This is a genomic window from Bacteroides sp. Ga6A2 (assembly GCF_000702225.1).
Classification (GTDB): domain Bacteria; phylum Bacteroidota; class Bacteroidia; order Bacteroidales; family Bacteroidaceae; genus Ga6A1.
The window spans coordinates 1-46,389 of record NZ_JNKX01000030.1 but is presented as its reverse complement, the minus strand read 5'-3'; the positions used below and the strand labels follow the sequence as shown (position 1 = coordinate 46,389).

Annotated in this window: 33 protein-coding genes; 14 read left to right on the top strand and 19 right to left on the bottom strand. The window is 45.7% G+C overall.

Annotated elements, in window-relative coordinates:
* Positions 1-460: 460 nt before the first annotated feature.
* Together T538_RS19230 and T538_RS17720 are read right to left on the bottom strand one after the other, a co-directional pair.
* Positions 461-592, bottom strand: a complete 132-nt coding sequence (locus T538_RS19230) for a DUF262 domain-containing protein (protein ID WP_369794983.1) — start codon at positions 590-592, stop codon at positions 461-463.
* Between the two features lie 43 nt (positions 593-635).
* The gene (locus T538_RS17720; protein ID WP_051655987.1) at positions 636-1,088 is read right to left on the bottom strand and encodes a CD225/dispanin family protein; all 453 of its coding nucleotides are present in this window, start codon (positions 1,086-1,088) and stop codon (positions 636-638) included.
* A gap of 173 nt (positions 1,089-1,261) precedes the next feature.
* Here T538_RS17720 and ileS point away from each other — a divergent pair, with 173 nt between their 5' ends.
* The 5 genes from ileS (at position 1,262) to T538_RS0108775 (ending at position 9,475) form a co-directional block, all read left to right on the top strand.
* On the top strand, positions 1,262-4,813 hold the full coding sequence (gene ileS, locus T538_RS0108795; protein ID WP_031536066.1) for an isoleucine--tRNA ligase: 3,552 nt from the start codon (positions 1,262-1,264) through the stop codon (positions 4,811-4,813).
* Between the two features lie 138 nt (positions 4,814-4,951).
* A complete protein-coding gene (locus T538_RS0108790; RefSeq protein WP_031536068.1) occupies positions 4,952-5,350 on the top strand; it encodes a TraR/DksA family transcriptional regulator in 399 nt (132 codons plus the stop codon).
* A 10-nt stretch (positions 5,351-5,360) separates the two neighbouring features.
* On the top strand, positions 5,361-6,008 hold the full coding sequence (locus T538_RS0108785) for a lipoprotein signal peptidase (protein ID WP_031536070.1): 648 nt from the start codon (positions 5,361-5,363) through the stop codon (positions 6,006-6,008).
* Positions 6,005-6,949 carry a DUF4296 domain-containing protein gene (locus T538_RS0108780; protein WP_031536073.1) on the top strand — a complete coding sequence of 315 codons (945 nt, stop codon included), beginning with the start codon at positions 6,005-6,007 and terminating at the stop codon, positions 6,947-6,949. Before T538_RS0108785 ends, T538_RS0108780 begins: the two co-directional genes overlap by 4 nt.
* A gap of 24 nt (positions 6,950-6,973) precedes the next feature.
* Positions 6,974-9,475, top strand: coding sequence for a helix-turn-helix domain-containing protein (locus tag T538_RS0108775; protein WP_031536075.1), 2,502 nt, complete (start codon positions 6,974-6,976; stop codon positions 9,473-9,475).
* 283 nt (positions 9,476-9,758) lie between these two features.
* Here T538_RS0108775 and T538_RS0108770 read toward each other — a convergent pair whose 3' ends face one another.
* The gene (locus T538_RS0108770; protein WP_031536077.1) at positions 9,759-11,051 is read right to left on the bottom strand and encodes a Na+/H+ antiporter NhaC family protein; all 1,293 of its coding nucleotides are present in this window, start codon (positions 11,049-11,051) and stop codon (positions 9,759-9,761) included.
* A 341-nt stretch (positions 11,052-11,392) separates the two neighbouring features.
* Positions 11,393-13,333: a leucine-rich repeat domain-containing protein gene (locus T538_RS18895; RefSeq protein ID WP_231497091.1), complete on the bottom strand. Its 1,941-nt coding sequence runs from the start codon at positions 13,331-13,333 to the stop codon at positions 11,393-11,395.
* Positions 13,334-13,809: 476 nt separating this feature from the next.
* Between T538_RS18895 and T538_RS0108750 the strand changes: the two genes are divergently transcribed.
* Together T538_RS0108750 and T538_RS0108745 are read left to right on the top strand one after the other, a co-directional pair.
* The gene (locus T538_RS0108750) at positions 13,810-15,090 is read left to right on the top strand and encodes an AAA family ATPase (protein WP_031536085.1); all 1,281 of its coding nucleotides are present in this window, start codon (positions 13,810-13,812) and stop codon (positions 15,088-15,090) included.
* A gap of 2 nt (positions 15,091-15,092) precedes the next feature.
* Positions 15,093-15,701 (top strand): RloB family protein, encoded by a 609-nt coding sequence (locus T538_RS0108745; protein ID WP_031536086.1) that lies wholly within the window; start codon positions 15,093-15,095, stop codon positions 15,699-15,701.
* Between the two features lie 248 nt (positions 15,702-15,949).
* Here T538_RS0108745 and T538_RS18890 read toward each other — a convergent pair whose 3' ends face one another.
* From T538_RS18890 to T538_RS0108725, 3 genes are all read right to left on the bottom strand, one after another.
* Positions 15,950-17,995 carry a leucine-rich repeat domain-containing protein gene (locus T538_RS18890; protein ID WP_081836767.1) on the bottom strand — a complete coding sequence of 682 codons (2,046 nt, stop codon included), beginning with the start codon at positions 17,993-17,995 and terminating at the stop codon, positions 15,950-15,952.
* Between the two features lie 162 nt (positions 17,996-18,157).
* Positions 18,158-19,654: a UxaA family hydrolase gene (locus tag T538_RS0108730; RefSeq protein ID WP_031536094.1), complete on the bottom strand. Its 1,497-nt coding sequence runs from the start codon at positions 19,652-19,654 to the stop codon at positions 18,158-18,160.
* Positions 19,655-19,678: 24 nt separating this feature from the next.
* On the bottom strand, positions 19,679-20,755 hold the full coding sequence (locus tag T538_RS0108725) for a LacI family DNA-binding transcriptional regulator (protein WP_031536096.1): 1,077 nt from the start codon (positions 20,753-20,755) through the stop codon (positions 19,679-19,681).
* A 258-nt stretch (positions 20,756-21,013) separates the two neighbouring features.
* On the opposite strand from T538_RS0108725, the gene T538_RS0108720 reads away from it, so the two are divergent.
* The 5 genes from T538_RS0108720 (at position 21,014) to T538_RS0108700 (ending at position 28,229) form a co-directional block, all read left to right on the top strand.
* The gene (locus tag T538_RS0108720) at positions 21,014-22,036 is read left to right on the top strand and encodes a sugar kinase (protein ID WP_031536098.1); all 1,023 of its coding nucleotides are present in this window, start codon (positions 21,014-21,016) and stop codon (positions 22,034-22,036) included.
* 91 nt (positions 22,037-22,127) lie between these two features.
* The gene (locus tag T538_RS0108715) at positions 22,128-22,802 is read left to right on the top strand and encodes a bifunctional 4-hydroxy-2-oxoglutarate aldolase/2-dehydro-3-deoxy-phosphogluconate aldolase (RefSeq protein ID WP_031536100.1); all 675 of its coding nucleotides are present in this window, start codon (positions 22,128-22,130) and stop codon (positions 22,800-22,802) included.
* Positions 22,803-22,892: 90 nt separating this feature from the next.
* On the top strand, positions 22,893-26,744 hold the full coding sequence (locus T538_RS0108710) for a DUF5113 domain-containing protein (RefSeq protein ID WP_051655983.1): 3,852 nt from the start codon (positions 22,893-22,895) through the stop codon (positions 26,742-26,744).
* Positions 26,745-26,758: 14 nt separating this feature from the next.
* A complete protein-coding gene (locus T538_RS0108705) occupies positions 26,759-27,481 on the top strand; it encodes a DUF5932 domain-containing protein (protein ID WP_031536104.1) in 723 nt (240 codons plus the stop codon).
* Positions 27,474-28,229: an AbgT family transporter gene (locus T538_RS0108700; protein WP_031536105.1), complete on the top strand. Its 756-nt coding sequence runs from the start codon at positions 27,474-27,476 to the stop codon at positions 28,227-28,229. The genes T538_RS0108705 and T538_RS0108700 overlap by 8 nt, the downstream gene beginning before the upstream one ends.
* A 439-nt stretch (positions 28,230-28,668) precedes the next feature.
* On the opposite strand, the gene T538_RS0108695 is transcribed toward T538_RS0108700, so the two are convergent.
* The 6 genes from T538_RS0108695 to T538_RS17700 all read right to left on the bottom strand — a co-directional run bounded on the left by T538_RS0108695 (position 28,669) and on the right by T538_RS17700 (position 36,782).
* Positions 28,669-29,184 carry a hypothetical protein gene (locus tag T538_RS0108695; protein WP_031536108.1) on the bottom strand — a complete coding sequence of 172 codons (516 nt, stop codon included), beginning with the start codon at positions 29,182-29,184 and terminating at the stop codon, positions 28,669-28,671.
* 2 nt (positions 29,185-29,186) lie between these two features.
* Positions 29,187-30,080: a CapA family protein gene (locus tag T538_RS0108690; protein ID WP_231497090.1), complete on the bottom strand. Its 894-nt coding sequence runs from the start codon at positions 30,078-30,080 to the stop codon at positions 29,187-29,189.
* Positions 30,081-30,382: 302 nt separating this feature from the next.
* Complete coding sequence (locus T538_RS0108685; protein WP_031536114.1) at positions 30,383-32,809, bottom strand: DUF3160 domain-containing protein; 2,427 nt, start codon at positions 32,807-32,809, stop codon at positions 30,383-30,385.
* Positions 32,810-32,818: 9 nt separating this feature from the next.
* On the bottom strand, positions 32,819-33,370 hold the full coding sequence (locus T538_RS0108680) for a hypothetical protein (protein ID WP_051655981.1): 552 nt from the start codon (positions 33,368-33,370) through the stop codon (positions 32,819-32,821).
* Positions 33,371-33,882: 512 nt separating this feature from the next.
* Positions 33,883-35,532 (bottom strand): family 43 glycosylhydrolase, encoded by a 1,650-nt coding sequence (locus T538_RS0108675; protein ID WP_031536117.1) that lies wholly within the window; start codon positions 35,530-35,532, stop codon positions 33,883-33,885.
* A 395-nt stretch (positions 35,533-35,927) separates the two neighbouring features.
* Entirely contained in the window at positions 35,928-36,782 is an 855-nt protein-coding gene (locus T538_RS17700; protein ID WP_031536119.1) for an AraC family transcriptional regulator, read from the bottom strand.
* 205 nt (positions 36,783-36,987) lie between these two features.
* On the opposite strand from T538_RS17700, the gene T538_RS0108665 reads away from it, so the two are divergent.
* Both T538_RS0108665 and T538_RS17140 read left to right on the top strand, forming a co-directional pair.
* Complete coding sequence (locus tag T538_RS0108665; RefSeq protein ID WP_155993082.1) at positions 36,988-37,359, top strand: T9SS type A sorting domain-containing protein; 372 nt, start codon at positions 36,988-36,990, stop codon at positions 37,357-37,359.
* Complete coding sequence (locus T538_RS17140) at positions 37,356-39,263, top strand: carbohydrate-binding domain-containing protein (RefSeq protein WP_034538962.1); 1,908 nt, start codon at positions 37,356-37,358, stop codon at positions 39,261-39,263. Before T538_RS0108665 ends, T538_RS17140 begins: the two co-directional genes overlap by 4 nt.
* Before the next feature lie 219 nt (positions 39,264-39,482).
* Here the strand turns inward: T538_RS17140 and T538_RS0108655 are convergent, their stop codons facing one another.
* From T538_RS0108655 to T538_RS0108630, 6 genes are all read right to left on the bottom strand, one after another.
* Positions 39,483-41,498 (bottom strand): radical SAM protein, encoded by a 2,016-nt coding sequence (locus T538_RS0108655; RefSeq protein WP_031536125.1) that lies wholly within the window; start codon positions 41,496-41,498, stop codon positions 39,483-39,485.
* A 9-nt stretch (positions 41,499-41,507) separates the two neighbouring features.
* Positions 41,508-42,722 carry a glycosyltransferase gene (locus T538_RS0108650; protein WP_031536127.1) on the bottom strand — a complete coding sequence of 405 codons (1,215 nt, stop codon included), beginning with the start codon at positions 42,720-42,722 and terminating at the stop codon, positions 41,508-41,510.
* On the bottom strand, positions 42,719-44,509 hold the full coding sequence (locus T538_RS17695; RefSeq protein ID WP_197025813.1) for an adenylyltransferase/cytidyltransferase family protein: 1,791 nt from the start codon (positions 44,507-44,509) through the stop codon (positions 42,719-42,721). The genes T538_RS0108650 and T538_RS17695 overlap by 4 nt, the downstream gene beginning before the upstream one ends.
* 240 nt (positions 44,510-44,749) lie before the next feature.
* Positions 44,750-45,241: a transposase gene (locus T538_RS0108640; protein WP_051655979.1), complete on the bottom strand. Its 492-nt coding sequence runs from the start codon at positions 45,239-45,241 to the stop codon at positions 44,750-44,752.
* Positions 45,242-45,298: 57 nt separating this feature from the next.
* Positions 45,299-45,706 carry a DUF4332 domain-containing protein gene (locus T538_RS0108635; RefSeq protein WP_031536135.1) on the bottom strand — a complete coding sequence of 136 codons (408 nt, stop codon included), beginning with the start codon at positions 45,704-45,706 and terminating at the stop codon, positions 45,299-45,301.
* A 344-nt stretch (positions 45,707-46,050) separates the two neighbouring features.
* Positions 46,051-46,389, bottom strand: a 339-nt coding sequence (locus tag T538_RS0108630) for a transposase (protein WP_031541011.1), incomplete at its 5' end; no start/stop codon positions are given.

Here is a 46,389-nt window from a genome sequence, read left to right as displayed (position 1 = left end):
GAGTCAATCATTAGCACTTTATGCTTATATTTTTATAGGCTCCGGATACTTATCTGAACATTATGTAAGGCAAAATTTCTAATGACCGATTTGGGTTAAATAGTACTCCATGAATGAAGGAGCAAGTGAGGGACATCCTCATTTTGTAATGTATATGTACTTACCTTCTTCTTCATACACTTCAATTATTAGAAAATGAAAAAAACATTGTTTTCCACGTTAAGATTTGTTAAGCAGATGTTTCCATTTTTGGGTTTTTGAAATTTTTGTTCCCAATTTGTTCCTTTTGCCGTTTCTGTCTTTTTAATATCGTTGTGTATCAGTTACTTACAAATAATCGGCAAATTTTCAAGAAGAAGATTATTATTGTTGTAAGACGTTGCTGTCCATCAAAAATAGTTCTTTGGTCAGCAGCTCCCATTTGTGTATTTTCTTGTTTCAAAATAATAGACCCAAGAAACTAACTTTTTTTATTTGATGTCACATAATACATATCATCAAGGAAACGACTCCATTTATCCTCTCCCCATACATAACTTCTTTGATAAGATGGAACTTTGTAAAGATTATATCCTTGAAAAAGAGATGCAATATTTATTTTTCTTTGCTTCCATAATTTATTATTTTTTTCCTGCCTAAATCAAGTGCGTGTACATCATAATGAAAAGAATCATTATGCAGATGATTATAAAGCCGAGGATAACGGCATAACTTCCCCACAAAACCCATTGGTGGGCACGCTCCGAGTGCAGTTGCGCGCGCTCGTAGTCGCCGTGTTTCATAGCCTCCTCGCTTCTGATGCTCTCGATAATGCCAATAATTCCAAACGGAAGGGCAAGCAGACTTGTGATGACCACGCTCTCTACCAGCCAGTTGCGTGGAGCCTTGTTCTTTCGCAAGTCCATTATCGGGATTGTTGGCGGAATGTTGTCCTTTATGCTTTTCAGTTCGTCAATATTCTCAAGTTTTTCCCAGTCAGACAAGCCCTTACGCCATATAAGCGATGTGCGTGTAAGCGGCAGTTCGCCAAGTTCGTCGAAAGTGTAGGGGCCTTTTTTCTCGTTTTTTACTAACAGAAAGTATTCCATGTCTTAAAAAATAATCGGGTGCGAAGATACTAAATCTTTGCTTATTGAAATATATTTGAATAAAAAAACTTAAATTATTCGATTATTTGCTTTGTTTTTGTAATTTTGCGGCTTGTTAGCGTGAAATAGGTTCGCGCAGACCCCAAAATAGGTAAACAAAAATAAAAATATATATGGCAAAGAAATTCGCTGAACGCAATCAACTTAATCTTTCAGACGTCAACCACGAGGTGCTGAAAGACTGGGACGCCAACGATGTGTTCCATAAGAGTATGACAGAACGCGAGGGTTGCCCTTCGTTCATCTTCTTTGAAGGACCTCCTTCAGCAAACGGTCATCCGGGTATTCACCACGTGATGGCACGTTCAATAAAGGATGTATTTTGCCGATACAAGACAATGAAAGGCTTCCAGGTAAAGCGCAAGGCAGGATGGGATACACACGGACTGCCTGTTGAACTTGGAGTTGAAAAAGAATTAGGTATCACAAAGGAAGATATTGGCAAGACAATATCTATCGAGGAATATAACCGCAAGTGCCGCACAAACGTAATGCAGTTCACCGAGGAGTGGACAGACCTTTCGCACCGTATGGGCTATTGGGTTGACCTTGAGCATCCTTACATTACGTACGACAACAAGTATATCGAGACCCTCTGGTTCCTGCTCAAGGAACTGTACAAGAAGGGACTCCTTTACAAGGGATATACAATCCAGCCTTACTCTCCGGCTGCCGGAACAGGCTTGTCGAGCCACGAACTTAACCAGCCGGGCTGCTATCGCGATGTTAAGGACACAACCGTAACAGGCTTGTTCAAAATCGTAGAGCCAAAGGCTGAGTGGAAAGAGTGGGGTACAGCATACTTTGCTGCATGGACAACAACCCCTTGGACTCTTCCTTCAAACACAGCACTCTGTGTTGGTCCTAAGATTGAATACGTTGCCGTACAGACTTACAACGGCTACACAGGCGAGCCAATTACCGTTATCGTGGCAAAGAGCCGTCTGAACGCTTATCTGAAGGCCGAGGGCGCAGAAATCGCTCTTGCCGACTATAAGGCAGGCGACAAGGTTATCCCTTACAAGATTGTTGGCGAATATACCGGAAACGACCTCGTTGGCATTAAGTACGAGCAACTTATGCCTTGGGTTAAGCCAACAGAGAAACTCGACGACAACGCAGCCGACTTTGTTAAGAAGGCTGCCGAGGCTGACCCAAGCAAGGTGTTTGCCGTTGGCAACGACAAGTTCGTTGAGCTGAGCAGCGAGGCATTCCGCGTAATTCCGGGCGACTATGTAACAACCGAGGATGGTACAGGTATCGTTCATATTGCACCTACATTCGGTGCCGACGATGCCAAGGTAGCCAAGGCTGCCGGCATTCCATCGCTCTTTATTATAAACAAGGCTGGCGAGACTCGTCCGATGGTTGACCTTACAGGTAAGTACTACACCCTCGACGAGGTTGACGAGACATTCGCTAAGGTATGTGTAGATGCCGAGGCTTACGGAAAGCACGCAGGCGACTACGTTAAGAACGCTTACGACCCTAAGTTCAACGAGGGCGGAAAGTACGACGAGCAGGCTGCTGCCAAGGCTGAAGACCTGAACGTTGTAATCTGCATGGAGATGAAGCAGGCCGGAACGGCTTATAAGATAGAGAAGCATGTTCACAACTATCCTCATTGCTGGCGTACCGACAAGCCAGTCCTCTACTATCCGCTCGATTCATGGTTCATCCGCTCAACTGCGATGAAAGACCGCATGGTTGAGTTGAACAAGACAATCCTCTGGAAGCCAGAGTCAACAGGTACAGGCCGCTTCGGAAAGTGGCTCGAGAACCTTAACGACTGGAACCTTAGCCGTTCGCGCTATTGGGGAACTCCGCTTCCAATCTGGCGCAACAACGAGACACGAGAAGAAATCTGCATCGGTTCTGTTGAGGAACTGTACAACGAGATAGAGAAGTCTGTAGCAGCAGGCGTGATGATGTCTAACCCGCTGAAGGAGCGCGGCTTCGTTCCGGGTAATATGGAACAGAAGAACTACGACCTCATCGACCTTCATCGCCCTTATGTTGACGACATCGTGCTCGTCTCTGCTTCGGGCAAGCCAATGAAGCGCGAGACCGACCTTATCGACGTTTGGTTCGATTCTGGCGCAATGCCTTACGCTCAGATTCACTATCCGTTCGAGCACAAGGAAGAGTTCGACGCTCGTACCGTTTATCCAGCAAACTTCATTGCCGAGGGTGTTGACCAGACACGCGGATGGTTCTTCACTCTTCACGCCATCGCAACAATGGTGTTCGACAGCGTGGCATACAAGGCTGTTATCTCTAACGGACTCGTGCTCGACAAGAACGGCGCGAAGATGAGTAAGCGACTTGGAAATGCCGTAGACCCATTCGGCGCAATCGAGAAGTTCGGCTCAGATGCCGTTAGATGGTACATGATTACCAACTCATCGCCTTGGGATAACCTGAAGTTCGACGAGGCTGGCGTTGCCGAGATTAGCCGCCGTTTCTTCGGAACTCTGTTCAACACATACTCATTCTTCACGATGTATGCAAACGTTGACGGATTTGAGTATGCCGAGGCTGAACTCCCAATGGAGAAGCGTCCGGAAATCGACCGCTGGATTATCTCCGTGCTCAACACTCTCATCAAGGATGTTGACGCATGCTATCAGGACTACGAGCCTACAAAGGCTGGCCGTCTGATAATGGATTTCGTAAACGACAATCTGTCAAACTGGTATGTTCGTCTTAACCGTAAGCGTTTCTGGGGAAATGCCATGAGCGAGGACAAACTAAGCGCATATCAGACTCTATACACTTGTTTGGAGAAGGTGGCATTGCTTATGGCTCCAATCGCGCCGTTCTATGCCGACCGCCTTTACAAGGACCTTATCGCCGTAACAGGCCGCGATAATGTGGTAAGCGTTCATCTTGCCAAGTTCCCACAGGCAGACGAGAAACTTATCGATGCCGACCTTGAGGCACGCATGAAGATGGCTCAGGACGTAACATCAATGGTTCTTGCCCTTCGCCGCAAGGTAAACATCAAGGTTCGCCAGCCGCTTGCAAGCATTATGGTTCCTGTTGTCGACGAGGAGCAGAAGGCTCACATCGAGGCTGTTAAGGACCTTATCAAGAACGAGGTGAACGTTAAGGAACTTAACTTTGTTGAGGGCAACGGAGTGCTCGTAAAGAAGGTTAAGTGTAACTTCCGCACAATGGGTAAGAAGTTCGGCAAACTGATGAAGGCTGTTGCTGCCAAGGTCGATGCCCTTAGTCAGGACGAGATTGCTGCATTCGAGCAGAACGGAACGGTTACATTCGACATAGACGGTCAGCAGGCTGTTGTTGAGGTTGCCGACGTTGAAATCTTCAGCGAGGATATTCCGGGCTGGTTGGTAGCCAACGAGGGCAAACTTACCGTGGCTCTCGACGTAACGCTTACCGACGACCTGAAGAAAGAGGGTATGGCTCGCGAACTTATCAACCGAATCCAGAACCTCAGAAAGGACAGCGGACTCGACATCGTTGACCGCATCAACATTACCGTCGAACCAAACGAGAACACAGACGCCTCAATCGAGGCTTACAGAGAATACATCAGCACACAGGTTCTTGCAAACAGCATTACTGTTGCCCCTGTTGCAGGTGGTACAGAACTTGATTTTGATGACTTTAAGCTGAACGTTAAGATAGAGAAGGCTTAAAAGACATTCTGTTATAAATGGGCGCGCCGCCAGCTGAAAGGCTGCGCGCCCACAAACAGAAACACAAAAACCATTTAACTAATATCAGGTTTGAGTATTCAGAAACGTAATTTATTTACATCTTTAATACTTGAGAATATGGCTGCGGAAAAAACACGCTACACGGATGAGGAACTTGAGGAATTCAAGGCCATCATTAATGAAAAACTTGCTCTGGCAAGAAGAGATTATGAGAATATGCTTGACACCCTTATGAACAAGGGCGGCAATGACATTGAGGACACGATGCCTACTTACAAAATCCTTGAGGAAGGTTCTGCAACACAGACAAAGGAGGAGATTACCGAACTGGCTGCACGTCAGCAGAAGTTCATTCAGGGTTTGGAGGCAGCTCTTATTCGCATTCAGAATAAGACTTACGGCATCTGCCGAGTTACTGGAAAACTTATTCCTAAGGAACGCTTGCGCGCCGTTCCTCATGCTACACTCAGCATAGAGGGAAAGATGCAGGAGCAGGCTCAGAAGAAAAAATTCTAAAAACTGGAAAATGAAATTTTTGTCTAAGGGACGACTTGCTGTCGCTATCATTGTGTTGGTGCTGGTCATCGACCAGATTATAAAAATTAAGGTGAAGACGAGCATGTGTCTGCACGAGATGATTCACGTTACCGACTGGTTCTACATTCTCTTTACCGAGAATCGTGGAATGGCTTTTGGTATGGAAATCTTCAGCAAGTTGTTCCTTACCAGTTTCCGACTGGTAGCCGTGGGCTACATGAGCTACTTTATCTGGAAACGGCTAAAACTTGGCGCAAGCTGGGGATTTACCGTGTGCATCGCGCTCATCATAGCCGGTGCTGCCGGAAACATCTTCGACAGCGTCTTCTATGGACTTATTTTCGACGAGAGCACGCCATACTCGGTTGCTCACTTCGTTAACTTCGGACACGGGTACGAGAGCCTGTTCATGGGAAGCGTGGTGGATATGTTCTACTTTCCGCTCATTGAGACCGAATGGCCTACATGGATGCCTTTCGTTGGCGGAGAGCACTTCGTATTCTTCAGTCCGATATTTAACTTTGCCGATGCTGCCATAAGCGTAGGCGTTGCGGTGCTTATCGTCTTCTATCACAAGGAGTTCAGCAAGGCACTCGAGAATAATAACGAAAAAACAGAACAGGAGCAGGAGGCATGAGAATACGTTGCTGTTTGATGACGGCTTGCCTTGTTGCCATGCTTGCTGCATGCAAAGGCGGCGATAAACCTAATATCTCATCGGGAAAGATGGAGGAGTTGCTGTACGACTATACCTTGGCAGACGGCATCTGTCAGGAACAGCATCCCGGCGACTCTGCTTTTCTGAAGGCTTATCGCGAGGCTATCTTCAAAAAACACGACGTAACCGAGGCTGAGTTCGACTCGAGCCTGAAATGGTACATGAGGCATCCCGACGAGATGTACGACATTTACGATGCCATCTCGAAGAAGATTGAGGAGAAGCAGGAGGCTCTGACCGGAGAGCATCACGGCGGATTCTACGAGGAGGTGTATGCCACAACCGGCGACACGGCCAACATCTGGAAGGATTCTCCGTACTTGGTGCTGTCGAACGTTGCCGGAAAGAATCTGTACCGCTTCAGCATACCTGTCGATACGGCTTTCCACATGTACGACAAGTTTGAGTGGCGACTTACTGCCACTTATCTCGACAAGCGTGGAGAGCATCGTCCGCTGGTAATGGGCTTGAAGGGCAAGTTTACCAACGATTCGATTGTAGGCGCAACGCGTACAATCTACTCAAACAGCGCGGCTGTGCTTACGCTAAACTGCGATTCGGCTTACACCATGAAGCAGATGGACGGATTCATACTTCTGCCGGGCAATACGAAGGATTTTTCAGCCGATGTGCTTCTAACGCGCATTATTCTGTTGCGCTATCATCGAAAGGAAGAAGACCTTCCGCAAAACCGCTTCAAGAAACTTCAGGAAGAGAAGCCTAAAACCGAGGCGAAGGATACGGCGGTCTCTGCCGTTCCCGTAAGCGTTGGAAGTATTCCGAAGGGAGTTATTCCGAACGTGAAACCTATGAACCGACCGATTCCGATAAAGGAGCAGATAAAAGAGGCAAAAAATTAACCCCCATAAAACTCAGGACTCGTTATGAAACGAATCGTTTCTTTTTTATGTATCTTGTGGCTTGGCATCTCGATGCGCGCCGGCAACTTAGGCACGGTTACAACGTACGATGAGTCTTGTGGCATGTCGCAATGGCACATCACGCAGATGTTGCAAGACGGCGAGGGCTACATCTGGTTTGCAACATGGAACGGACTGAACCGCTTCGACGGATACGAACTCGTGAATTTCAAGTCGCGTTCGCTGGCTTCGGACCGCATACGCAACATCTGCCTTAACGAGAGGGGCAATCTGTGGTGCAAGATTGAGGACGATGTGTACGAATTCGACCTCAAGACCTACAAGTTCAGCCCCGTTCCGGAAAGCGAAAAGGAAACAATCAAGAAAATTGTGGATGTGTCTTCTACATCGTTCTTTACAGGAAACGATATGGAGCGAAGAATGACCGACAGACAGGGCAACCATTGGCTTTTCAGCAAAAACACGTTCTGCCGCGTCGATTCGTCTGAAGGAAAAGGATTCAACATTCCGCAACCAAAGCCTTCGAAGATTAAGGCTTTCTTGCGCGACAATAAAAACCGTTACTGGATAACGACGATGGAAGATGCGACTGTAAGAGTCTATTCTTCTGATAATCATCTTATTGGCTATCTAAACCAGCAGGGAAGAATTCTGCCGACGGCAGTAAGCCTTAAGAATGCCGTTTACAGCATGATGCAACTTTCCGACGGAACGATATTGATGGGCACGAAGCCCGGAAGTCTTATCAGACTGAAAGAAACAGCCGACAGACAGTTTAGTATGAGTACGATAAACGTCGATTGCAACGGCGTTTACGACATAAAGCAAGATGCCAAAGGTAGAATTTGGCTGGCTACCTTCAGCGACGGACTGAAATTTATTGGCGACATAAAGGCTGACAAACCGCAAGTCGAGTCGGTTGAGAGTACCTATCTGAAAAAATTCAGACAGATGATGTTTGTTGGCAACACGCTGCTCGTTACGAGTACCCACGGACTACTTGTCGGCGATGTGTCGGGCAACAATCTCCGTAAGATGAAATTTGTAACGCATAGCGTTGAGCCTGAGCGAGAAAGCAGCATAGACTGTAACGCCACGATGGCTATGCTCCGCGACAAGAAAGGGCGCATCTTCATCACTACCGAGAGTGGCGGAGTAAATATGATTGAATCGCCTAATCTGCTATCTAAAAAACTGAATTTCAAACATTTCAATACATCTGACGGATTTCCTACCGACATCACTTTTGTGATGGCCGAGATTGGCGAACGCCTCTTCATCGTTGCCAATACGCAGATAATAGAGTTTAATCCTGACAGAAATCCGCGCGAGGCCGTCTGCTACGACCGCTTTTTCTGGCACAATGATATTCTGTTTACCGAGGCTATTCCTCTTGTTGCGCCCGACGGTAACATTCTGTTCGGAACGGAATCGGGGGCAATATCCATCAATCCTAAAGAACTGAAAAAGAGTGCGGAAGCCCCTCATCTTGTCTTTACTGGCTATATGGTTCGTACCTCAGAGGGCGATTCGCAGGGCAAAGGCAAGATAAACCGACTAATCCGCAAGGGCGACAACATCGTTCTTCAGCCTTGGCAGCGCGACGTCACGATTTATTTCTCGTCGCTCGACTACAAAGCGCCCGAGCATATTCTCTACTCGGCTGTTCTGATGAGCAAGAAGGGTGCCAAGCCAACAAAAGACGATTTTCCGACTGCCGGAAAGAACCGCTCCATAAGCCTCTACAATCTTGCTCCCGGAAAGTACACGCTCTGGGTTACGGCTACGAATTCAGACGGCGTTTGGGGCGATGTGGAGAAAGATGCCATTGCGCTAAACATCGAGGTTGTGCCAACATTCTGGGAGACTCCGCTTGCCACGATGATGTATGTTCTCATCGTCTTTGTCGTGATTTTCATCATCGTTTACACCATTTTCTACATCCGCGAGATAAAGAAGAATCAGAACGAAACGCTTCAGGCATATCTGTCTATGCTCCAATCGTCGGGTGCATCTGCCAAGAAAGTGGAAAAAATTGGTCAGCCGCAGGAGCAAGGTGGTAATTTTGATTCAACGGCAGGTGGTAAAAATGATTCAGAAGGAAATGAAATATCTGAAAATGAGGTGTATATTGAGCCTCAGAAAGAAGAACCCGTTCAGGTTATCGCCCCTCGTAAGATAAGTGCCGAGGACGACCTTTTTATGAAGCGCGTGCTTGCTTTTGTTGATGAACACATAGGCGATTCGGACGTGAATATAAACGATATGGCATCGGCTGCGGCAACAAGTCGCTCGGGCCTGAATCGCAAGATGAAGGAGTTAATGGGCATAACACCAGCCGATTTTATGCGTGAGGCACGAATGAAAAAGGCCTGCAAGATGCTGAAGGAAACAGACGAGAGTATAACCGAAATTGCCTTCAGTTGCGGTTTTAGCGATGCAAAATATTTCAGTAAATGCTTTAAGGCGAGCATAGGTGTTTCGCCTACCGACTATCGAAAATAAGCATTCAAATTGTGGTAATTATTGGTCAGACTTCGCATTTTGCGTTGTTTGACTTTTTTTTGCACCACATTTGGCGCGTTTCTCGCCTTTGTTTTTTTGGCTTTCGCTTATCTTTGCTATCAGAAAAAGAACATAATTGAAAAAGTGATATCTATATTATGGTGTTTTAGACAAATGATTTTTAGATTTATTTTTTGTAATACTTAACCATGAAACTTTGAATATAAATAAAGTCCTCCCGTGCAAAACGTGGAGGACTTGTTTATTTTTATGCCGTTTCTGGTTATGCCGAATATTTCCGCGGATATCTGAAGATTATTGCCAAGAAGGCAACAAATCCCATGCACATAGGGTAGTAGAGATAGCCCATGATAGAGATTGGCGATATCTCTGCCAATTTCGACGCCATGAGCAGTTGCGCTCCGTAAGGTATAAGTCCTTGCGTAAAGCACGAGAAGGTGTCGAGGATACTTGCGCTTCGACGAGGGTCTACGTTGAATTTGGTGGCAATATTCCGTGCTATCGGGCCGGTCGTTATTACCGCCACCGTATTGTTTGCCGTACACATGTTGGCAATTATTACCAGAGTGGCGATGCACATCTCGGCTCCGCGCTTGCTGTTTACATGCTTCAGCAGAAAGCGGGTGATGAACTCAATTCCGCCGTTGTATCTTATCAGTTCCAACATTCCGCCGGCAAGCAGGGTTACTATTATAAGTTCGCTCATGCCCAAGATGCCGTCGCCCATGCTGCTGAACCACGAAAACACCGTAAACTGCCCCGTAATCAGTCCGATAACGCCTGTGAGGATGATGCCGAGAAACAGCACAATCATCACGTTCATGCCGAAGATAACGGTTATCAGTACGGTAAGATACGGTATGATATTAAGCCATTTAACGTCTGGAATCTGCTGCGGAGAATGGATGTCGAGACCAAGCACGATGTACGCAATCATCACGATGATGGCGGCCGGCATCACGATTCTGAAGTTGACCTTGAACTTGTCGCGCATCTTGCAGCCTTGCGTCTGCGTGGCTATTATCGTTGTGTCGGATATAAACGACAGATTGTCGCCGAAGAATGCTCCGCCCACAACCGTTGCCACAATCATAGGCAGACTTGCTCCTGTCTCGGCTGCTATTCCGGCGGCAACAGGGGTTAGGGCTACGGTTGTTCCTACCGATGTTCCGATGGCAAGCGAGATGAAGCACGATGCCAGAAACAGTCCTGGAAGCAGCATGTTGTCGGGCATTATGCGAAGGGTGAAGTTTACGGTCGCATCTATCGCGCCCATGCTCTTGGCTGCTCCGGCAAACGCTCCGGCAAGGATGAAAATCCACATCATCAGCATCATCGTCTGGTTGCCTGCTCCGGCAGAGAACAGCTTTATTCGCTCGTCGAGAGTCTTGTGTCTGGTTATGGCAATGGCGAATACCGCCGATGTAAGGAATGCAACAGTTATTGGTATCTTATAGAAATCCTGAAGAATGATGGATGTCAGCAGATACATGCAAAGAAAAACAGCCAGAGGGCTTAGTGCTAATAAACTACTTTTTGTTTCAATTTGTTTCATTCTGCAAAGATACGGCGATTTTTCGGTCTCCACAATAGTATGAATATACTATTATTATACCATGTTTATGGTATTGCGTATTTTGAGAATGTGTTGGACGGATTGTCTTGCGTTTGGTTGATGTTTCTGTTTTCTTCGGGTTTCCTTCGGGATTCGTTCGGGATTTTCTTGTTGAAAAAGACAAGATTTTTCGTTGGGATATTCGGTGGATTTCTGGTAGCTTAAAATAATTACTCCATGTCAATTTGTGAGATTATGTTTCATATTTTGAGCAACAGAGATTCGGGAAAAAAGATAAGACCACGCTTTTTGTAATGGCGTGGTCTTTATCTTAAAAAATATCAATCTAAACGGATTTTGTAAGTATTTTGCCCAATCTTTACGATTGCAACAGAACCCGATTTTAAGTTTGTGTTAATTACGGCTGAACCGTTTCTTATAGCAGTTGTGCCAATCAATTGCCCGTTAATGGTATATATGCTTACCTTTTCGCCATCAGCATCGCTTTTTACTATGATATTGCTTCCGTTGGCTACTATGTTATAATCGTTTGTTGATGTTGCATCTATTTGTGTTGTTGCATCCTCTATTGGCAGAATTTTGCCAAACCACCTCCATGGAGCAATTGCTTTGTATTCGTTAATAGCAGAGGCTGGAACATAGAGAGTGGCGTAATTTATGGTGCCATGAATACCGAATGCGTTTTCGTTTGTTTCTGGTAATTTTGTTGCGTAACAGTAAACAGTTTTTAAGTTCTTGCAGTCATAGAAAGCGTCTTCTCCAATGTTAGTCACGCTGTTCGGTATAGTAATGGATGTAAGTCCCGTGCATCCATAGAAAGCCTTGTCTCCGATTCTAGTCACGCTGTTCGGTATAGTAATGGATGTAAGTCCCGTGCATCCATAGAAAGCGCCGGATCCGATTCTAGTCACGCTGTTCGGTATAGTAACGGATGTAAGTCCCGAGCAGCTAGCAAAAGCGTAGTCTCCGATGTTAGTCACATTGTTCGGTATAGTAATGGATGTTAGTCCGCAGCCAGAGAAAACCCCGTCTTCGATGCTGGTCACGCTGTTTGGTATAGTAATGGATGTAAGTTCAGAACAGTAACTGAAAGCGTGGGATCCGATGGTAGTCACGCTATTCGGTATAGTAATGGATGTAAGTCCCGTGCAACCAGAGAAAGCGTTGTCTCCAATGGTAGTCACGCTATTCGGTATAGTAATGGATGTAAGTCCAGGACAGTAAATGAAAGTGCGGTATTCAATGGTAGTCACGCTATTCGGTATATTAATGGATGTAAGTCCAGAACAGTAACTGAAAGCGCCGTATCCAATACTAGTCACGCTATTCGGTATAGTAATGGATGTAAGTCCAGAGCAGTCTTGGAAAGCTCTTTCACCAATGTTAGTAATACTGTTTGGAATAGAATAAGTTGTCTCTTTTCCTAGATACCTTACAAGAGCATTGCCTTTTATACAAATGCCTGATTCTGTTCTTACATCACAAACAGTTAATCCTGAAGGGGTGATATTGCTTTGATTGTGAAAGTTTTCTTTTGTTACATAGCAGTCATAGAAAGCGTCTTCTCCAATGTTAGTCACGCTGTTCGGTATAGTAATGGATGTAAGTCCCGTGCATCCAGAGAAAGCGTATTGTCCAATGCTAGTCACGCTATTCGGTATAGTGATGGATGTAAGTCCCGTGCAGCCAGAGAAAACACTATTTTCAATGCTAATTACGCTGTTTGGTATAGTAATGGATGTGAGTCCAGAGCAGTATTGGAAAGCGTATTCTCCAATGCTAGTCACGCTGTTAGGTAAAGTAATGGATGTAAGTTCAGGACAGTATTGGAAAGCGTATTCTCCAATGCTAGTCACGCTGTTAGGTAAAGTAATGGATGTAAGTTCAGGACAGTATTGGAAAGCGTATTCTCCAATGCTAGTCACGCTGTTAGGTAAAGTAATGGATGTAAGTTCAGGACAGTATTGGAAAGCGTATTCTCCAATGCTAGTCACGCTGTTAGGTATTGTAACGGATGTAAGTCCCGTGCAGCAATAGAAAGCCAAGTATCCGATGCTGGTCACGCTATATTGGTTATCATTGTAAGTGACGGTTTCTGGAATTATAGCATCACCTGAATATAGTCTATTCGATGCGACTTCGGCAGTTTTGTCCTCATCAAACAAATTGTAATTTATGCCGTCAATCTTTACACCATAAGCATCTGCACTTGCTACCAATGGTAGCAGTAATGTAAAAATAAAAAGTAATAATTTCTTCATAATCATTATTGTTAACATTCTATAAATGCACAAAAGTACAAATTTGCTGAGAGTACGCAAAATTAATAAGCTGTTTTTGGTGATTTTTCTTACAAACACAAAAAAAGAGGACTAAAGATAGCCCTCTTTTACCGTTGCTGAAAACGGATTTTATAGCGTGTGTTTTATAGAACTTTCTTGGGCAGAACAGATAAGACCACGCTTTTTATAATGGCGTGGTCTTTATCTTAAAAAATATCAATCTAAACGGATTTTGTAGGTCTTTTGTCCAATCTTTACGATTGTAACAGTTTATAGTTGCTTTGTCGTTTTATGTGGCAAATTAGAGCTAATTTGCTATCTCAATAATAAACATAAAGTTAAATAAGCGTAAAATCGTATATTGATTACCATATTCAGTAATAATAATACATAGAATGTGATATATTATTCGTATTTTTGTAGCAAAATTACGATAATAGTCTAAATATTGCAGTATGATACGAGATTTTTGGGTGAAGAACTATCTTTCCATTCGCGACAAGCAGGAATTAAGCTTCGTGGCAAAAGGACCATCTTCGGAACTTGTTACCGAAGTTGCTGACGGTGTGTTCCTATACAAATTAGGCATTCTATATGGTTCAAACGCTTCGGGCAAGTCGAATATGCTGATAGCCATGAACGAGGTGTTTCGTCTGTTGATTATGCCAAAATCGGATGCGACAGTCGAAATTGGCGGTTGCATTCCATTTGTGCTTACCAAAGATGAGCCAACGGAAATGCACGTGTCGTTCTATGCCGATGGTATCCGATATGATTACGATGTCAAGTTTAACGGCAAGCACATCTTGAGTGAATCCTTGTACTATTACCCAAACAAATCTAAATCTTTGTTTTATGAGCGTAGTTTTGTAGGCGAGAATGTGCAGGCTGACATCAAGTTTGGTGCGAGTCTCAAACTGCAAGTCAAGACACAGGAGAGCATACGCGAAAACACTTTGAACAATCATAGTGTTCTGTCGGTATGTAGAAAAGCTGCCTTGAAAGAGGACATTGCACCATTCAATGAACTTCATAGCTGGATTATGTCCAACTACCATGACGTGGATGGCAATGTAGAAAAAGGTCTTGTTGAAATCATGAAGGATGCATACAGCAACCCGAAGAAACGCAAGTTCTACAACACCATGCTGCAAAAGGCAGACTTGAACATTATGGAGTACAGACCGATTGTAGAAGACCGCTTTGTGCCTGTGGAATTCCGTGAGCGTATTCAAAAGGAAAACATCCCTGAAGAGATGAAAGACGTTCTGCTGAAGCCAACGACAGATTCCATCACGTTCTTGAATCATTCGGACAATGGCGACTTTGACATTCCACTTAAATGGCAGTCAAAGGGAACTCAGAAGTACATCCGCATTCTTGATGCGTTGTATGATTTGATAACAAATCCTCATGTATTCTTCCTTGACGAACTTGGCGAGGACTTGCATAACGACCTGTTGTACTACTACCTCAATGTCTTTATCTTCAATTCAGACAAGTCACAGTTGGTTATAACGAGTCAGGAGACAACGCTTCTCTCTCAGGACTTGATTAACGAGAACCGAGGCGTGGTGTGGTTTGTAGAGAAAAACAAGGAAACAGCTTCATCTGAGTATGCTCGTGGTGATTCATTCGGCTTGCACAAGAACCTTTCGCTATACAATTCTTATCGTATCGGTCGATTGGGAGCCAAGCCGGAACTGGGTAGTATCTTTATAAATCTGGAGGACTGACGATGGGAAAGCTACGACAGACAGCACTCATATTGGGAGAAGGACCAACCGAGTTCTTCTATTTCAAGTCTTTGTGCGACGTGTTCAAACGTCTGACCATCAAGCCTGATTATCCGAAGCATACGAGTATCAAGGAACTTGAACTCAAAATAGAAGATGGTATATCTATGGGCTACAACCATATCTTCTGTGTCATCGATATGGATACGAAGGACGAAGAACCTGAGCGTTCCCAATACCAGAAGCTAAAGGCAAAGTATGCCAAGCCAATCAATAAGCCGAAGAAAGGCATATATTGCGAGGTCGAGTTCTTCGAGACACACCGCTGTACAGAACTTTTCTTCCTCTATTATTTCAGATATACTTCACGACCATACGATGAGCAAGAGCCATTGCTCAAAGACCTCAACCAATGTGTCGAGTATCGGAAAACGATAGAGTTCTTCATCAAGACCAAAGGCCTGCACAACTACTTTGAACGTAATGGAGGTAGCCTCGAAAAAGCTATTGCCAATGCCAATCGTTCAATGGATGAGAAACTCTCTTATAGAAGGAATTATACCTTCTCAGAACTCGGAAGACTGATGGAAAAGCTGAAGGGGCTGGAATAGTGTAGACTATGGCAACAACGAATGAAAAAACAGTATGATTTAAGGTGTTATAAAGATGAATTTGTAAAAGCCTCAGTCTAACGAGAGGAGCAAGATTTTTCGTGGGGATATTCGGTGGTTTTTTGGCCGCTTAAAATAATTACTCCATGTCAATTTGTGAGATTGTGTTTCATATTTTGAGCAACGGAGATTTTGAAGAATAGATAAGACCACGCTTTTTGTAATGGCGTGGTCTTATCTTAAAAAAATCAATCTAAACGGATTTTGTAGGTCTTTTGTCCAATCTTTACGATTGCAACAGAACCCGGTTTTAAGTTTGTGTTTATTACGGCTGAACCGTTTCTTATAGCAGTTGCGCCAATCAATTGTCCGCTAATGGTATATATGCTTACCTTTTCGCCATCAGCATCGCTTTTTACGATGATATTGTTTCCGTTGGCTACTATGTTATAATCGTTTGTTGATGCTGCATCTATTTGTGTTGTTGCATCCTCTATTGGCAGAATTGTGCCAAACCAACTCCATGGAGCAGTTGCTTTGTATTCGTTAATAGCAGAGGCAGGAACATAGAGAGTTGCGTAATTTATGTAGAAATGTTGGTTATCGTCATAATTACCGAATGTGTTTTCGCTTGTTTCTGGTAATTTCGTTGCGTAACAGTAAACAGATTTTAAGTTCTTGCAGTCATAGAAAGCCTTGTCTCCGATGCTAGTCACGCTGTTCGGGATAGTAACGGATGTAAGTCCCGAGCAGCTAGCAAAAGCGTAGTCTCCGATTCTAGTCACGCTGTTTGGGATAGTAATGGATGTAAGTCCACGGCACCCATAGAAAGCCCAGTCTCCGATGGTAGTCACGCTGTTTGGGATAGTAATGGATGTAAGTCCACGACACCCATAGAAAGCACAGTCTCCGATGGTAGTCACGCTGTTTGGAATAGTAATGGATGTAAGTCCTGAACAGCAATAGAAAGTGTATTTTCCAATGTTAGTCACGCTGTTAGGGATAGTAATGGATGTAAGTCCAGAACAACCAAAGAAAGCGCCGTTTCCAATGCTAGTCACGCTATTCGGTATAGTAATGGATGTAAGTCCTGTGCAATCACGGAAAGCGTTGTCTTCAATGGTAGTCACGCTATTCGGTATAGTAATGGATGTAAGTCCAGAGCATCCCAAGAAAGCTTCGAATACGATGCTAGTCACGCTGTTTGGAATAGTAATGGATGTAAGTCCTGAGCATCCCCAGAAAGTGTATTTTCCAATGTTAGTCACGCTGTTCGGTATAGTAATGGATGTAAGTCCTGAACAGTGATAGAAAGCCAAGTCTCCGATGGTAGTCACGCTGTTTGGAATAGTAATGGATGTGAGTTCAGAGCATCTATAGAAAGCTCGGTTTCCAATGCTAGTCACGCTGTTTGGAATAGAATAAGTTGTCTCTTTTCCCAGATACCTTACAAGAGCATTGCCTTTTATACAAATGCCTGATTCTGTTCTTACATCACAAACAGTTAATCCTGAAGGGGTGATATTGCTTTGATTGTGAAAGTTTTCTTTTGTTACATAGCAGTCATAGAAAGCGTCTTCTCCAATGTTAGTCACGCTGTTCGGTATAGTAATGGATGTAAGTCCCGTGCATCTAGAGAAAGCGTATTGTCCAATGCTAGTCACGCTGTTTGGAATAGTAATGGATGTGAGTCCATAACAGTAATTGAAAGCGTATTGTCCAATGCTAGTCACGCTATTCGGTATAGTGATGGATGTAAGTCCCGTGCAACCATCGAAAGCGTATTGTCCAATGCTAGTCACGCTGTTCGGTATAGTGATGGATGTAAGTCCTGAACAGCAATAGAAAGCCAAGTCTCCGATGGTAGTCACGCCGTTAGGTATTGTAATGGATGTAAGTCCTGAGCATCCATCGAAAGCAGCAGATTCTATGCTAGTCACGCTGTTAGGTATTGTAATGGATGTAAGTCCTGAGCATCCATCGAAAGCTTTGCTTCCGATGCTAGTCACGCTGTTAGGTATTGTAACGGATGTAAGTCCCGAGCAATAATAGAAAGCTTTTTCTCCAATGCTAGTTACGCTATATTGGTTATCATTGTAAGTGACGGTTGCAGGAATTATAACATAACCAGAGTATTGTGCAGAGAATTGTGGATTAGATGAAGTAACTTCTGCTGTTTTGTCCTTAGCAAACAAATTGTAATATATGCCGTTAATATTGACACCATAAGAATCTACATTTGCCACCATTGGCAAAAACAATAAGGTGAAAAGGAAAAGTAATAATTTCTTCATAATCATTATTGTTAACATTCTACAAATGCACAAAAGTACAAATTTGCCGATAATACGCAAAATTTACAAGCTGTTTTTGTCGAAATTTCTTATAAACAAAAAAAGAGGACTAAAGATAGCCCTCTTTTACCGTTGCTGAAAACGGATTTTATAGCGTGTGTTTTATAGAGTTACACCATTCTTGAAAATTGCAATCTCGCGGTATCCGTTCTTCTCGTTGTTTACGAGTTCCTCGCCGCTTGCAACCTTTATGATATAGTCTATGAACTTCTCCGACAGGTTCTCCATTGTCTCGCCCTGAACAAGCACGCCTGCGTTGAAGTCGATCCATTTAGGCTTGTTGTTGTATAGGTTAGAGTTTGTAGAAATCTTCATTGTTGGAACGTAAGTGCCGAATGGCGTTCCGCGACCGGTTGTAAACAGAACCATGTGGCATCCGCATGATGCGAGGGCTGTTGCTGCAACAAGGTCGTTGCCCGGAGCAGACAGAAGGTTCAAGCCCTTGACCTCAAGACGCTCGCCGTAGGCCATAACGCCGCTGACAGGACCTTTACCGCACTTCTGTGTGCAGCCGAGAGCCTTGTCCTCGAGTGTAGAGATACCGCCCGCCTTGTTGCCCGGAGAAGGGTTCTCGCCAACAGGCTCGCCGTGTGAAAGGAAGTAGCTCTTGAAGTCGTTAATCAGCTTAACAGTCTGGTCGAACAGCTCTGGAGTCTTGCAACGGTTCATCAAGATAGTCTCTGCGCCGAACATCTCAGGCACTTCGGTAAGAACGGTTGTTCCGCCCTGAGCCACAAGGAAGTCGGAGAATACACCAAGAAGAGGGTTGGCTGTGATGCCCGAGAAACCGTCAGATCCGCCGCACTTCAAGCCAACGCGCAGTTCGTGCAGAGGCACGTCGACGCGCTTGTCCTGCTTTGCCTTCTCGTAGAGGCCTCTCAGAATCTTCATGCCTTCCTCAACCTCGTCGCCCTCGACCTTCTGCGTTGTCATAAACTTAACGCGCTCCTCGTCGAACTCGCCGATGAACTCCTTGAACACGTCAGGCTGGTTATTCTCGCAGCCAAGGCTCACAACGAATACCGCTCCTGCGTTAGGGTGCTTAACCATGTCGCGCAGAATCTTCTTTGTGTTCTCGTGGTCGTCGCCAAGCTGAGAGCATCCGTAGTTGTGAGGGAATGCAACGATGGCATCTACGCCCTCGCCCTTAGTCTCTTCCTGCAACTGCTTTGCAAGTTTGTCTACTATACCGTTGACACATCCTACGGTTGGAATAATCCATACCTCGTTGCGGATACCAACGTCGCCGTTCTTTCTGCGATAGCCCTTGAAGGTGAGGTTGCGGTTGGCAATGTCGAGGTCGCACTTGACAGGGTTGTAGGTATAGTCGAGCAATCCTGCAAGATTAGTCTTCAGGTTGTTCTCGTTTACCCAGTCGCCTTGCTTAAGGTTCTGTTTTGCATGGCCGATAGGGTAGCCGTACTTTATAACGTCTACGCCCTCGTTGATATCCTCGAGAAGGATTTTATGACCGGCAGGTGTATCCTGATTCACCTTTATCTCTTTGCCATCAATAGCTATAGTCTCGCCAGCGCTTATTGGCTGAATGGCAACCACCACGTTGTCGGCAGGGTTGATTTTTAGAAACTTATTCTCCATAAGATGTGTAATTGTATGTTTATTTTATTTATTCAAAGACGTGTAGTAGTCGATGTTTTCGGCGCACAGCAAGTCAATAGGCATGTAATTAATCTGCTCCACCTCCTTATGGAAAATAAGATGGTCGCAGAGGCTTGTTACGGCTCTGTATCCCTGCTGGTGAGGTTGCTGCGCGATGAGGAACTGGATGTTGTTTCCGTTTTTCAGGAATTCGACGTTCTGTTCCAGAAGGTCGTATCCGATGAGGCGGAAATCGTTCTTGTCCAGTTCCTGCAGGTATTCGCTGATAAGATATGCTTTAGAGTTGAAAGTAAGGCCTATGGTGACATTTTCGTGACGTTCGAAGTACTTTCGCATCACTTCCATGTCGTGCTCCTTGTTGTTCATGGCCAGGTCTATAGTTGAAAGTTCACAGTCTGGATGGTTCTTGCGCATGTATTCCTCGAATCCCAGTTCTCTGTTGTTCTGCTGGTTTGTTCCGATGCGCCCGATGTATATTTGTCTGAATATGACCACTTCCTTGATGCCGGGCTCAATCATGAGCAGCATCTTGGCTGCAAGTGCTCCGCTTCGGCTTGAGTTCTGTCCGAAGAAGGCGATAGGCTCGAGGTTGTCGATGTTAGAGTCTATGAACACGTACGGGATTTCCTTTTCCTGAAGCATGTCGGTGAGTTTCTTAGTGTTGTCCTCCTCGACAGGCGATAGGATTACGCCGTCGGGTTCTTTGTCCATAACGAGTTTTATCGACTTTACGAAAGAGTCTATGTCGTACTGGTCGTAATATACCATGCTAAGTGTTATGTGAAAATCGTGCATCTCGTTCATGCATTGCAGCGCTCCAGCCTCTACGTCAGACCAGTATTCGCCTTCGTTGTGCTTTGGCAGCAGGCAAACGAAGTGGTATTTCTTGTTGCTTGCCAATGCACTTGCATACATGTTTGGCTGATAATTCATTTCTTTCAGAATTTTGCGCACTTTCTCTGCACTCGCCAGAGACACGCCCGGACGGTTGTGCAGGACACGGTCGACTGTGCCGACAGATACGCCTGCCATGATCGCGATATCCTTGATTCTAATTCTATCAGGAATCTGTTGCTCCATAGGTAATTGGTATTAAAAAAATATATAAATAAGGTGTGAAAATATCTTGTTTGTTGTTATCGCCCACGAATATACATATATTAATTTATTTGATGCAATTTTTTAGGCAAAAAATGTGGCTGAATGTAATTTTTTTTCGAAAAACTTTTGCGTTACCGAAAAAAGCCGTATATTTGTGCTCGTACACACTAAGGCGTTACATTATTTAAAATAGGATTTTTGAATTAACATTTTTAAAACATATTTTTTAACACACTTATGGGTAAAGTAGTTACATTAGGTGAGATCATGCTTAGATTGTCACCAGAGGCCAACAGACGTTTTGTTCAGGCTGAGAAGTTCGAGGTTATTTATGGTGGCGGCGAGGCTAACGTTGCAGTATCATGCGCAAACTACGGTCACGACGCTTATTTTGTATCAAAGCTTCCAAAGCACGAGATTGGTCAGAGCGCTGTAAACGCATTGCGTAAGTTTGGCGTAAACACAGAGTTTATTGCTCGTGGCGGTAACCGTGTTGGTATCTACTATGCCGAGACTGGTGCTTCTATGCGTCCTTCAAAGGTTATTTACGACCGTGCAGGCTCTTCAATCGCTGAGGCTGATCCATCAGACTTCGATTTTGATGCTATCATGAAGGGTGCAGACTGGTTCCACTGGTCAGGTATCACTCCTGCTATTTCAGACAAGGCTGCAGAACTTACTAAACTTGCTTGCGAGGCTGCAAAGCGCAACGGCGTGACAGTTTCTGTTGACCTTAACTTCCGTAAGAAACTTTGGACTTCAGAGAAGGCTCAGAGCATCATGAAGCCTTTGATGCAGTATGTTGACGTTTGCATCGGTAACGAGGAGGATGCAGAGCTTTGCCTTGGCTTCAAGCCAGATGCTGACGTTGAGGGCGGTAACACAGACGCTAAGGGCTACGAAGGCATCTTCAAGGGCATGATGGAGACATTCGGCTTCAAGTATGTTGTTTCTACTCTCCGTGAGTCTCTTTCTGCTACACACAACGGCTGGAAGGCTATGATTTACAACGGCAAGGAGTTCTACGTTTCTAAGCGTTACGACATCATGCCTATCATCGACCGCGTAGGTGGCGGCGACTCTTTCTCAGGCGGTCTTATCCACGGCTTGCTTACTAAGGACAATCAGGGCGACGCTCTTGAGTTTGCTGTTGCTGCTTCTGCTTTGAAGCACACTATCAACGGCGACTTCAACATGGTTTCTGCTGAGGAGGTTGAGAACCTTGCAGGCGGTTCTGCTAACGGTCGTATCCAGAGATAATATAAGAATAAAATAGAGGAATTAAGAACTGGTTGGAAAACATCGGTTCTTAATTCTTTTGTATTGAATAATAAAAAACAAAAAGAATAAAATGGCAAAATTCGATAAGTTTGCAGTAATGGCAAAGATTGCCGCTGCTCCAATGGTTCCTGTTTTCTACAACAAGGATGTTGAGGTTTGTAAGAATGTGATTAAGGCTTGCTACGAGGGTGGCGTTCGCGCATTCGAGTTCACTAACCGTGGCGACTTTGCTCACGAGGTATTCGGCGAGCTTTCAAAGTGGGCTGCAAAGGAGTGCCCAGAGTTGGCTCTCGGTATCGGTTCTGTTGTTGATGCCCCTACAGCTGCTCTTTACCTTCAGTTGGGTGCTAACTTCGTTGTTGGCCCGTTGTTCAACCCAGACATCGCAGTTGTATGTAACCGCCGTTGCGTAACTTACTGTCCGGGCTGTCTTACTCCATCAGAGATTGGTAAGGCTCAGGAGGTTGGCTGCGACTTTACTAAGGTATTCCCTGGTGATGTTGTAGGTCCTAACTTGATTAAGGGTCTTATGGCTCCAATGCCATGGTCAAAGATTATGGTTACCGGTGGTGTTGCTCCAGAGAAGGAGAACCTTACAAACTGGTTCAAGGCAGGCGTATTCTGTGTAGGTATGGGTTCTAAGCTCTTCCCTAAGGACAAGGTTGCTGCCGGCGACTGGAAGTACATTACAGACAAGTGTAAGGAGGCTCTCGGCTACTGCGAGGAGGCTCGTGCAAGCAAGTAATTTATTTTTGCATCAGGATATTGAAACGCTGTGGTTCTCTTTCCACGGCGTTTTTTTTGTTTTTAGGATATTTTGGTGTATTTTTGTGCAATGTTGAAAAGAAATTCATATATCGTTATGCTGATGGTCGTGATGAGCGGCTTGCTGTCGTCGTGCCGTCAGAGCAAAGACGATGAGGCTCTTGCGCTCAACCTTAAGGCGCAGCAATGTTTCAGGAGAATGGATTTTGACAACGCGCGAGCCTTGCACGAGAAGGCTATGCGGATTACCGACAACGAACTTCTGCGCTTCGGGTGCGAGGTGGGACTGATGGCCGTTTACGAGCGCACGTCGCAGAACCGCGAGTTCTTTGATGCCCGAAACAAGGCAGAAAGCCACATACGCAGGATTGAAGAGGAGATGGACGGACTTACAGACGAGGAGAAACGCCGATTCTACATCTCGAAAGACATCTACCACTACGTTTCGAGCAACTATTTCCACAACCAGTATCAAGACACACTCTCGCAGAGAGAGGCGCGCCTGATTTCGCCAAACTTCAAGTTGGGCGATGTGGCTACGCACGATACGATATACTATCACGAGATTCTCGACAGACTGATAAACGCCCGTATTGCGTTCGAGCAGGAAGACTACACGCAATCAATAGCCCTTTGCGATAGCGCGCTTCAGGCCATAAACCGCCATCATCTGAAGTATTATCCGGCAGACTCGCAGCATCTTCTGCATCTGTATAGCGAGCAAGACTCCGTTTCTACCGAGAAGATATGGCTCGACAATCCCGATGTGCATACCGTTCCCGAGGTGCTGGCGCAGATTCGCGAGCAGGCAAGCATGAGTTATGCCGCCATGGGACTGACAAAGGAGAGTTACTACAACCGTAACGCCTATCTCGACATCCTTGACGTGATAAGGCAGGACAAGGAGTGGGAGAGCCGCTACGACGAACTGAACGAGGCAAACCAAAGGGTTACGATGATATTCATTTCGGCAATAGTATTGGTGGTCGTTATCGTGCTGATATGCCTTGTTGCCAACGAGAAATGGAAGAAGAGGAACGAACGAAGGGTTGAGAACCTACGCCTTACGCTCGAACTGTGCCACAAGATAGCCGTAAATGTATCGGACGATGTATCGTCGGGCAGGGAACTCCTCGATACTGTTACGGAAGCCGTTCAGAGTGATTTCCGCAAGATATTCGGCTTCGGATTCGTGCTCGATGTGCCGGGCATAGACGATGAGGACGACGACGCCATGCCAAGATGGAGCGAACTGAATATGCGACTCGTGGGCTCGGTACGCGTGAGTTCGGACAAGAAATCACTCCTGCGCGTGATAGAGAAGTACTTCAGATGGGTGCTGCAAAGCGGAGCCGACGTGCTTGCCATAAGCAACAACCAGCGCAAGACCGAGGCCGAGAAGTACATTCACGAGCAGCACATAGCCGCCAACAAGCGTCAGAATCTTGACAAGCGCGCGTGCATGAGCATGGTAAACGGCATAACGCCTTATCTTGACCGCGCAATAAACGAGGTGAACAAACTCCAGAGAAACGAGTCGGACGATGTAAAAAGAACTCGCTATCAGTATATTATAGAACTTATTGACAAGATAAACGAGTATAACGACATCATGGCTTCGTGGGTTCAGTTGCGTAAAGGCGAGGTGAGCCTTAATATCGACAGTTTCGCCCTTCAGCCGCTTTTCAGCATCCTGTCTAAGGCGCGGACAAACTACGCCCAGAAGGACATCACCCTTACGGTAAGCATGACTCCAGCCATAGTGAAGGCCGACAAGGCTCTCACGCTCTTCATGATAAACACTCTTGCCGAGAATGCCCGAAAGTACACTCCGGCAGGAGGCCACATAGAGGTCTATGCCGAGGAAGCCGACGACTACGTTGAGGTGTCGGTTAAGGATTCGGGCATAGGAATAAGCGAGGATGACTGCCGCAAGATTATCGAAGAGAAAGTATACGATTCGAGCACGATTGGAATACGCAAGGATGCCGACAATACCGAACTGAGCAAGAACAAAGGCCACGGCTTCGGCTTGATGAACTGTCGCGGAATTATAGAGAAGTACAAGAAGACAAACCCGTTGTTTGCCGTATGCCAGTTTGGTGTTGAGAGTACGCTCGGCAAGGGCAGCCGCTTCTTCTTCCGCCTGCCAAAGGGCGTGAAGAAAGCCCTTATGTTTGCTGTGGTGATGATATTGAGTGCGCCATCGTTTGCCAAGGTGAGCAACGACTCGGTTTGGAAGGCAAAGGACTCGCTTCTGCGCAAGGCTTCGGCATACGCCGATACGGTTTACTTCTGCAACGTGAAGGGACTTCATACCGATGCCATCTACTACTCGTCGCTTGCCATGCGCGAGCTGAACAAATACTACCGCAAGTACCACAAGAACTCAGCCGACACGATGAGCGTTGACGGTAATGCCGACAGAGCCGAGATTAAATGGTGGAACGAGGGATTCGATACCGACTATCACGTTATCCTCGACGTGCGGAACGAGACGGCAATCGCGGCTCTCGTTCTGAAGGAATGGAACTGCTACAACGCAAACAATCAGGCATATACGAAAATGTACAAGATGCTTGGACAAGATACCAATCTTGCCGAGTATTGCCGCAAGGCGCAGAACAAGAACACCAACACCACCATAGCCATGTGGCTTGTGTTCATAGCCGTTATGGTGGCCCTGTTCAGTTATTATCTGCTGTACTTCCGCCACAAGGTTATATACACGCTCAACCTGCGCCAACTTCTGAGCATCAACAACACGGTTATGAAGACGCTGGTGCAGCATGCCAACGTGCAGGATGCCGACTATGAGCAGGTTGCCAAGAACGTGGTAGACTCGATAACATACGAACTGAACGACCTTCTGCCAATACACGGCTTCGGACTTGCCATTGCCGACTCCGAGACCAACATGCTATACTATTCGATAACGCAAGAGGTGGTAGAGAGTGAGTTGATGAAGGAGTTGATGAGGCGTGCCTACGACACGCGCGAGGTGGTTGTGTCGCAAAGCGGATATCTGAGGTGCTTTCCGCTCTTCGTGCCGCAAGACAATACAAAGTGCGTGGGCATCTTCTCGATAATATACTCAACGAAGCATCCGGGCAAGGGCGACGAGTTCCTTGTGAGCCTGCTTGTAAACTTCATGTCAACTATTTTGGCGCAGTCGGTAATCCGTATAAGCCAGCGGTTCCGCGACCTTGAGATGCTCGAGGACGAGAAACGGCGTGCGCAGCACGAGGAGAACATGCTCCACATACAGAACATGGTTATGGACAACTGCCTTAGCGCTATAAAGCACGAGACGATGTACTATCCGAGCCGCATACGCATAATGGCTGAAAACGGAGCGGAAGCATCTGAAATAAAGGAGATAATACAATACTACAAAGAGGTGTTCGGCATATTGTGCCAATGTGCTTCGCGACAACTTGAGCAGGTACTCTTTAAGCGCACCACGGTAAGCGTTGCCGACGTGTTTGCGTCTGCCCGAAAGTCGTTTGCGCGTATGCAGAAGAAGGCCGAATGTAGTCTTACCCTAAGTATGGCAGAGCCTACGGATGCCTCGATAATTACCGACAAGCATCTGATAGCCTATCTTGTTGAGAACCTTCTGCAAGAAGCCTTCGCCTTTGGGCGCGACGGAGAGGTTGAACTAACGGCCCAGAAGACAGGAACGGGCTTTGTGCGCTTCGGCTTTACCGACAAGCGCCGCCGTTTTGACGAGAAATATCTTAACGAGATGTTTTATCCGTCGATGAATGGCGAGAAAATAAATTTAGAATATTTACTTTGCAAACAAATAATACGTGATCATGATGAGTACACGGGCATAAGAGGATGCCGTATCGATGCCGAGCCATGTGCCGGCGGTGGTTTTACGGTGTCGTTTGTGCTGCCCGAGGCTCGTTCTTAAAATTATATAGAGATATGGACAAATTCAAAGTTGTAATAGTTGAGGACGTAAAACTTGAGTTGAAGGGAACAGAAGAGATTTTCCGCAACGACATTCCCGAGGCGCAGGTGATGGGTGCCGCCATGACCGAGAAGGAGGTGTGGCCTCTGCTTCAGGAGCATAATCCCGACCTTCTGCTGCTCGATTTGGGCTTGGGAGGCTCAACAACCGTGGGCGTGGATATTTGTGCCAACGCGCGCGCCAAGTATCCGCTTATGCACATATTGATATTTACGGGCGAGGTGCTTAACGAGAAGTTGTGGGTTGACGTGCTTAACGCCGGTGCCGACGGCATAATTCTGAAGAGCGGCGAACTGCTTACGCGCGACGATGTGCAGAGCGTTATGGACGGCAAGAAGATGGTCTTTAACCAGCCTATCCTCGAGAAGATTGTGGCACGGTTCAAGCGTAGCGTTATAGCCGAGCAACGTAAGCAGGAGAGCGTGATAAACTACGACATAGACGAGTATGACGAGCGTTTTCTGCGCCATCTGGCTCTGGGCTACACAAAGGAGATGATAACTAATCTGAAGGGAATGCCGTTTGGCGTCAAGTCGCTCGAGAAGCGTCAGAACGACCTTGTTGCGCGCCTCTTCGGCCAGGGCGAGCGTACCGGTGTAAATGCCACCCGTCTGGTTGTTAAGGCGTTGGAACTCGGTATTTTGAACATAGACAATCTTGAGCCTGACGATGAGTGACAAGCGGTTGGCATACCAGCAATGGATTTCGGGCGAGCGCAGTTTCAAGAAATGGCTGCTCGTATACATAAGGCGGTACATCCTGCTGCTGCCTGTGGTGCTGCTTGTCCTTTTGGCATTGGTATATGTCTACTCGTGGTTCAGTAGTTTTTACGACCCCTCGGTTCGTAGTCTGCTGAGTGCCGAGGGCGTGAGGTGGAGTCTGCGCAACGGCGTTAGGAACTTTACCGATGCGCCTATGGCAAAGGTGCTGCTGCTGCTCATCAGTCTTGGACTGTTGTGGCGGTCGCGGCTTATTACTATGCTCTACCGTCTTTTTCATCGCAAGTCGGTAACGTTGAAGCAACGCCGCGCTTTGGGACTGGCTTTCTCGGTATTGGCTGTATATGTGGTATTTCTGCTTGTGAGTCTGGCTGTTCCGCACTCTATCATGCTGAGCGTCAGGGGAACGGTTGAGGGCAGTCCGTTTGTCGACGGATTGTTTATGTTCGTTATTCTTGGCATAGCGTTGCTGGGCACGACATACGGAATATCGTCGGGTGCATATCGCAATCATGTAGATTGGATTGAGGGCGCAGGAAGTCTGCTCTCGCGAACCGTCTCGTACTTTATTACGGCCTTCATCTTTTCAGAGTTGATAGCCTGTAGCCTATATACTCAATGTGAGTTGCTTATGCCTTTGTGCAACTTTTTAATGCGCTACGAAGACTGGGTTTATTATGCCATGCTTGTGCTGTTTGTGATTTGAAAGTTGAAAAAACTGAATTCATAATTCATAATTCATAATTGACAATGTTTTGAATTCAAAATTCATAATTCACAATTCATAATTGGCGGTTGGTTTTCATTATTCATAAACTACCCTTCGAAAAATAACTGTAACAACTGTAACTGTAACGCAATTCAATTCATAATTCATAATTCACAATTCATAATTGGCGGTTGGTTTTCATTATTCATAAACTACCCTTCGGAAAATAACTGTAACAACTGTAACTGTAACGGTTTTTGAGTTGAAAGTTGAAAATTGAATTTTTTTGAATTCATAATTCATAATTCAAAATTCAGAATGGGAGAGGGGCGGGTGCCCCTTCTTGCGTTGATTAGGGCTTATATTGCAAGGCGTTCTGATGTAGGGCATCTCTGCGCTGTGAAGTTTAATTCTGAAGGGCGCGTTTGCTTTATGGTTATCTTGGGTCTAAAAACAATCCTTCTTTTGCAACGATATTTTGGAGTTCTTCTTTTGGAAGAGTGCATGCAACATAAAGATAGTAATCGTACCCAAATTGAATTTTGAATTTGTGCTCTTTGTCACCTAATTCTACATAGATGTATTCTCTTAAAGCCAAGCGGACGATATCTGGAATCTCATTTGGGTGTATTCTCTTTTTTACTTCCAAAAGAGGTATTGACTGTAATAAGGGAGAATCAATATCGTGGAATTTTGAGTCTTGAATACTCTCGATAATATCGGCCTTGTCTGCCTCCAAGTATCGTATTACGACAAACTTGCTTTGTACCGCCTTCATAATTGAAAGAATTACGTTTATATGTTGTTGTTCAACCCTTAAATATTCCTCAATTGTGAATTGTTTGCCGTTGAAATATTTTCCGACTTCACATCTGCTTGTCCATTCATCAGCAGTATATATTCTGTTTTTGTAGTTCTTCGGACTGTATTTTAGTATCTCGTGCCAAGCCATGGTTATAATGTCTTATGTTTGTTTTTTAGCAGGGGTTTGCCTTGGGTGATTGTTATGCTTATTGAGTCGGCTTTTAGGGTGCCGTCGCTGTTGAAGGTGAGGGCTGCAATCATCGACTCTTTCGACTTTGGGTTCTTTTGGTCGAAGACGAAGTTGCCGATGCTGTAATATACGGGCATCCGTCCGATGGTGTCGATAGGTTGCAGCACATGCGGATGATGTCCCACAACGGCAGCCACGCCAGCCTCGGAGAGTTTGCGGGCAAGAGCCCTCTGGCGAATGCTTGGGTATGGCTGGAACTCAACACCCCAATGCAGCACCACCACTATGTGTGTGTTGGAATGATGGCGTTTGTAGTCTTTTATGGCCTCGAGCAACTCGTCTTCGGTAGGCTGGGCTATGCCCGGCTTGTTGTCAATTCTGCACCAGTTTTCGATTATGAGTGTTGTGGCGTTGAATATTGCCACCTTTATGCCGTCTTTTTCTATTTCAGCAGGTGTCATCTGCTGTCCGAGGTTGTTGCCGTAGCCCAGCGGCTCTATGCCGGCTTCGGTAAGGTGCTGTGCCGTGGCCTGAAGTCCGCGTCTGCCTTGGTCGTTGGTGTGGTTGTTTGCCATGGCTGCGTGTGTTATTCCTGCCTTCCGAAGGTCTTTAGCCCATCGTGCGTCGGCCCTGAAGATGTACTTTTTGTTTACGGGCGAGACGGTATCGGTTAGGGGACATTCGAGGTTTGCCACAACGGCATCGGCTTGGCGGAAAAGGGGCGTAACATCGTCGAAGATGTAGTCTATGCCTTTGTGCTCAGCCATGTGGCGTACTCCGCGGTCGAGCAGCACGTCGCCGGTAAACATTATGGTTAGCGATGAGTTGTCGGCTGCCGGAGGCGAACAGGACAAGAGGGTGAGGAGTAAAAGGGGGAAACACTTTTTTAATTGAAAGTTGAAAATTGAAAATTGAAAAGGGGCAAATTCATAATTCATAATTCACAATTCATAATTGGTGGTTGGCAATGTTTTGAATTCATAATTCATAATTCAAAATTCATAATTGGCGGTTGGCTTTCATTATTCATAAACTACCATTCGAAAAATAACTGTAACAACTGTAACTGTAACGTTTTTTTTAATTGACAATTGACAGTTGACAGTTGACAATGTTTTTGAATTCATAATTGTCAACTGTCAATTGTTTTTATTTGTTAGCAGCCGGAACTGTAGAATGTTTCTTCGTTTTCCTTTATTTTTTTGTTGATGATGAGGGGCTGCATCCATACAGGACGTGCCGGAGTATCGTCTTTCTCAAGGCGTTGCTGCCATTCCTCGTCGGTATAGCGTTTGTTGAGTGGATTGACGAATTCGTAGTAACTGAAGGTTGCGCCTCTGGTTAGGTATATCTTGCCGTTGATAACCACGTTTACATATATTATGTCGGCGTTGCCTGTAGCCTCGGAAAGTATTCCGCATTTGTTGCAGCCAAGCACGTTGCGCGTAAACACGTCGGCCACGAGAGCCACGGAGCGGTCTGCTCCCTTCACCTCGTCCCAACTGCCAAGGTTCGAATAGGGGTCGATTACGCTCAGGGTGAACCATTCGAGCGAACTGCCCATAAATTTTATGGTGTTGTATTCGTCTTCGTTTAGCGTCTTGCCAGCCAGTTCTTTCTTTGTTATTTTTATGCAGAAGTCCATATAGTCGTCAAGGGACGAGGTACGGCTTTTCAAGTCCTCGCTCATGAGACCGTTCTTTGTGAGTAGCGATGATGTAAGGCTGAGCATCTCTTTCATCTTCAGCCAGAAGTCGAGGTTTGGTTCAATGTATCCCACGCGTATAGGCTCGGGGAACTCGCATCCGTCGCCACATTCTGCGCAGATAGGCTGCTCGGCGTAGAGAATGGCATCGTGCTTCAGTTCTGCCCATGATGCCAGCCCTGTGTTAAGGTTCTTGCGCATCCACGATGTTGTCTTCATATAGTCGGGATAGTCTTTGTTTGGCTTCTGAAGTTGCACGAGACATTCCATCCACTTGTTGTACATAGACTTGTCCCAGTCGGCAAACGTAGCCATCTTTGCCTTCATCTTAGTCATCTCGTTGGTGTATCCCTTCCATTTCTCGTCGTCTTGGTAGTACTCGTCGTTTATCTTGTCGGCGGCATCTATGCCGAAGGCCGAGAACACGTGCAGGCCGCGAGGGAAAGGCAGGTTGGAGTTGGCCTTTTCGTCGAACATGCGGCTAAGCACATATCCGTCGGGGGTGTATCGTTGCGGCATGAAATTGACCTTGTTCTCGCAGCCCTCCTCGGCAATCTTTGAAGTGATGCGGTTGCGTGTCTTGAAGAGCGTAGACAGGCGTGCGTTGATGTCCTTTAGGGTTGCGGCATCGGTAACCTTGTCGGGCGATGAGATATTCTTTGAGGCGAGATAGTCGGCAACATCGATAACAGCCACGTTGTCGGGTTCGCCCATCAGGAAGTCGAGAGTCTTGTAAACGCCCAGTCCCTCTTTTGCCACGTTGCGGTCTATGTGGTTAAGCAGATATGCCATCATGGCAGCCTGCTTTACCGTCTCCTTCTGCTCGCTGCAGAATGAGAATGTCTGTAGCCACATCATGCTTCTGAAATAGTGTTTAGAGACTTCGTTGCGTGTATAGTGTCCGCGAGGCTTGAAGAGGTCGTAAGGGAAATTGATGTCCTTCTGCATCATGGCAGACATGGCCTCCTTCTCGTTGAGTATGTTGGCTACCTCCTGTTCGGCTTTTGAGGCGTATGCCTCGGGAATGTCGAGCCGTTCGCCTGTGAGCAGTCTGTTGGCTACCGCGAAGTATGCGGCGTTAAACTCGGCAAGGTCTTTTACTTCGGCATTGCCTGTGCTGTTGGCTATGCCCATTGCCTTGTGGTACATGGCTTCGTTAAGTGCCTTTATGCGGGGGATGAACGAGTTTTTCTCTAACGATTTAAGCACATACGAGAAGTACATGTGGTAGGCCTGAAGGAACACGTCGGTGGTGATGTAGTTTGGCATTCCTCTGTATTCGTTCTGCTCGTAGATGTTGAAGAGTTGTTCGTTCTTTGATGGTATGATGCAGAAGTTATGGTGTGCCAGATGGTTCAGGAAGGGCTTGTTCACCTCCTCAATCTGGAACATGTTAACCGTCATGGCCGGGTTTGCCAGTTTCAGGCCGTCAACGTCGGTCATCTGATGTTTCTTGAGTTCGGCTATACGTGCGTCTATGCGTCTGACGAACGCCTTCTCCTCTTCGGAAATGCCAGCCTTGTCGAAGTTGACAAGTGCCTCGTAGTTGTTGTGTTCGAGATAGTCGTAGCAGCGATCGTGGTACCAGTTGGTCTTGTTGTAGAAGAATTGGTTGATGTCGTCTTCCATGAACCATACGCCTCTGAGTGCATACGGATAGTGGCGCAGTATTCTGAGTTCCATCATCGTCATGTCGCTGATGTCCATATCAAGGTCGATCTTGTCGGGCAGGAGACTGTCGGTAACGAGGAACGAATGAGGGTTGTAATCTACGTTTATAGTGCCGATGGTGTCGTCGGCAATGTCTTGCTTCTTGCTTGTGCTTGAGCAAGATGCGATAAGCAAGGCTGTTGTAGCTAAAAGAAGTATTTTCTTCATAATTATGACTTATTGTTTGTTTTCTTTGTTTGTTATATATCGTACGAACTTCAGTCCGAATCCGTATTGCCGGTAGAGCACCTCGATGGTGTCGCCGTTATTCTTGCGTTCCCACGTGTGTATCATGTTGGGCATGGTGTCGGTCTCGACCTTGAAGTCGATGAGTGGGCATCCGACCCTTGAGCCGAGCCATAGCGGACGTATGTGCGTGCCTTTGTAGAGATGGAAGATGAACAGGCGTTTGTCTTTCTCGCGGCGGTATCTTGTTGCCTTTACCGGTCCGACGATAATCTCGGGGATGCTGTCGCCCGTAACGTCGCCGCAGGTGAAGCGGTAGACGGGGTAGTTTAACGTCCACGAACTTACGATGCTGTTGCCTCTTACATGCTCAATGCGGCTGGTCGAGGGGGATGTGGCTACGAGTCTTATTGTGCCCTCTGCCGTGGGGCTGTGGTATATGCAGGTGGCGGAGTCTTGCTGCACGAGTGTGTATGCTGGCTGGCTTTCGTGCTGGCAACCGAAAAGAAGAAGAATTGACAATGTTTTGAATTCATAATTCATAATTCAAAATTCATAATTCACAATTCATAATTCACAATTCAGAATTGTCAATTGAAAATGTATTGTTAATTGAAGATTGGCTTTGGGTGAAAGTTGTTGAAGGGGCTGAGTTCATAATTGATTGATATTTGTTTTTTCATTATTGGATACAAAGGAAGTATTTTTTTTGTTATTGCAAAAGTTTTTTTGAGAAAATATTGTTTTTAGGAGTGGTTTCTTGCTTTCTTTAATTGTGCTTCTTTTTTTGCTTTTCTGTTATATCGTGGCGCGGCATTTTTGGGGGCTCGTTTTTTTTGGGGGGGCTGATGGCGATATGCTCTTTTTCCGAAGGCTGTTTGGGGGTGCGTTATGATGAAACGCTTTCGAGGGGGCTTTTAGGTTGATACGGGGAGGGGGACTTGTTTTTTATGCCGAACTTGCGTATTATAACGAAAGGGCGGATAGCAAAATAATCCCCGTTTCTTTTATATTTAAGAAGCGGGGATTGTCTTATGGGGTTAATAACGAAGAGGTTATTTTGTTGCGAACCTGATGGTCTCTAACGTGCAGATGGATTTTTCTTTGGTTGCCGAAGAGAACAACAGGTAGACGGCGTGCTTGCCGGTAAGATTGCTTACGCTGTCGAGTTTGACGGGCTGCTCGGCGGAGGTCTGCGGCATATCGGGGGTTATCTTCAGCGAGCCGACGCACTTGCCGCATTGCTGTGTCCACGGACGGTCGATATAGACATCAATCTGTCCTTCAATGCCTTGCGGAATCATACCGAGGAGGAGGTAGACATCTTGCTTGCCGTTGAGCCCGTTGAAATTGAAATACTTGTAACCAACGATAGAGCCGTCGGTATTGTTTACAACGGGGTTGATGTTGTTTTTGAGGGCGTAAGGCTCTTTTAGGTTTGACTCGGGCGTGGTGCCGTATGCTGCGGCTACGTATGAGCCGTAGAAGGTGTTGTTGGGCCATTCATGTACGGCGGGCTTTGGTCCGGTGTACCAACAGCAGATGCCGGCAGGGTGTATGTCGAGCGGGTTGAGGCCTTCGGTGCTGAAACCTTCTGACGTGTACTCGCCTTCGGAGATTGTAACCTTGCCGCCTTTGCCTTCCTCTACGGTTACGCTGATAGGGGCAACCATAGCCTGACGTGAAAATTCGTTCAGGCCATTCTGACGGTGGTAAAATACCCACCATTTGCCGTTGATTTCGCAGATAGAGCCGTGGGTGTTGCCGCTTACGTTGGCCGAAGCGAACACTTTGCCGTCGGGGTCTTTCTCGCGGGCGCGGCCGTCGATGATAGTGCCGCCGTATGTCCACGGGCCTGTTGGGGTGTCGCTGTATGCGTAGGCGAGTGTGTAGTTGGAAGTGGGCAGCCCAAATTCGCCGTCCTTGGTGAAACGGCTGTAAATGAACACGTATTTGTCTTTTATTTTGCGGATGGATGAGGCTTCAAAGAAACGGAAATCGTTGTCGTCCTTGTCTTCAAAACCGCCAATCATTCTTACGGTTACTTTTGTTCCTTTCTTGACTGTTGCCATCGTTTCGGGGTCGAGTTCGGCAACGTGCGATGTGCCGAATCCCCAATAGCCATACACCTTGCCGTCGTCGTCGACGAATACCGCCGGGTCGAATTTCAACACGCCGTTGGTGGTATCGGGGTTGGCTTTGTCCCAGTTGATAACCTCGAACGGACCGTCGGGGCGGTTGCTCTTGGCTACCATTCCGTTTCTGCCGCCCACTTGGTTGTTGGGGTAGAGATAGTATGTCTTTTTGCCGTCCTTCTCCACCATTGTAACGTCGGGCGCAAAGAGGACGTCGGCTTCCTTCTGCGGTTCGCCCTTGCCGTTTTTGTCTACCTTTAGTATTACGCCGTCCATCCGCCAATGATTGAGGTCGTTGACGTCTGCCGACCATACCACTTGGTCGCGTCCGCAGTAGTTTTTTACTTCGATGTCGTGCGAGCCATATACATACACGCGCTTTTTGCCGGGGTTGTCGGGGTCGTCGAAGACGTAGGGTTCGCCGTCTGGAATGTGGTCCCACAACGGGATGTAGGGGTTGCCGATGGTTGTGAGCGTAGCCTCGGGCGCGTTGAAGTTGGTGGCCTGCTGGCTGCTACATGCGGCGAGAAGCGTGATGCCGCCAAGTAATAATAATGTCTTGCCTTTCATACAATTAAGATAAATTAGGATATTGGTATTTGTAAAATTACACTTCGGGGACAAAGGTAGTAAATTCTTTTGAATTCATAATTCAAAATTCAAAATTCATAATTCAGAATTGGCGGTTGGCTTCATTAATTCATAAACTACCATTCGAAAAATAACTGTAACAACTGTAACTGTAACTCTGTTCAATTCATAATTCAGAATTCAAAATTCAAAATTCAAAATTGGCGGTTGGCTTCATTAATTCATAAACTACCACTTAGAAAATTAACTGTAACAACTGTAACTGTAACTCTGTTCAATTCATAATTCAAAATTCAAAATTCATAATTGATAATGTGTGGGGGAAATTGATAATTGTGAATTGTGAATTATGAATTGTGAATTCTTAAAGAAGGTCATTCTCTTTCCCGGTATTCTTTTGGAGTTATTTGGGTGTATGTTCTGAAGTAGCGGGTGAAGGCGGTTTGGTCGGAGAAGCCGAGTTCGTCGCTTATCTGCTGTATTGTCATTTCGGGGTGCTGCCTAAGCAGATATTTGCTTTGTATTATTACATAGCGTGCAATCCATTCGCCTGCGCCTATGCCTGTGGCTTGCCGTATAACCCTGCCAAAGTATTTGGGCGACAGACATAGTTGCTTGGCATAGAAGCGAACCTCGCGACTTTCGCGATAATGTATGGCTATGGCTCTGTGAAAGCGCGAGAGCAGTTGCTGTACGGGCTGCTCGTCTTGCAGCGTCATCGCGCCGTTCTCGCGTATGAAAGTCTCGGTCATGTCGGCCAGAATGTCCATTTGCTCCGCCATAAGTTCGTCGCGCTTTGGGTGCTTCAGTAGGCTTATGCTGTTTAGCAGCCTGAAGCAGGTGTATATGGTATCGAACTGGAAGCCGTTAAGTTTGAAAGATGTGTTGTAATGGTATTCAACGTGATAATGCGCCGGATGCATCTGCTTTATGTACTCCAAGAACCTTGCCGAGATGACGAGGAGCGTAGCCCTGTAGTCGGGGCTCACCTCGTGGGCATACAATATGTGGTTGGGAAAGATTATTGCCGTTTCGTGCCTGCGGAACTCAACCGGGTGCATGTCGTATTCTGCCCGCAGCCATCCGCTGTGGTTAAGGGCTATGACGAGGTAGGGCGAGATGTAAGGCTCGCCATATACCGGCATGTCCGTTACGTTCTCGAGCACCGCCAGTCCAACCTTTTCAATCTGCTCAGCCATGTTTGCAAGAGGATGTTTGAATGTAGTCATAAGTGGAAATATAGATGTTTGTATAACTGTCTTCTGACTGAATTATTATGCTTTATCCGACTTTTTGTCAAACATTTCAATCTTTACGGGTTTATGCGAATGAAGAATGTTTTCTAATTTTGGCCTCTGAAAACCGGTTGGTTGAAATCGGATATAAGAATATATATGTAAGAATTGAATGATAGAAATTTTTAAATCAATTACAATGAGAAAAGTTTTGCTGACATTATTGATGGCGGTAGGAGTACTTGTTGCCCGTGCTGACGGCTATGCCTACCTTACCTTCGAGACTGCCGACGGAGCGAGGGCTTCGGTTGCGGTAGAGTCGCTTGCGCTGAGCATAAGCGGCACAACACTTACGGCTGGCTCGCAGTCGTTTAACCTGTCGAACCTTACCAAGATGTACTTCTCTAATGCCGATGAGACTACGGGCATAGAAGAGGTTACGGACGCAACCCTTGACGAGGCTGCCGAGATTTACGACCTTCGGGGACGTACTGTTTCGAGAGAGCAGATGAAGAAGGGCGCGTACATTGTAAAGACAAAGCAGAAAACCTATAAGATTGTGGTGAGATGAAGAGGGTATATGCACTATTAACGCTTGTGATGCTGACGATAGCAGCCGCAGGCCAGACGCTTAACGTGAGAGTGGGTAGCGTAGTATATCAGTTTCCGGCAGACCAGACAGGCGAGATGACATATTCGGGCGGAACTACGCTTACCGTTATGGGCAAGACATTTGCCCTTGCCGAGATTACCAGCATGACGGTAGACAACACGAGCGTTACCGACGGAGCGGTAGGCGTTACCTACAACGGCACATCGGCAACGGTAAGGGTGGCAGGCAACGTGGCGCAATACCTTACGCCAACGGTGAGCGGGGCACACGTGTCGATAGTACAGAGCGAGAGTCTGGAATCGGAGGTTACATACACCCTCGACGGCACGTCGGCCGACGGCGAGTTCTACATGGAAGGCTCGTACAAGGCAACGGTAGAGTTTAACGGTGTGACGCTTACCAACACAACGCCCGTATATAGCGGCGCGGCCGTGCATATACAAAACGGCAAGCGCATAAAGGTAAAGGTGGTTACCGGCACTACAAACACGCTTTGCGACGCAAAGGACGGCTCGCAGAAAGCCTGTCTTTACATAAAGGGACACGCCGAGTTTGCGCAGAAGGGCACGCTTAATGTGGCTGGCAACGTGAAGCACGGCATAAAGACCGGCGAGTACATGACTCTGAAGAATGCTGCCATAAACATAACATCGGCCGTGGGCGACGGCATATCGTGTGCCGAATACTTTGCTATGGAGAGCGGAGCGGTGAGCATAGCCGGAACGGGCGACGACGGCATACAATGCGACTTGGACGGCGAGGCTTCGACTGGCGAGACTACCGACCACGAGGAAGAGGACAGCGGTAACATATACATAAGCGGCGGAACGCTGAACATATCAGTCTCGGCTGATGCTGCCAAGGGCATAAAGGCAGGCGGCGACCTGAGGATAAGCGGCGGCGAGATGACCGTCAAGACAACCGGAGGCGGCGTGTGGGACACCGACGACAAGTCGGTAAAGGCCTCATCGTGCCTTAGTTCGGACGGCAACACCATTATAAGCGGCGGAACGCTTGGGCTTACAAGCACGGGCGCAGGCGGCAAGGGCATAAACTGCGACGGATCTCTTACGGCTACGGGCGGAACGGTTGTGGTAAGGACATCGGGCAATGCCGTGGTGGCATCGTCAAACGGCACGCTGTCGGTTATATCAACATCAAGGCAACTTGACAGTTACACGAGCGACTACAAGTCGTCGCCAAAGGGCATAAAGGTTGACGGGGCTATAGTTGTAAGCGATGCCGCCGTGATAAGCATAACCACCTCGGGCGCAGGCGGCGAGGGTATTGAGAGCAAGCAGACGGTAGACATAAAGGGCGGACAGGTAACGATAAACGCTACCGACGATGCCGTTAATGCTTCGGGCGACCTTACCGTGAGCGGCGGCTATTTGTATGCCTGCTCTACGGGCAACGACGGTCTTGACGCCAACGGCAACTGCTACATTAAGGGTGGACTTGTGTATGCCATAGGAGCAGCATCGCCCGAGGTGGCAATAGATGCAAACAGCGAGGAGCAGAAGAAACTGTATGTTACGGGCGGAACGATAGTTGCCATTGGCGGACTGGAGAGAGGGGCAAGTCTTTCGCAGTCGTGCTATTCGGCTTCGTCGTGGAACAAGAATGTGTGGTACGCGCTTACCGTTGGCGGCGATACTTTTGCCTTCAAGACTCCGTCGGGGGGCGGCACAACGCTTGTGGTGTCGGGTGCCTCAACTCCTACGCTGAAGAGCGGCGTAAGCGTTAGCGGCGGAACGGAGATATTCGACGGAGCGGGCTACGTTGGGGCAACGGTAAGCGGCGGCTCGTCGGTATCGTTATCGTCGTATACTGCCAGCAGCGGTGGTATGGGTGGCAGATAATTAAGTGGGTAATATTGAGATAATTACGAAAAAAAGTGCTATATTTGCACTCGTTAAAATTGTTTTTTTAGTAAAGATTGAATGATGAAGATTCCCTCACGCTGTGAAGCGCGGGGGAATTGTATTTTTGTATGGGATTATGGGGGCGAAAAAGTTATTATAGAGTCTTTCTTTAAGTCAAATATGGAATGTTTAGGCAATCTTATCGTGGAAAGAAAATCACATTTTCATCTGTGTAGACGGAAATGAACTGCCGGTATTTCCAAAACAATAAACACAAGTGTTTATAGGCTTGTTTCTGTTTAAGAGTTCCAATGCCTTATTCTTGAAATCCGGGTCGTTAAGAAGTATTCCATCGCGGACAGAATAGTCGGTATCAAGATTGTGTCGCGTCTTTAAAAAACTGTCTATGTATGCGGCACGAGTGCAAAGATAGAAACGGTTATTTCGTATAATCAAGCAACGATGGCGCATCCAGCAGTTTCTGAAACTGTCCTCGGCTTTTGTCTGTGTTAGTTTCTCTTCTGAAATGACGTTGCTGAATTCTTGCACTTCCTTTATATTCAAAACTATTTCATATTTCTGGGCAAGATTGCGAATTTTTTCAATCGTACTATCCGGAACTGGCATAGAGCTGTAATTTGAAATCCAAAGTTGGTCAAGACGCGAAAAATCTTCTTCCTTTAAGCGTTTGAAGAGAAGTCCGTTGCTTGTTATTCGCAGTGGCGTTTTTGGGAATAAATCCTTTATGATATTGATAATCTCGCCAAGATGAGGATTGAGCATAGGCTCGCCACCAGATATCTTGATGACATCAGGATTCAGGTTTGCTTTTACGAATGTGAACATATCGCGAACTTCTTCGGGACTGAGAAATCTCGGCTTGTTGAAGGGGGAACTGTTGCAACATTGCTTGCATTTTAGGTTACAATGCTCGCTTACGTGAACCTCGAAACTTTCGCAGTCTATTGTTCCTTGTTCGTTGATGTGATATTTTTTCCCGTCGGGAGTTTCGATGGCTTTCAGAAGAAACTTTGCACGGATTCCTAGACGACCGTCGGGAGAAGGTGCAAGCCGTATCTTGCAGTCTGGCGATGTCAGACGTGGAATGAATCGTTTTAAAAAATCTCCTTCGGAGTCATCACCAGAGTAGAATATTTCGGCTTCGAAAATGTCTTCAGCCTGAAAGCAATATCGGTATCCCTGTGGTGCCAGATTGTACATGCAGCCAAGTACTCGTAGTTTCTCGAATAAAAAGTATACTTGATTGTATAGCGACTTTGTTGTATCATCATACCATATCGTATCTGTCTGCATTATAGTGTATTTGCCGTTTTTAATAATGCGAGCACAGTAGTCTTTTGAGTCTGACATGTTGTTTTTTACATAGCGTATGCTGCTGTTATTTTTTGCCTGAAACATAAAGTATTGCTCGGCGGCATTTATCTGGTTGGTTTCGTTGCCGAACAAATCGGGCAGTTCGCTTTTGTATGTTGCAATCAACTCCGCTTTGTCGAAATCTTTTTCGATGACAATCTTTACTGGAAAATATTCGCCTTCGTGAGTGAGGGGTAATGACTTGTATGTGTTGTAGTCTGCTTTGAACAGACAACTGCTTCGTTCCCGGTCGGCATCATCGTTGCAATAGGTTTTCAGAAAGTGAAAATTGTTGTCGAGAAGAGGACGGAAAGTGTATTCGTGGTTTTTGTAGCCAAACATTTCAGCTATGCGGAAGTCGATAGTCTCGCTTATAAGAGCGTATGGCATGTCGGCATAAAAGCGAAAGTCTATGTCGTTCATCTCCTCGGCAAGTTGTCGCCCTGCATGGAAAATTATATTGTGGTCAACATGTCCGCCCACGCCAAGAGGAATGTAGCAGATTGCGTATTTCCCGCAGATGAGCAGTTCTCGCAGTTTCTTCTGTATGTCATTAAATAATTGTGTTTCTGTACATTCTTTGTGAAACATAATGGAAGAATAGTTGTAGAAACGACTGTCGCGAAAATATGAATCAGTAAAACCCATGTGTAGGGCTTTTGCTCCGATTTTTGAAATTGCGCATACATCATCTTTGCGTCGACTTTCGTAGAGGCTTCTTGTCTCAGTATTTCCTTCCGAAAAGAAAGTAGCAATTGTTACGTTGGCATTGTTGGCTATTTCATTTTTTATGTTCTGAGCCATACTAAGCAGAACATCGTCAAGATGTGGTGAGACGTATAGAATTTTTGTTTCCATGTTTTGTCTTTAGAGTTTGTAGATTAGCTTAGCTGCCTTTTGTGGACCACCAAGTCTGCAGAGTGCGTCTTTTATGGTGCGTGCTTTCTGGCAGTAAGCAGAGTTTTTGTCTAAAAGTGTTTCGAAAGCCTTTCGCCATTCCGTTGCATCAGGCTTGTTTGGGTCGAGAACGATGCCAGCCCCGGCATTCTTCATAAACATGGCTTGCAGATGCTGATCGTTGCATATTGGCAAGAGAGCGAGCGGAACGCCAAATGTCTGTGCTTCGATAACGGAGTTTGCTCCGCCGTGACTAATCATCATGTCGATATGTGGCAACAGTTGCAGTTGTGGAGTATAATGTTCGATAATGCTGTCGGCTGGGAATATGGCTTTAAATTCATCTGTGCAGAGTTCGTTTACCGAAAAGATGAGTTGTACGTTCATGTCCTTCAAGGCCTCGTATGCAGTAATGAACAGTTGTGGATTGTAATAAAGCTGGCTTCCAAGGCTCATGTAGACTTTTTGTTTGTCGGGATTGAGCTTGTCGAATGGAAAGTCCGTTTCATCACCTCGCTTAAAGTCTGTGATATTGAAAGGTGCACCTACATATTCCGAGAAGTTGTTTCCGCTTAGGTTTCGTGGGGCATACTCCTCGCAAGTGAAAACAATGTTAAGGTATGGTGAGATGACATCACTACTCTTGAATTTGATGTCATGTTTTGATTTGGCAAACAGACGTTTGCGATCAGAATCGTAAACACGCAGAGTTTCGAGCAAATCACAGTTCCAATCGTCGGGTATTACAGGGTTGAGCGAGTTGCTCACGCCAGCCCACACCAAGTTTCTTTCTTCGGCAACGATGGCTGCTGCGTAAGAAAGAGGGTCGCACACCATTATGTCGGGTTCAAAATCCTTGACGGCAGCCTCTATGCCAGCTTTTTGTCCTTCGGCACAATCTATGAGAAGTGTTTTTATCCATCGGCGCAACCACATTTTGTCTTTTACTTTCTGGGCAAACAGCTCTCCGCTTGTTATAAACTCGTCGGGAAGAACAAATTCCGGGGTGTTCTTTCCGGGCGTGTAGCACTTACAAAACAGTTTGGCAGCGTTTAGTTGTGGTGTAATATCTCGTTGTGCAAAGAATGCTACCTCTGCACCCAATTTTACAAGTTCTTGTGCTGTTCCAATAAGAGGGTTTACATGTCCCTTCTCAGGAACTGTTGCAATCAGTATTTTTTTCATATCAGTTGGTCTTTGTATTTCATGAATATTTGCAGAGCTTCCCGTGGCATCATACTATCTGCCGGAAGTGCTTTTTTAACATTTTCTCTTATTGTCGTTGCTCTTACGTCCGATTTTATTTTTGGCATTTCGCTTGGAATATTCGCAAGACGTGCCATTTTTGCATGTACGGGGTTGGTAGAAAATACAACGTTGAAATCGGGGCAGAGAAGTTTTAGTTCGGGCATATTCTCTGCAATATAGTTGTTGTATGCTACTGGAAATATCCAGAAATGCCCATTATGTCGTGCCCATAGAACGGCGTTTGTTATTTCCATACGTTGTGCCGCTGTAAGAGGATTGTCTTCAGTAAAAGACGCTTCGGCACTTGCCAAAACGACTATAACTTCATCATATTTTTCGAGTGCTTTTTCTATAATTTCCAGATGCCCATTATGGAAAGGCTGTGCACGAGTAATAAACAAGGCACGGCTTCTGTCATCCTTACTTTCGTTTGTTTGTTGAGGCTGGAAAGAGTGGAATACGAATTTTGATGGAAGTGACAGATGATATTTGCATATCTCTTTTGAAACATACACGTTATTGAACCGCGGACACAAGATTTCGAGGCGTAACAAAAGTCGGTAGGCGGGCATATTGTCGGCAAAAAGAGGAAACAGATAAAATCTCTTAGATGTTGTGCACTCAATATATTGTTTTGCCGCAACAATGCTGCTGTTTGTTGTGTCTATAGGTTCGTAAAGTTGCACAAAAATTATCTCGTCGCAGTTATTCTCTATCTTTCGGAGTTCGTTTTCGTCTGGAAGATTTCTGCCGTTGAATATGATAAGTGAGCGAAGTGGCTCGTGATAATAATTGGCAACAGTCAGAAAGCATGGCAGAAAGCCGATGTTTGTCCTCATCACGTCAAGATTGTTTATAGCCGACAGCATATATCTTACAGATTCCCTTAGAGCGAAGAAAGAAAGGAAGAATTTGTAACCATAGTTTTCGAATATCTTCCAAGCGGATGGAAAGTGACTTATGAATTTTTTCAGACATATTCTGTCTATGTTTAATTCCGTATTGCTCCCGTTTGATTTAGCTATGCGGAACCCCGACAGAATGGTATCAATTTCGGTATATCCGAGTGTTAAGTCCTCAAAGTCTATGATTCCAGAAATATCGTTTTCATTGAACAAAATGTTGCCCGGCTGAAAATCGTTGTGAACATAGTGCGGAGTAAGGTCTTTTGTTATGCGACTAATGTTGGCAAGAAGCAATTTTGCATTGGCAATAAAGTCGTTAAACCTACTATTGAATGTGGCTTCAATGCTTTTGTCGCAGATGTTGTTGCAATGTTTTATTACGGCATCAAGTTCTTCGTTAAACCGCTCTGTGTATGCAACAGAAGCATTTGTTGTATCAATAAACCGAAGGTTTTCGTTCAGTTCGTCATAGGCTTTGACAATTTTCTTCAGATCGTCATCTTTCGGAACTTCATACCATCTGTATTTTGTGTTTCCTTCTATAAAATTGTATCCGGCAATACTAAAGTCATTTAGTGGTGCTGGAAGAATTTTTTCATGATAACAGAACATGGGAACGGCAAAACTCTTAGGATTTATTATAATCCTTTTAAAGTCGTCGTACTTTCTTGAATTTATAAAAGGTGGTTCTATGCGGAATGTAATCTTTTCGCCTTTCTCGGACGTGATTATGCATATTATGTTCGAATGACCTTCGTTGTTGAAACAGACGCTTGCTACGTTAATATCGTAATAGTCCTTGATAATTTGCGGAAGCATATTTTCAAGTAGCGGAATTGCAGTTTCACGCCAATAGCTTGCGTTCTCAGCGCAAAGAATACTTGACTTCCGGTCTGTTTGTAGTTCATGTTCCATAAGTTAGTGGTAAATCGATTTATTTCTTGTTGTGAAAAACTTTTTATACTAAGTTTTTGCTTAAGAAATGTTGTTAGGCTTGCAAAGATATGATTTTTTTTGAAAAGTTCTATACTTTTTGTCACTAGTGTCTCTAAAAAAATGTTAATTGAAATCAAAGTCAATTTTTAGTTGTCCGTCATTAGGTTCTTCCATATCCTTTGGCGAGGAAAAGAGGTCCATAATGTTGTCCTTGGTAAGTAAAGAACTTCCTAAGATTCGCATTACTTGAAAGACTGGACGCCTAAGACTGAGGTCATGCTCAATAATTCCGATAAGACAGTATGTTATGATGGCAATATGTATCTGTATGCGAACTGCATTTTCGGATTCGCCCCAAAATCTTTTCACTTGAAGATGCTGTTTTATCCACTTGAAAAACAGTTCTACCTGCCATCGGTATTTGTAAAGCAAGGCTATGTCTTTGGCACTTAGATAGTAATTGTTTGTATAGTAGGTAAAACTCCGATGCAACTCAGGGGCATAATAGACAATCCTTCTAATTATGCCAGGGTACTTTTCCTTATTCTCCTTCTTCGCAAAACGAATGCTTTGATCTTTTGAGATTTGAAAGTTTTTTGAGATGTAAGAAAACAAGCGACAGAAAGCACTTTGTCCTTCTGCCGCCCCGCTTGCTTATCTATCTTTTCTGTCTCAATATTCCATTGCTGCCGGAAGTTCCTTAGCCTGAGCCACCATCTTCTCTACCTCGGCAACGGCTGGGACGCGCTGAACGAGATGCTTCTGCGCATTAACCTCTTCTAACTTGGCGTGAAGGTTGGCAGGAACGCGATGCTGCAACTCCTTTACGGTATCTACGCCGGCTGCCTCGAGCAACTCGGAGAACTGAGGACCAACGCCGTTGATGCGCATAAGGTCGGTATGGTTAGTCCAAGTAAGAATCAGTTTAGGCGAGATGCCAGTCTCTTCGGCCAGAGCCTTGCGTCCGGCTGGCTTGGCGCACTTAGCCAGCAAATCGTCGGTTGTCTTGATGCCTGCTGCAATTAACTTCTCGGCATAAACCTCGCCTACGCCTTCGATTTCTACAATCTTGTAATTCATAATCTTAAATTTTAGTAATTTGTATTAAAAGTATGTTGTTGTGGCAAAAATAGCAAACTATCTATAAAAACAATAAAAAAAAGGCTGTAACTCTGTTTTTTTAAGTTTTTTTAATATCTCTTAAAAATGTTGACTTTATGTTTTTTGTGGTTTGGCGATAGGGCGGGTTATTGCGCCCATTGGGCAGCGAGCGGAGTTGGAGCGGTATACGCGCGGTTTTATTCTTGTTGCCGAACAGGGAAATTTGGCAGAACTAAGGGGCTGCGGACTTGCCTTTTATTGCTTGTAACGGCTGCGCCGGGCGATATGATGCTTATATTCTGCTGTTTATCCCAAATCGGTCATTAGGCTTTCTCGGTGCTGTATGGCAGAGAGAAATCCTTTAGTTTTTCCCATATCGATAGGAAGGATCGTCGTGTTTTCAACGACCTGGCCAAGTACAGAATGTGCTTGTTCTTTGTCCTTCCCAGATATGCGGGTGTTGATATCAGTTCGTAGCGGATTGTCTTGAGGAACTTCTTTTTGTCGGAGTTCATCAATGCATGGCGAAACAGCGACATGAAGTTGTATGCCATGATTATGAAATTGCCGCAGGCTTCTGTCGCCCAGAAGTTGTGCGATACGAAGTCGTCTATCGAAAAATCGTATTTCAGTTCCTTGATTCTGTTCTCTGAGTCGGCCCT

What these genes read in the sequence shown, in the direction of transcription:
- T538_RS0108700 (WP_031536105.1), top strand. Translation starts at nt 27,474, where the DNA reads ATGAGTGACAAGCGGTTGGCATACCAGCAATGGATTTCGGGCGAGCGC.
- T538_RS0108775 (WP_031536075.1), top strand. Translation starts at nt 6,974, where the DNA reads ATGAAACGAATCGTTTCTTTTTTATGTATCTTGTGGCTTGGCATCTCG.
- T538_RS0108705 (WP_031536104.1), top strand. Translation starts at nt 26,759, where the DNA reads ATGGACAAATTCAAAGTTGTAATAGTTGAGGACGTAAAACTTGAGTTG.
- T538_RS0108695 (WP_031536108.1), bottom strand. Translation starts at nt 29,184, where the DNA reads ATGGCTTGGCACGAGATACTAAAATACAGTCCGAAGAACTACAAAAAC.
- T538_RS17140 (WP_034538962.1), top strand. Translation starts at nt 37,356, where the DNA reads ATGAAGAGGGTATATGCACTATTAACGCTTGTGATGCTGACGATAGCA.
- T538_RS0108720 (WP_031536098.1), top strand. Translation starts at nt 21,014, where the DNA reads ATGGGTAAAGTAGTTACATTAGGTGAGATCATGCTTAGATTGTCACCA.
- T538_RS0108715 (WP_031536100.1), top strand. Translation starts at nt 22,128, where the DNA reads ATGGCAAAATTCGATAAGTTTGCAGTAATGGCAAAGATTGCCGCTGCT.
- T538_RS0108790 (WP_031536068.1), top strand. Translation starts at nt 4,952, where the DNA reads ATGGCTGCGGAAAAAACACGCTACACGGATGAGGAACTTGAGGAATTC.
- T538_RS0108650 (WP_031536127.1), bottom strand. Translation starts at nt 42,722, where the DNA reads ATGAAAAAAATACTGATTGCAACAGTTCCTGAGAAGGGACATGTAAAC.
- T538_RS0108665 (WP_155993082.1), top strand. Translation starts at nt 36,988, where the DNA reads ATGAGAAAAGTTTTGCTGACATTATTGATGGCGGTAGGAGTACTTGTT.
- ileS (WP_031536066.1), top strand. Translation starts at nt 1,262, where the DNA reads ATGGCAAAGAAATTCGCTGAACGCAATCAACTTAATCTTTCAGACGTC.
- T538_RS18895 (WP_231497091.1), bottom strand. Translation starts at nt 13,333, where the DNA reads ATGAAGAAATTATTACTTTTTATTTTTACATTACTGCTACCATTGGTA.
- T538_RS0108680 (WP_051655981.1), bottom strand. Translation starts at nt 33,370, where the DNA reads ATGAATTATGAATTCAAAACATTGTCAATTCTTCTTCTTTTCGGTTGC.
- T538_RS0108685 (WP_031536114.1), bottom strand. Translation starts at nt 32,809, where the DNA reads ATGAAGAAAATACTTCTTTTAGCTACAACAGCCTTGCTTATCGCATCT.
- T538_RS0108745 (WP_031536086.1), top strand. Translation starts at nt 15,093, where the DNA reads ATGGGAAAGCTACGACAGACAGCACTCATATTGGGAGAAGGACCAACC.
- T538_RS17695 (WP_197025813.1), bottom strand. Translation starts at nt 44,509, where the DNA reads ATGCTTCCGCAAATTATCAAGGACTATTACGATATTAACGTAGCAAGC.
- T538_RS0108725 (WP_031536096.1), bottom strand. Translation starts at nt 20,755, where the DNA reads ATGGAGCAACAGATTCCTGATAGAATTAGAATCAAGGATATCGCGATC.
- T538_RS0108675 (WP_031536117.1), bottom strand. Translation starts at nt 35,532, where the DNA reads ATGAAAGGCAAGACATTATTATTACTTGGCGGCATCACGCTTCTCGCC.
- T538_RS18890 (WP_081836767.1), bottom strand. Translation starts at nt 17,995, where the DNA reads ATGAAGAAATTATTACTTTTCCTTTTCACCTTATTGTTTTTGCCAATG.
- T538_RS0108730 (WP_031536094.1), bottom strand. Translation starts at nt 19,654, where the DNA reads ATGGAGAATAAGTTTCTAAAAATCAACCCTGCCGACAACGTGGTGGTT.
- T538_RS17720 (WP_051655987.1), bottom strand. Translation starts at nt 1,088, where the DNA reads ATGGAATACTTTCTGTTAGTAAAAAACGAGAAAAAAGGCCCCTACACT.
- T538_RS0108780 (WP_031536073.1), top strand. Translation starts at nt 6,005, where the DNA reads ATGAGAATACGTTGCTGTTTGATGACGGCTTGCCTTGTTGCCATGCTT.
- T538_RS0108750 (WP_031536085.1), top strand. Translation starts at nt 13,810, where the DNA reads ATGATACGAGATTTTTGGGTGAAGAACTATCTTTCCATTCGCGACAAG.
- T538_RS0108635 (WP_031536135.1), bottom strand. Translation starts at nt 45,706, where the DNA reads ATGAATTACAAGATTGTAGAAATCGAAGGCGTAGGCGAGGTTTATGCC.
- T538_RS17700 (WP_031536119.1), bottom strand. Translation starts at nt 36,782, where the DNA reads ATGACTACATTCAAACATCCTCTTGCAAACATGGCTGAGCAGATTGAA.
- T538_RS0108655 (WP_031536125.1), bottom strand. Translation starts at nt 41,498, where the DNA reads ATGGAAACAAAAATTCTATACGTCTCACCACATCTTGACGATGTTCTG.
- T538_RS0108710 (WP_051655983.1), top strand. Translation starts at nt 22,893, where the DNA reads ATGTTGAAAAGAAATTCATATATCGTTATGCTGATGGTCGTGATGAGC.
- T538_RS0108770 (WP_031536077.1), bottom strand. Translation starts at nt 11,051, where the DNA reads ATGAAACAAATTGAAACAAAAAGTAGTTTATTAGCACTAAGCCCTCTG.
- T538_RS0108785 (WP_031536070.1), top strand. Translation starts at nt 5,361, where the DNA reads ATGAAATTTTTGTCTAAGGGACGACTTGCTGTCGCTATCATTGTGTTG.